55 protein-coding genes and 1 tRNA gene (1 of these 56 only partly in view) are annotated in these 56,382 nt (G+C 59.4%); 40 read left to right on the top strand and 16 right to left on the bottom strand.

The window, feature by feature from the left end:
* A protein-coding gene (locus RS75_RS01870; RefSeq protein ID WP_045016801.1) for a SulP family inorganic anion transporter crosses the window boundary here: on the top strand, positions 1–1,442 show its 3' portion. 40 nt of this gene lie to the left of the window's left edge; only the last 1,442 of its 1,482 coding nucleotides appear in the window; its start codon lies beyond the left edge, outside the window; it ends in the stop codon at positions 1,440–1,442.
* 43 nt (positions 1,443–1,485) lie between these two features.
* Here RS75_RS01870 and RS75_RS01865 read toward each other — a convergent pair whose 3' ends face one another.
* Positions 1,486–2,676: a hypothetical protein gene (locus tag RS75_RS01865; protein ID WP_045016798.1), complete on the bottom strand. Its 1,191-nt coding sequence runs from the start codon at positions 2,674–2,676 to the stop codon at positions 1,486–1,488.
* A gap of 230 nt (positions 2,677–2,906) precedes the next feature.
* On the opposite strand from RS75_RS01865, the gene parC reads away from it, so the two are divergent.
* Positions 2,907–5,159, top strand: a complete 2,253-nt coding sequence (parC, locus tag RS75_RS01860; RefSeq protein WP_045016797.1) for a DNA topoisomerase IV subunit A — start codon at positions 2,907–2,909, stop codon at positions 5,157–5,159.
* 97 nt (positions 5,160–5,256) lie between these two features.
* Here parC and RS75_RS01855 read toward each other — a convergent pair whose 3' ends face one another.
* From RS75_RS01855 to hemB, 3 genes are all read right to left on the bottom strand, one after another.
* Complete coding sequence (locus tag RS75_RS01855; protein ID WP_045016795.1) at positions 5,257–6,015, bottom strand: arginyltransferase; 759 nt, start codon at positions 6,013–6,015, stop codon at positions 5,257–5,259.
* 177 nt (positions 6,016–6,192) lie between these two features.
* Positions 6,193–6,651: an RDD family protein gene (locus tag RS75_RS01850; RefSeq protein ID WP_045016793.1), complete on the bottom strand. Its 459-nt coding sequence runs from the start codon at positions 6,649–6,651 to the stop codon at positions 6,193–6,195.
* Between the two features lie 98 nt (positions 6,652–6,749).
* Positions 6,750–7,763, bottom strand: coding sequence for a porphobilinogen synthase (gene hemB, locus RS75_RS01845; protein ID WP_045016791.1), 1,014 nt, complete (start codon positions 7,761–7,763; stop codon positions 6,750–6,752).
* A 194-nt stretch (positions 7,764–7,957) separates the two neighbouring features.
* Here hemB and RS75_RS01840 point away from each other — a divergent pair, with 194 nt between their 5' ends.
* The 12 genes from RS75_RS01840 to RS75_RS01785 all read left to right on the top strand — a co-directional run bounded on the left by RS75_RS01840 (position 7,958) and on the right by RS75_RS01785 (position 20,473).
* Positions 7,958–8,395, top strand: coding sequence for a DUF6163 family protein (locus RS75_RS01840; protein WP_045016789.1), 438 nt, complete (start codon positions 7,958–7,960; stop codon positions 8,393–8,395).
* Between the two features lie 234 nt (positions 8,396–8,629).
* Positions 8,630–9,139, top strand: a complete 510-nt coding sequence (gene ldtR, locus RS75_RS01835; protein ID WP_174035327.1) for a transcriptional regulator LdtR — start codon at positions 8,630–8,632, stop codon at positions 9,137–9,139.
* Positions 9,140–9,518: 379 nt separating this feature from the next.
* The gene (locus RS75_RS01830) at positions 9,519–10,850 is read left to right on the top strand and encodes a L,D-transpeptidase family protein (protein WP_045016787.1); all 1,332 of its coding nucleotides are present in this window, start codon (positions 9,519–9,521) and stop codon (positions 10,848–10,850) included.
* 363 nt (positions 10,851–11,213) lie between these two features.
* The gene (glyA, locus tag RS75_RS01825) at positions 11,214–12,503 is read left to right on the top strand and encodes a serine hydroxymethyltransferase (RefSeq protein WP_045016785.1); all 1,290 of its coding nucleotides are present in this window, start codon (positions 11,214–11,216) and stop codon (positions 12,501–12,503) included.
* Between the two features lie 12 nt (positions 12,504–12,515).
* Positions 12,516–12,995, top strand: coding sequence for a transcriptional regulator NrdR (nrdR, locus tag RS75_RS01820; RefSeq protein ID WP_003512508.1), 480 nt, complete (start codon positions 12,516–12,518; stop codon positions 12,993–12,995).
* 2 nt (positions 12,996–12,997) lie between these two features.
* Entirely contained in the window at positions 12,998–14,242 is a 1,245-nt protein-coding gene (gene ribD, locus RS75_RS01815) for a bifunctional diaminohydroxyphosphoribosylaminopyrimidine deaminase/5-amino-6-(5-phosphoribosylamino)uracil reductase RibD (RefSeq protein ID WP_045016784.1), read from the top strand.
* Positions 14,242–14,853, top strand: coding sequence for a riboflavin synthase (locus tag RS75_RS01810; RefSeq protein WP_045016782.1), 612 nt, complete (start codon positions 14,242–14,244; stop codon positions 14,851–14,853). The genes ribD and RS75_RS01810 overlap by 1 nt, the downstream gene beginning before the upstream one ends.
* A gap of 269 nt (positions 14,854–15,122) precedes the next feature.
* Positions 15,123–15,755 carry a LysE family translocator gene (locus RS75_RS01805; protein ID WP_045016780.1) on the top strand — a complete coding sequence of 211 codons (633 nt, stop codon included), beginning with the start codon at positions 15,123–15,125 and terminating at the stop codon, positions 15,753–15,755.
* 164 nt (positions 15,756–15,919) lie between these two features.
* A complete protein-coding gene (gene ribH / locus RS75_RS01800; RefSeq protein WP_045017287.1) occupies positions 15,920–16,366 on the top strand; it encodes a 6,7-dimethyl-8-ribityllumazine synthase in 447 nt (148 codons plus the stop codon).
* A 4-nt stretch (positions 16,367–16,370) separates the two neighbouring features.
* Complete coding sequence (gene nusB, locus RS75_RS01795) at positions 16,371–16,868, top strand: transcription antitermination factor NusB (protein WP_045017285.1); 498 nt, start codon at positions 16,371–16,373, stop codon at positions 16,866–16,868.
* A 21-nt stretch (positions 16,869–16,889) separates the two neighbouring features.
* A complete protein-coding gene (locus RS75_RS01790) occupies positions 16,890–18,113 on the top strand; it encodes an MFS transporter (protein WP_045016777.1) in 1,224 nt (407 codons plus the stop codon).
* A gap of 221 nt (positions 18,114–18,334) precedes the next feature.
* A complete protein-coding gene (locus RS75_RS01785) occupies positions 18,335–20,473 on the top strand; it encodes a sodium-translocating pyrophosphatase (protein ID WP_045016775.1) in 2,139 nt (712 codons plus the stop codon).
* A 75-nt stretch (positions 20,474–20,548) separates the two neighbouring features.
* Here the strand turns inward: RS75_RS01785 and RS75_RS01780 are convergent, their stop codons facing one another.
* Complete coding sequence (locus tag RS75_RS01780) at positions 20,549–21,079, bottom strand: outer membrane protein assembly factor BamE (protein WP_045016773.1); 531 nt, start codon at positions 21,077–21,079, stop codon at positions 20,549–20,551.
* 258 nt (positions 21,080–21,337) lie between these two features.
* On the opposite strand from RS75_RS01780, the gene RS75_RS01775 reads away from it, so the two are divergent.
* From RS75_RS01775 to RS75_RS01700, 17 genes are all read left to right on the top strand, one after another.
* Positions 21,338–21,877: a ubiquinol-cytochrome C chaperone family protein gene (locus tag RS75_RS01775; RefSeq protein ID WP_045016770.1), complete on the top strand. Its 540-nt coding sequence runs from the start codon at positions 21,338–21,340 to the stop codon at positions 21,875–21,877.
* Between the two features lie 8 nt (positions 21,878–21,885).
* Complete coding sequence (locus tag RS75_RS01770; RefSeq protein WP_045016768.1) at positions 21,886–22,449, top strand: YceD family protein; 564 nt, start codon at positions 21,886–21,888, stop codon at positions 22,447–22,449.
* 100 nt (positions 22,450–22,549) lie between these two features.
* Entirely contained in the window at positions 22,550–23,611 is a 1,062-nt protein-coding gene (plsX, locus tag RS75_RS01765) for a phosphate acyltransferase PlsX (RefSeq protein ID WP_045017283.1), read from the top strand.
* 4 nt (positions 23,612–23,615) lie between these two features.
* Positions 23,616–24,587, top strand: a complete 972-nt coding sequence (locus RS75_RS01760; protein ID WP_045016765.1) for a beta-ketoacyl-ACP synthase III — start codon at positions 23,616–23,618, stop codon at positions 24,585–24,587.
* Positions 24,588–24,830: 243 nt separating this feature from the next.
* Positions 24,831–25,169 (top strand): integration host factor subunit alpha, encoded by a 339-nt coding sequence (locus RS75_RS01755; RefSeq protein WP_003512530.1) that lies wholly within the window; start codon positions 24,831–24,833, stop codon positions 25,167–25,169.
* A gap of 273 nt (positions 25,170–25,442) precedes the next feature.
* Positions 25,443–25,976 carry a MerR family transcriptional regulator gene (locus RS75_RS01750; protein ID WP_045016763.1) on the top strand — a complete coding sequence of 178 codons (534 nt, stop codon included), beginning with the start codon at positions 25,443–25,445 and terminating at the stop codon, positions 25,974–25,976.
* A 116-nt stretch (positions 25,977–26,092) separates the two neighbouring features.
* On the top strand, positions 26,093–26,821 hold the full coding sequence (locus RS75_RS01745) for a thermonuclease family protein (RefSeq protein ID WP_045016761.1): 729 nt from the start codon (positions 26,093–26,095) through the stop codon (positions 26,819–26,821).
* Between the two features lie 124 nt (positions 26,822–26,945).
* A tRNA-Leu gene (locus RS75_RS01740) sits at positions 26,946–27,031 on the top strand.
* 256 nt (positions 27,032–27,287) lie between these two features.
* The gene (locus RS75_RS25010; RefSeq protein ID WP_234704217.1) at positions 27,288–27,719 is read left to right on the top strand and encodes a hypothetical protein; all 432 of its coding nucleotides are present in this window, start codon (positions 27,288–27,290) and stop codon (positions 27,717–27,719) included.
* Between the two features lie 547 nt (positions 27,720–28,266).
* Positions 28,267–30,771: a heavy metal translocating P-type ATPase gene (locus RS75_RS01735; protein ID WP_045016759.1), complete on the top strand. Its 2,505-nt coding sequence runs from the start codon at positions 28,267–28,269 to the stop codon at positions 30,769–30,771.
* A 12-nt stretch (positions 30,772–30,783) separates the two neighbouring features.
* Entirely contained in the window at positions 30,784–31,806 is a 1,023-nt protein-coding gene (locus RS75_RS01730; protein ID WP_045016756.1) for a 2Fe-2S iron-sulfur cluster-binding protein, read from the top strand.
* Between the two features lie 11 nt (positions 31,807–31,817).
* A complete protein-coding gene (cueR, locus tag RS75_RS01725) occupies positions 31,818–32,306 on the top strand; it encodes a Cu(I)-responsive transcriptional regulator (protein ID WP_045016754.1) in 489 nt (162 codons plus the stop codon).
* 73 nt (positions 32,307–32,379) lie between these two features.
* A complete protein-coding gene (locus tag RS75_RS01720) occupies positions 32,380–33,324 on the top strand; it encodes an ABC transporter permease (protein ID WP_045016752.1) in 945 nt (314 codons plus the stop codon).
* Positions 33,314–34,222: an ABC transporter permease gene (locus RS75_RS01715; RefSeq protein ID WP_045016751.1), complete on the top strand. Its 909-nt coding sequence runs from the start codon at positions 33,314–33,316 to the stop codon at positions 34,220–34,222. The genes RS75_RS01720 and RS75_RS01715 overlap by 11 nt, the downstream gene beginning before the upstream one ends.
* 100 nt (positions 34,223–34,322) lie before the next feature.
* Positions 34,323–35,387, top strand: a complete 1,065-nt coding sequence (locus tag RS75_RS01710; RefSeq protein ID WP_045016749.1) for an ABC transporter ATP-binding protein — start codon at positions 34,323–34,325, stop codon at positions 35,385–35,387.
* Between the two features lie 12 nt (positions 35,388–35,399).
* Positions 35,400–36,410 (top strand): ABC transporter ATP-binding protein, encoded by a 1,011-nt coding sequence (locus tag RS75_RS01705; protein ID WP_045016746.1) that lies wholly within the window; start codon positions 35,400–35,402, stop codon positions 36,408–36,410.
* A gap of 239 nt (positions 36,411–36,649) precedes the next feature.
* Positions 36,650–38,143, top strand: coding sequence for an ABC transporter substrate-binding protein (locus RS75_RS01700; RefSeq protein ID WP_045016744.1), 1,494 nt, complete (start codon positions 36,650–36,652; stop codon positions 38,141–38,143).
* Between the two features lie 402 nt (positions 38,144–38,545).
* On the opposite strand, the gene RS75_RS01695 is transcribed toward RS75_RS01700, so the two are convergent.
* A complete protein-coding gene (locus RS75_RS01695) occupies positions 38,546–38,800 on the bottom strand; it encodes a heavy-metal-associated domain-containing protein (RefSeq protein ID WP_003496638.1) in 255 nt (84 codons plus the stop codon).
* A gap of 107 nt (positions 38,801–38,907) precedes the next feature.
* The gene (locus RS75_RS01690) at positions 38,908–40,365 is read right to left on the bottom strand and encodes a TrkH family potassium uptake protein (RefSeq protein WP_045016742.1); all 1,458 of its coding nucleotides are present in this window, start codon (positions 40,363–40,365) and stop codon (positions 38,908–38,910) included.
* Positions 40,366–40,445: 80 nt separating this feature from the next.
* Between RS75_RS01690 and ilvA the strand changes: the two genes are divergently transcribed.
* A complete protein-coding gene (ilvA, locus tag RS75_RS01685) occupies positions 40,446–41,720 on the top strand; it encodes a threonine ammonia-lyase (RefSeq protein ID WP_084686371.1) in 1,275 nt (424 codons plus the stop codon).
* A 77-nt stretch (positions 41,721–41,797) separates the two neighbouring features.
* Complete coding sequence (locus tag RS75_RS01680; RefSeq protein WP_045016740.1) at positions 41,798–42,106, top strand: HlyU family transcriptional regulator; 309 nt, start codon at positions 41,798–41,800, stop codon at positions 42,104–42,106.
* Positions 42,107–42,270: 164 nt separating this feature from the next.
* Here the strand turns inward: RS75_RS01680 and RS75_RS01675 are convergent, their stop codons facing one another.
* Entirely contained in the window at positions 42,271–42,888 is a 618-nt protein-coding gene (locus RS75_RS01675; RefSeq protein WP_045016737.1) for an FMN-dependent NADH-azoreductase, read from the bottom strand.
* Between the two features lie 148 nt (positions 42,889–43,036).
* On the opposite strand from RS75_RS01675, the gene RS75_RS01670 reads away from it, so the two are divergent.
* Positions 43,037–44,005 (top strand): LysR family transcriptional regulator, encoded by a 969-nt coding sequence (locus RS75_RS01670; RefSeq protein WP_045016735.1) that lies wholly within the window; start codon positions 43,037–43,039, stop codon positions 44,003–44,005.
* 195 nt (positions 44,006–44,200) lie between these two features.
* On the opposite strand, the gene RS75_RS01665 is transcribed toward RS75_RS01670, so the two are convergent.
* The 3 genes from RS75_RS01665 to RS75_RS01655 all read right to left on the bottom strand — a co-directional run bounded on the left by RS75_RS01665 (position 44,201) and on the right by RS75_RS01655 (position 47,297).
* A complete protein-coding gene (locus tag RS75_RS01665; RefSeq protein WP_045016734.1) occupies positions 44,201–46,189 on the bottom strand; it encodes a bifunctional 2',3'-cyclic-nucleotide 2'-phosphodiesterase/3'-nucleotidase in 1,989 nt (662 codons plus the stop codon).
* A 206-nt stretch (positions 46,190–46,395) separates the two neighbouring features.
* Positions 46,396–46,731 (bottom strand): PilZ domain-containing protein, encoded by a 336-nt coding sequence (locus RS75_RS01660; protein ID WP_045016733.1) that lies wholly within the window; start codon positions 46,729–46,731, stop codon positions 46,396–46,398.
* Between the two features lie 98 nt (positions 46,732–46,829).
* Positions 46,830–47,297 carry a DUF1203 domain-containing protein gene (locus RS75_RS01655; RefSeq protein ID WP_045016731.1) on the bottom strand — a complete coding sequence of 156 codons (468 nt, stop codon included), beginning with the start codon at positions 47,295–47,297 and terminating at the stop codon, positions 46,830–46,832.
* A 162-nt stretch (positions 47,298–47,459) separates the two neighbouring features.
* Between RS75_RS01655 and RS75_RS01650 the strand changes: the two genes are divergently transcribed.
* A complete protein-coding gene (locus RS75_RS01650; RefSeq protein WP_045016729.1) occupies positions 47,460–48,344 on the top strand; it encodes a DUF4344 domain-containing metallopeptidase in 885 nt (294 codons plus the stop codon).
* A gap of 55 nt (positions 48,345–48,399) precedes the next feature.
* Positions 48,400–49,044, top strand: coding sequence for a dihydrofolate reductase family protein (locus RS75_RS01645; protein ID WP_045016727.1), 645 nt, complete (start codon positions 48,400–48,402; stop codon positions 49,042–49,044).
* A gap of 145 nt (positions 49,045–49,189) precedes the next feature.
* Here the strand turns inward: RS75_RS01645 and sseA are convergent, their stop codons facing one another.
* From sseA to RS75_RS01625, 4 genes are all read right to left on the bottom strand, one after another.
* Entirely contained in the window at positions 49,190–50,611 is a 1,422-nt protein-coding gene (gene sseA / locus RS75_RS01640) for a 3-mercaptopyruvate sulfurtransferase (RefSeq protein ID WP_045016725.1), read from the bottom strand.
* Between the two features lie 16 nt (positions 50,612–50,627).
* A complete protein-coding gene (locus RS75_RS01635; RefSeq protein ID WP_045016723.1) occupies positions 50,628–51,365 on the bottom strand; it encodes an alanyl-tRNA editing protein in 738 nt (245 codons plus the stop codon).
* A 12-nt stretch (positions 51,366–51,377) separates the two neighbouring features.
* Complete coding sequence (locus RS75_RS01630; protein WP_045016721.1) at positions 51,378–52,415, bottom strand: cysteine synthase A; 1,038 nt, start codon at positions 52,413–52,415, stop codon at positions 51,378–51,380.
* Positions 52,416–52,537: 122 nt separating this feature from the next.
* On the bottom strand, positions 52,538–53,977 hold the full coding sequence (locus RS75_RS01625; protein ID WP_045016719.1) for a cryptochrome/photolyase family protein: 1,440 nt from the start codon (positions 53,975–53,977) through the stop codon (positions 52,538–52,540).
* A gap of 188 nt (positions 53,978–54,165) precedes the next feature.
* Between RS75_RS01625 and RS75_RS01620 the strand changes: the two genes are divergently transcribed.
* The 3 genes from RS75_RS01620 to RS75_RS01610 all read left to right on the top strand — a co-directional run bounded on the left by RS75_RS01620 (position 54,166) and on the right by RS75_RS01610 (position 55,678).
* Positions 54,166–54,453 carry a DUF982 domain-containing protein gene (locus RS75_RS01620; RefSeq protein WP_045017279.1) on the top strand — a complete coding sequence of 96 codons (288 nt, stop codon included), beginning with the start codon at positions 54,166–54,168 and terminating at the stop codon, positions 54,451–54,453.
* A 111-nt stretch (positions 54,454–54,564) separates the two neighbouring features.
* Entirely contained in the window at positions 54,565–55,122 is a 558-nt protein-coding gene (locus RS75_RS01615; RefSeq protein WP_045016717.1) for a methylated-DNA--[protein]-cysteine S-methyltransferase, read from the top strand.
* Positions 55,123–55,234: 112 nt separating this feature from the next.
* Positions 55,235–55,678: a TIGR02594 family protein gene (locus tag RS75_RS01610; RefSeq protein WP_084686338.1), complete on the top strand. Its 444-nt coding sequence runs from the start codon at positions 55,235–55,237 to the stop codon at positions 55,676–55,678.
* A 66-nt stretch (positions 55,679–55,744) separates the two neighbouring features.
* Here RS75_RS01610 and RS75_RS01605 read toward each other — a convergent pair whose 3' ends face one another.
* Positions 55,745–55,984: a hypothetical protein gene (locus RS75_RS01605; RefSeq protein WP_045016712.1), complete on the bottom strand. Its 240-nt coding sequence runs from the start codon at positions 55,982–55,984 to the stop codon at positions 55,745–55,747.
* Positions 55,985–56,153: 169 nt separating this feature from the next.
* On the opposite strand from RS75_RS01605, the gene RS75_RS01600 reads away from it, so the two are divergent.
* On the top strand, positions 56,154–56,382 hold a 229-nt coding region (locus tag RS75_RS01600), incomplete at its 3' end, for a DUF2934 domain-containing protein (RefSeq protein ID WP_045016711.1).

Raw genomic sequence — 56,382 nt, 5'->3', positions numbered from 1 at the left:
ATATTCGCGGCGATGTCCTTTCCGGCATTGTCGTCGCGCTTGCCCTCATTCCCGAAGCAATCGGCTTTTCCGTCATTGCCGGTGTTGATCCGAAGGTGGGCTTGTTCGCATCCTTCGCGATTGCCTGCGTTTCCGCTTTCACTGGCGGTCGTCCGGGCATGATTTCCGCGGCAACCGCCGCCACCGCCGTCCTGATGGTCACGCTCGTCAAGGAGCATGGCCTGCAATATCTCTTTGCGGCCACGATCCTCATGGGCGTGCTGCAAATCCTGGCGGGTTTGGTGAAACTTGGCAGGGTGATGCGCTTCGTCTCACGCTCGGTCATGACCGGTTTCGTCAACGCGTTGGCGATCCTGATCTTCATGGCGCAATTGCCGGAACTGATCGGCGTGCCGGTCGCAACCTATGTCATGATCGCGGCCGGTCTTGCGATCATCTATCTGTTTCCACTGGTGACGAAAATCATCCCGTCGCCGCTGGTCGCCATCGTCGTCCTGACCTGCGTGGCGGTGTTTTCCGGCATGGATATCCGCACGGTCGGCGATCTTGGTGAGTTGCCCTCGACGCTGCCGATCTTTGCCCTGCCGCAGGTGCCGCTGACTTTCGAAACGTTGCAGATCATCTTTCCCTATTCCATAGCGCTTGCCGCCGTCGGCCTGCTGGAATCGCTGCTGACGGCACAGATCGTCGACGACATGACGGATACCGGCAGCAACAAGAGCCGGGAATGTATCGGGCAGGGGACAGGCAACATCGCTTCCGCGCTGATCGGCGGCATGGGCGGCTGCGCCATGATCGGCCAGTCCGTCATCAATGTCAGATCGGGCGGCAGGGGCCGGCTTTCCACCTTCGTGGCGGGCACCTTCCTGCTGTTCCTCATTCTGGTGCTGGATGACCTTGTCCGCATCATCCCGATGGCCGCTCTGGTGGCGGTGATGATCATGGTTTCGATCGGCACTTTCTCGTGGCGCTCGATTCTTGATCTTCGCCGCAATCCGCCGTCCTCCAGCATCGTCATGCTGGTAACGGTCGGCACGGTGCTCGCGACCCATGATCTTGCGAAAGGCGTGCTGGCAGGCGTGCTTCTGTCCGGCGTGTTTTTCGCGGGCAAGGTCTCCAAGCTCTTTCATGTCCGCCCGGAGCTTGCGGCCGATGGTCGTCAACGAATCTACCGCGTCGATGGCCAGATATTCTTCGCCTCGACCGAAAGCTTCATTGCCGCCTTCGATTTTGCCGAGGAGGTGGAAGCGGTGACGATCGACGTCAGCCAGGCGCATCTGTGGGATATCTCGGCGGTCGGCGCGCTGGACAAGGTGGTGTTGAAATTCCGCAAGACGGGCAAGAGCGTCGAGGTGATCGGCATCAACGAGGCGAGCGCCCATATGATCGACCGTTTCGCCCTGCACGACAAGCAGGATGGCGCGGCAGCCCCGCTCCATTGAGTACAAATGAAAAGCCCCGGCGGAACCGGGGCTTTTTGTTATGCTATTCGTTTGCCGTTACCGTCACGCCGAGCATTTTCGGCAGGGTGTTCGGCGCGCCCATGGCGGCCCCCATGATCATCGGGAAGGGAACCGGTTTTTCCGGTGCGGCCGAGATGGAGAAGTTCTTCGGGTTGTCGACATAGGCGTTGATCGCCGCCGAAACCATGTTCTGCAACTCCGGCACGTTGAGCGACGCCATCATCAGCGGCGCCATGCCCTTGATGGTCTGCGAAAGCTGCTCGGCCGTCATGCCCTGCTGGCTGGCGGCGTAATCGATGGCGCGCTTGGTGATGCTGGCGTCCTCGAAGCTGATATCCGCATTGATGAAGGAAAGCTGCTGCATAAGGCCGAGCATCGCAAGGCTCGCTGCCTGGTCCGCCTGTTCCTTGTTCGGATTTGCTGCCTGCGCCTTTACCGTTTCCTGCATCGACTTGATGAAGGCGAGCGTGTAGCCGGAGAAACCGAACGACATGTTGAGGCGGCCGACATTTTCGAGATCGATGGCGTATTCCTCGACATCGACGGTGCCGGAAGCCACTTCCCAGCTTCCGCTCATGGTCATGTCGCCGGAAAGGGCCTGCAGATTGAGCTTTTCGATGGCGTCCTTCGTGCCGGGATCGGTGACTTCGCTCAGATCGGCCTTGAAGCCGGAAGCGTCGAGTTCGAAACCGATGGAAGTTTTGTCATCGCTGACGGACATCGTCGCGGTGCTTTCCTCGAGCGAGAAAGCCTGCTTGCCGTCGATGGAAACGGAAACCGGACCGCTATGCGCTTCGTCATAGAACATTAGCGCATCGACGGTGCCGGTGGTCGCATCGGCGGGAATGACGAGGCCGGACATGTAAATGTCGCTTGCCTTGATCTCCACTTTTTCCTGGCCGTAATCGATATTGTCGAAACGGGCGTTCTTGATCGTGTAGCCGCCGTTGTTTTCCTCGACACCTTCGAGCGTGACATTGCCGACCGGAATTTTCTTCGCCGGATCGGCGGCCGCGTTGAAGGTCACGCTGTTCAGCGTCACGGTAGAGCCGTTGACGGCAACCGAGCCGGCGGTGATTTCCCCGCCCTGCACGGCGTAGGCGGCATTGATCTTTTTCAGAACGTCCCCGCCATCAAGCGCGAAAGCCGGTGCTGAAAGCACAAGAAGCGCGGCACTTGCGAAAAGAACCTGCCGGGTGGATTTCAGTCTCATAGTGTTTCTTCCCTCAACGTGCGGATGTGCACCGTGTTCTAAATGTGAATCGTGACATTTATATTCGCGATTATTCAAAGGTCTACAGGATTTAGATCGATTCGCATGACGGCGGCATTGCGGCATTTACAACGCGGTTAATAAAAAACCTCATGAAAGGGGTGCTTTCATCCACAGGGCAGGCCCCTGAATTTCTTGCCGGGAATCGGCATTTCCGCTAGTCAAGCACCATGGGTAAAAATCTTGTACCTCCGTCAGGCGGAGAAGAAAACATTCATCCGGTCGATTTGAAGGCGGCGCTTGAAGAGCGCTACCTTGCTTACGCCTTGTCCACGATCATGCATCGTGCGCTGCCGGATGTACGTGACGGCCTGAAGCCGGTTCACCGCCGCATCATCCACGCCATGAGCGAGATGGGCATCCGCCCCAACTCGGCCTTCAAGAAATGCGCCCGTATCGTCGGCGACGTGATCGGTAAGTTCCACCCGCACGGCGACCAGTCGGTCTACGATGCGCTGGTGCGTCTCGCGCAGGATTTCTCCCAACGTTATCCGATCGTGGACGGGCAGGGTAATTTCGGCAATATCGACGGCGATGGCGCCGCAGCCTATCGTTACACCGAAGCGCGCATGACCGACGTGGCGGCGCTGCTGCTGGAAGGCATCAGCGAGGATGCTGTCGATTTCCGCGCTACCTATAACGAGGAGGACGAAGAGCCTGTCGTCCTGCCGGGCGCGTTCCCCAATCTGCTTGCCAACGGAGCCTCCGGCATCGCCGTCGGCATGGCGACGTCGATCCCACCGCACAACGCGCACGAACTTTGCGACGCCGCACTCCATCTCATCAAGCATCCCGATGCGACGGTGGAAAAGCTGGTGGAGTTCATTCCCGGCCCCGACCTGCCGACCGGTGGCGTGATAGTTGAAAGCCGCGAGAGTATTCTCGATGCCTACAAGACGGGACGCGGCGGTTTCCGCGTGCGCGCAAAGTGGGAAACGGAAGATCTCGGACGCGGCGGCTACCAGATCGTCATCACCGAAATCCCCTTCCAGGTGCAGAAATCGCGCCTGATCGAGAAGATCGCCGAGCTGCTTCTTTCCCGCAGGCTGCCGCTGCTTGAGGACGTCCGCGACGAATCCGCCGAAGACGTGCGCATCGTGCTGGTGCCGAAGAACCGCACCGTCGATGCGACGCTCCTGATGGAATCGCTGTTCCGCCTGTCCGATCTCGAAAGCCGTCTGCCGCTCAACATGAACGTGCTGTCTCTCGGCAAGGTGCCGAAAGTCATGGCGCTGAACGAGGTGCTGAGCGAATGGCTGGCGCACCGCAAGGACGTGCTGGTCCGCCGTTCCCGCCACCGTCTCGCCGCCATCGACCGCAGACTTGAGATTCTCGGCGGCCTGCTTGTCGCCTATCTCAATCTCGACGAGGTGATCCGTATCATCCGCGAGGAAGATGAGCCGAAACAGGTGATGATGGCGAAATGGTCGCTCACCGACAACCAGGCCGAAGCCATCCTCAACATGCGGCTGCGCAATCTGCGCAAGCTCGAGGAATTCGAAATCCGCAAGGAGTTCGCCGAACTCAGCAGCGAGAAGGCCGAGATCGAGGGGCTGCTCGCCTCCGACGAGAAGCAGTGGCAGACCGTCGCCTGGGAAATCGGCGAAGTCAAAAAGAAATACGCCAAGGCGACCGAGATCGGCCGCCGCCGCACGCAGTTCGCGGATGCGCCGGATGCCGATATCGAGGCGATCCAGCAGGCGATGATCGAGAAGGAACCGGTCACCATCGTCATCTCGCAGAAGGGCTGGATCAGGGCGCTGAAGGGGCATATGTCCGATACGTCGGCCCTGACCTTCAAGGAGGGCGATGGCCCCAAGCTCGCCTTCCCGGCGCAGACGACCGACAAGCTGTTGCTGCTGACCACCGGCGGTAAGGCCTATACGCTCGGCGCCGACAAGCTGCCGGGCGGTCGCGGCCATGGCGAGCCGATCCGCATCATGGTCGATATGGAGAACGACCAGGATATCCTGACCGCCTTCGTGCACGATCCGTCACGCAAGCTGCTGCTCGTCTCGACCGGCGGCAACGGCTTCATCGTCGCCGAAAGCGAAATGGTCGCCAATACCCGCAAGGGCAAGCAAATCATGAATGTCGCGATGCCTGATGAAGCCAAACTCGCCGTGCCGGTGACGGGCGACCATGTCGCCGTCGTCGGTGAAAACCGCAAGCTTCTGGCCTTCCCGCTGTCGCAGGTGCCGGAAATGTCTCGCGGCAAGGGCGTGCGCCTGCAACGCTACAAGGATGGCGGCGTGGTGGACGTGAAATGCTTCGCGCTCGCTGAGGGCTTAAGCTGGTCCGACACGGCCGGGCGTCTGTTCAACAAGGTGGGCGAAGAATTACGCGAATGGCTGGCCGAACGGGCGACAGTGGGCCGTACCGTGCCGAAGGGGTTTCCGCGTAGCGGGAAATTTGGCGGGTGACATGTAAATGACGTACCGGGAGGATTGCCTGGTACGTCATTTAGACATTTTGTTTGGTTGTCGAACCGAGCGTTGCCTCATGACTTGGCGAACGCTTTTACTTTTCTTCGGGGTGGTAAACCTCCCAGCCGCGCGGGGTCAGGTGCTCCTGCGGATGGTAGCGGGTCTTGTATCCCATCTTTTCCGAACCATCGACCCAGTAGCCGAGATAGACATGCGGCAGGCCGAGTGCGCGGGTGCGGGTGATGTGATCCATGATCATGAAGGTGCCGAGCGAGCGTTTTTCGAGATCGGGATTGAAGAAGGAATAGACCATCGACAGCCCGTCGCTCATCACGTCGCTGAGCGCCACCGCCAGAAGCTCGCCGCGCTTGCTGGAATCGATGCCGGAGCCGGGCTCACGCACGCGATATTCGATGATGCGGGTGTTCACATGTGTGTCCTCGACCATGATCGCATAGTCCAGCGCCGACATGTCGGACATGCCGCCTGACTGGTGGCGATGATCGAGATATCGGCGAAACAATGAGAACTGTTCGGTGGATGGCTCGGCGGCGTGGACCGTGGCGACGACATCCCTGTTGATGGACAGAACGCGCCGCATCGACTTTGTCGGCTGGAACTGTTCGGTGAGGATGCGCACGGAAACGCAGGCGCGGCAGGTTTCGCAGGCCGGGCGATAGGCGATGTTTTGCGAACGCCTGAAACCGCCCTGGGTCAGAAGGTCGTTCATTTCCGACGCGCGCGGGCCGACCAGATGTGTGAAGACCTTCCGCTCCATCTGGTTCGGCAAATAGGGGCAGGTGGCCGGTGCCGTAAGATAGAATTGAGGAGAGGGCGTCGCCTGCGTGTTCATCGAGCCGTGATCGCCTCCTGCGTCTGTTATGAATGCGCGCCGCAATTTCTATGGGGCTGCGGCAGCGCTTCAAGCGACATGCATAATATCACAGAATGGCAAAATGCCGGAAAACGTCAACTGCGAGATGCGGTATTTGCCTGGTATGAAAGCCATGTTTCATGGCTTTCCTCGATATCAGCGTGTTCTGACCATGACGGTGCCGAGCAAGAAGTCGTGAACGAGGCGCGAGCGCTCGGTAAACAGGCCCGCAAGCAGGATCAGCGGCGTCAGAACCGAGTTGATGACCCAGAAAAGCACGATGTGCACGATCGCCAGAAGAAAATCGATTCGCCGCCCGTCCATGCGCGCCATTGCTATTCCCATCGACCGCATGCCGGGCGTCGCCTGTGACGAGCCGCTGAGCGTCGCGCCGAAATAAAGCACCGCCACGATGACGAACAGCGCCGGATAGAGGAAGAAGCCGAGACCCAGCGTGATCACACCCAGAAAGAAGACGATCACGGCGGCTGGAATGCATAAGAGGAGGACGATCGCATAATCGATGAGGAACGCGAAGACGCGCCGGCTCAGGACGCCGCTATAGGCGCGCCAGTCGTCCGGTGCGGCATAGGTGGGGTTCTGGTCGAGGTTCATCGGTCGTTTTCTCCTGAGAGGTTCTGACAGCTCGGCGCATATGCCGTGTCAGCAGACAATATGGGAAGCAAACGACCGAATACAATAAGTGTCGGCTGTCAGCCCTTTGCGAGTTTGCGCGCAGCCTCCAGGGCGAAATAGGTCAGGACGCCGTCGCAGCCCGCACGCTTGAAGCAGAGAAGTGTTTCCATCATCACGCGCTCGCCGTCGATCCAGCCGTTCATGGCCGCGGCCTTGATCTGGGTATATTCGCCGGACACCTGATAGGCGAAAGTCGGCAGCCCGAAATTCTCTTTCAGCCGCCAGCAGATGTCGAGATAGGGCAGGCCGGGTTTGACCATCAGCATGTCGGCGCCTTCCTCCACGTCGAACGCTGCGTCGCGGATTGCCTCCATGCCGTTGGCGGGGCTGATGTAATAGCTGTTCTTGTCGCCCTTCAGCAGGCCGGCCGTGGAGATGGCCTCGCGATAGGGGCCGTAATAGCCGGAGGCGAATTTCGTAGCGTAAGCCATGATGCCGACATTCTGATGCCCGGCCGCGTCGAGACCGCGACGGATGGCGCCGATGCGGCCATCCATCATTTCCGACGGCGAAATGATGTCCGAACCGGCATCGGCCTGAAGGATCGCCGCCTTGACGACCTGTTCCACCGTCTCGTCGTTGACGATCTCGTCGCCGCGAAGAATGCCGTCATGGCCGTGGCTGGTGAAGGGGTCGAGCGCGACATCGGTAATCATGCCAATATTCGGAACGGCTTTTTTGACCGCAATGGTCGCCTGATTGATGAGATTATTGGCCTCGAGCGCGTTCGAGCCGGTTTCGTCGCGCAGGTCCATCTCGATATTCGGGAAGGTCGCGATTGCGGGAATGCCGAGATCGGCGGCTTCTTTCGCTGCCTCGACCAGCCGGTCGATGCTCATGCGGTTGACGCCGGGCATCGCCGGTATGGGATCGAGGATATTGCTGCCCGGCACGATGAAGACCGGCCAGATGAGATCATCGACGGTCAGGCGGCTTTCCTGAACCAGCCGGCGCGTCCAGTCCGCCTTGCGATTGCGTCGCATGCGGCGATGGCCGGTGATCTCGTCGACCAGATGCGTTTTGTCCTGCATGTAAGAATGTCCTTCGTATCCCGTCCAAGTCAGGAAAGCTGCATAACACGAAGCATGCGCCGTGCGAATGCGACAATGTTTCCCTTGGACTTCCCCCTTTTGGCTTCCCCTGCGGGCAAGGACGCTTTGACAAGGCAGGCCGGGGAATTCAATATGGGCTGGTCGCCCGCCCGTCGAGACCGTATCTTCCGGCCATGGAACCTGATTCTCAATCTCTGCCGAAACGTCCGCTTACGGAAATCCTCTTTCTGGTCTTCATGAGACTGGTCGCGCTTTCCTGTTTCTGGTTCGGCTTGCAATATTGGGCGATGCTGACGGGATATTCCCTTGGAGGGCAGGGCCGGTTCGATATGCTGAACCTGCCCTGGCGGGTGGCGGGCAGCGCGCTTGCGGTGATTTTCCCCGTCGCGGCCCTCGGTCTCTGGCTCGGCGCGTCCTGGGGCGCGGTCATGTGGGTCCTGGGCGCCGGCACGCAGATCGCCATGTACAAGGTGTGGCCGCATATCTTCGGCGCCAACACGCTTGTGCCCGTCATGCAGGGTCTCGTGGCAACCATTTATATACTATTCCTGGTCGCTTTTTGGCTGGATCAGCGCCAAAATGAAGAGCGCGCAAGAATTGATTTACCATAATAATAAAGCAATTCGGCCCGTTTTTCGACCAAATTCAATCCATAAGTCATTGATTTATAACGGATGAGCGCTGGCCATTCCCGCTTCGCCACAAGTTCGGGCCGCTGGGAAAAATGCTGGTAACCATTCATTAATCGTAGCTTTTAAGTAGAATTTTATGCGCATTGATTAGGTTCTCACTCAAGGCGGGAGACAAACAAACACACCGCCAAACAAAACAGTGAGGCAGTCATGATCAATAGCAAAGTAAAGCCGCAGGCCGTTGTTGCCGACGCACATGAAGATACCATCCGTTCGCTCTACATGGAGTCGCTGCATCTGGTGGAACGTCTCCACCGCCGCCTCCTCGATGTCATCAAGGACGAGTTCGATCGTCAGGGTCGCGATGACGTCAACGCCGTTCAGGCACTCCTGCTGTTCAACATCGGCAATTCCGAACTGACGGCCGGCGAGCTTCGTTCGCGTGGTTATTACCTCGGATCGAACGTCTCCTACAACGTCAAGAAGCTGGTCGACCTCGGTCTCATCAACCACCAGCGTTCGCGCGTCGACCGCCGCTCGGTCCGCATCAGCCTGACCGAAAAGGGCCAGGAAATCGCCGAAACGGTTGCCCATCTCTATGAGCGCCACGTCGGCTCCATCGAGAAGGTCGGCGGCATCGGCACCGGCGAGTTCTCCGAAATGAACAAACTGCTGCAGCGCCTCGACCGTTTCTGGAACGACTCGATCGCTTACCGCCTGTAATTTCCGCGACGGTTTCACTGTTAGAGCCGGGGGCATCGGTTTGCCTCCGGCTTGCGGATTCGCCTTGGGACCGCGCCACGTTCTTGTGGTGTCAAGCCCCGCCTGTCGGGCGCGCCTTCGCCCTGTTTTGCAAGGCATACACAGCTTCGTGAGAAAAGGCCCGTGACACGAATTGGCCATATTGATATGGGACCGGCAAAGGTGAAGAAGCCGGCGGTTTCTCCTGCTGTCGTGGCAAGTCCCGACTGATCTGCCAGACAATGGCGCCCAAGACCCTGGGCATTGAGCATTACCGGCCGGCAGACACGTTGTACGTGTTTGTTAATCATATTGATTTAGGCATTGTTCAGAATGCCGAAGAGAGTGGCTGGTAGGTGAAATGACAAAAAAATCCGTATCCGATCCCGTATCGCGTCGCGCGCTTCTGCGCTCGGCCGTTTCCGTTGGCGCTGCCGCGCTTGCCGCTCCTGCTTTTGCGCAGGATGCGTTCAACGATCTCATGGGCTCCTCGCGCCGCGGCAACTGGGATGACCAGTTCGACGCCAATTCATCGCGTTCCGCCGTCGGCGTTGTTTCCAACAATCCGGTTCTCGGACGCGAAGCGCCTGCCTACATGCAGCAGGCGATCATGCAATATCAGCAGATCGTGCAGAATGGCGGCTGGCCGGAAGTGCCAATCACGCAGCAGCGTCTTCAGATCGGCGTCTCCGACCCTTCCGTGCAGGCACTTCGCCAGCGCCTGATGGTGTCCGGCGACCTGCCGCGCGAAGCCGGTATTTCCAACGCTTTCGATTCCTACGTCGACGGTGCGCTGAAGCGCTTCCAGGCCCGCCACGGTCTTCCCGCCGATGGCGTCAGCGGCGAATATACCACCAAGGCGCTCAATGTTGCCGCCCAGATTCGTCTGGCGCAATTGCAGACCAACCTCGTGCGCATCCAGTCCATGTCGGGCGATCTCGGTCAGCGCCACCTGATGGTAAATATTCCGGCCGCCGCCATCGAGGCGGTTGAGAATGAACGCGTCGTCCTGCGCAACACGGCCGTCGTCGGCCGCGCCAGCCGCCCGACCCACGTCATCAATTCCAAGATCTACGAGGTCATCCTCAACCCTTACTGGACAGCACCGCGCTCGATTGTCGAAAAGGACATCGTGCCGCTGATGCAGAAGGACCCGACCTATCTGGAGCGGAACAACATCCGTCTCATCGATGGCAAGGGACAGGAAGTTTCGCCGACATCGGTCGACTGGTTCGCGCCGAAGGCCCCGAACCTGATGTTCCGTCAGGACCCCGGCAAGATCAACGCCATGTCCTCGACGAAGATCAACTTCCACAATCCCAACAACGAATATATGCACGATACGCCGCAGCAGGGCCTGTTCAACAAGCTGATGCGGTTCGAATCCTCCGGCTGCGTGCGCGTGCAGAACGTGCGCGACCTTACGAGCTGGCTGCTGCGCGACACGCCCGGCTGGTCGCGCCAGGAAATGGAACGCGTCATCGCAACCCGCGTCAACACCCCGATCAAGCTGGGGCAGGAAGTTCCGGTCTATTTCGTCTATATCACCGCATGGTCGGCGAAGGACGGCGTGGTGCAGTTCCGGGACGACATCTATGAAAAAGACGGCAATGCCGAACTGGCGCTCAACACGACCACCGGCATCGAGCAGCCGGCCGGTCCTGTCGATGACGACCTGTTGCCGCGCAACTGATCAGGCTTTGCTGGCCTTGGCAGATGCGGCGTAGCCCTCATACGCCGTCACCCCGGACTTGATCCGGGGTCCAGCGCGATCAAGTCCTTGATCGCAAAAGACTCCTCTCACGGCGCGGACGCGCCGTGGCTGGATGCCGGATCAAGTCCGGGGTGACGGAGGAGAGGTTGTCGCCTTTCTCCACAAGTCTTGATCCTTCCCGCCAGGCGCCGCTTTTTTTCTTTTCGCCGCTGCTTTTGAAAAAAGAACTGTCGTTTTTCGTTGTGACGTCGCAGTTTGACGGGCAAATCTCGTTGCCCGTATTGCTCTTGTCCGGGCAGGGCGCTAAGACGCCTTCGCATTACTGTTTCAGGAGCCTTCACCATGTCGAACACAGATGCTTTCTTCTCCCGTCCGCTTGCCGAAGTCGATCCGGATATTTTCGGCGCGATCGAGAAGGAACTGGGTCGCCAGCGCCACGAGATCGAACTGATCGCCTCGGAAAACATCGTTTCCCGCGCCGTGCTTGAAGCGCAGGGTTCGATCATGACCAACAAATATGCCGAAGGTTATCCGGGCAAGCGTTATTACGGCGGCTGCCAGTTCGTCGATATCGCCGAAGAGCTTGCCATCGAACGCGCCAAGAAGCTGTTCGGCGTCAACTTCGCCAACGTCCAGCCGAATTCCGGTTCGCAGATGAACCAGGCCGTGTTCCTCGCGCTCTTGCAGCCGGGCGATACCTTCATGGGTCTCGATCTGAACTCGGGAGGCCACCTGACGCATGGTTCGCCGGTCAACATGTCCGGCAAGTGGTTCAACGTCGTTTCCTACGGCGTGCGTGAAGGCGACAACCTGCTCGACATGGACGATGTTGCAGAGAAGGCGCGCACCCACAAGCCGAAGCTCATCATCGCTGGCGGCACGGCATATTCCCGCATCTGGGACTGGAAGCGTTTCCGCGAGATCGCAGATGAAGTCGGCGCGTACCTCATGGTCGACATGGCGCATATCGCTGGTCTCGTTGCCGGTGGCCAGCATCCGTCGCCATTCCCGCATTGCCACGTTGCTACCACCACGACGCACAAGTCGCTGCGGGGCCCGCGCGGTGGCGTTATCCTGACCAATGACGAAGATCTGGCCAAGAAGTTCAACTCGGCCGTTTTCCCGGGTCTTCAGGGCGGTCCGCTGATGCACATCATCGCTGCCAAGGCCGTTGCCTTCGGTGAAGCGTTGCAGCCGGAATTCCAGGACTATGCCGCACAGGTCGTCAAGAACGCCAAGGTGCTTGCCGAAACGCTGATTGAAGGTGGACTTGACGTCGTCTCCGGCGGCACCGACAACCACCTGATGCTGGTTGACCTTCGCAAGAAGAACGCCACCGGCAAACGGGCGGAAGCAGCCCTCGGCCGCGCTTACGTCACCTGCAACAAGAACGGCATTCCTTTCGATCCGGAAAAGCCCTTCGTCACTTCAGGTGTACGTCTCGGCACGCCGGCCGGCACGACGCGCGGTTTCAAGGAAGCGGAATTCCGCGAAATCGGCAAGCTGATCGTCGAGGTTCTCGATGGTCTGAAGGTCGCCAATTCGGATGAGGGCAATGCTGCCGTCGAGGCTGCGGTGCGTGAAAAGGTCGTCGGCCTGACCGACCGTTTCCCGATGTATCCGTACATGTAAGGAAGAAAAACGATGCGCTGCCCATTTTGCGGTTCCGAAGACACGCAGGTCAAGGACTCGCGTCCGGCGGAGGATAACACCTCCATCCGCCGGCGGCGCATCTGCCCCGATTGCGGCGGCCGCTTCACGACCTATGAGCGCGTGCAATTGCGCGAGCTGATGGTCATCAAGAAAAGCGGCCGCAAGCTGCCCTTCGACCGGGAAAAGCTGGTGCGGTCCTTCGAGATCGCGCTGCGCAAGCGCCCGGTTGACCGGGACCGGATCGAGCGGGCCGTCTCCGGCATCGCCCGCCGTCTGGAAAGTTCCGGCGAGACGGAAATTCCCTCGGAAGAAATCGGCCTGCAGGTTCTGGAAGCGTTGAAGAGCCTCGATGACGTGGCCTTCGTGCGCTACGCCTCGGTTTATCGCGATTTCAGCCATGCCGAGGATTTCGAGAATGTGATTGCCGAAATCAACGCCAAGATCGCCCGCGATACCGACGCCGGAGCATAGTCGTGACGAGCCGCGCCGATGACGAAAAATTCATGGCCCGGGCAATCGAGGTTTCTCTTCGCCATCAGGGCCAGACGCTCACCAACCCGTCGGTTGGCTGCGTTCTCGTAAAAGACGGAAAAATCATCGCCGAAGCGGTGACCGCCATTGGCGGACGCCCCCATGCCGAGCGCCAGGCGCTGGAGATCGCCGGCGAAGCCGCGCGCGGCGCCACTGCCTATGTCACGCTCGAACCCTGTTCCCATTGGGGCAAGACGCCACCCTGCGCCAATGCGCTGGTCGAATACGGCGTTGCCCGTGTGGTGGTCGCCGTGGACGATCCGGATGAGCGTGTTTCGGGACGCGGTTACTCCATATTGCGGGATGCGGGCATTGTGGTGGAAACCGGCCTGCTGCGCGCCGAAGGCAAACGTGCGCTCGCCGGTTACCTCACACGGCAGATGAAAAAACGCCCGCATGTGATTCTGAAGCTTGCCATTTCCGCCGATGGCATGATCGGCAGGAGAGGCGAGGGGCAGGTGGCGATCACCGGGCACGAGGCTCGCCACGCCGTGCATGAACTCCGGGCGCGCTGCGATTGCATCCTTGTGGGGATCGGGACCGCGATCGCGGATGATCCTGAATTGACGGTTCGTATTGCTGGCATGGAGCAGCGCTCGCCGGTGCGCATCGTGCTGGATCGCAAGTTTGAACTGCCGTTGACGTCTAAGCTGGTGGGGAGTGCACGCGAGGTGCCGGTGGTCGTCGCGGTATTACCCCCCTCTGCCCTGCCGGGCATCTCCCCCTCAAGGGGGGAGATCGATGGAGCGCCGCTCCATCAGGCATTAAAGGCTGGAGAATGGGAAACGGGACAAGGTTTTGAGCGAGCGGATAGCCCCTTGCCGATCTCCCCCTTTGAGGGGGAGATGCCCGGCAGGGCAGAGGGGGATAACCCCGACCGCAGACGCCAACAATTAACTGACGCAGGCGTCGAAATCCTAGAAGCATCAACCCTCGAAAACCTCCTCCACATCCTCGCCGAACGCGGCATGTCGGAACTTCTGGTCGAAGGCGGCGCTTTTGCCGCAAAATCATTCCTTGAAGCTGATCTGGTGGACCGTATGATGCTGTTCGAAAGCCCGGTCGTGGTTGGTGAAGGCGGGATTGAAACGCCGCTCAACCGCACCGATATTCCGGGCGACTATGTTTTGCTCAGCGAAACCACCTACGGGCCGGACCGCTGTTTCGATTATGAAAGGCCGCTTTGATGTTTACCGGAATTGTCACCGATGTTGGAACCGTGTCCGAACTGGAAGCTCTGGCCGAAGGCATCCGTCTGCGGGTGGCGACCAATTATGATCCGAAAACCATCGATATGGGCGCGTCCATTTCCCATGGCGGCGTCTGCCTGACAGTGACGAGATTGCCGGAAGACGGCAGCAACGAGCGCTGGTACGAGGTAGAGGCCTGGGAAGAGGCACTGCGCCTGACGACGATTGCGGGCTGGCAGAAGGGCACGCATGTCAATCTGGAACGCGCGCTGAAGATTGGCGACGAGCTTGGCGGCCACATCGTTTCCGGCCATGTCGATGGCAGGGCGGAAATCCTCTCGGTCGAGTCCGAAGGCGAGGCGGTCCGCATCCGCCTGCGCGCCCCGGATCATCTGGCGAAATTCGTGGCGCCCAAGGGTTCCATCGCGCTGGATGGCACCTCGCTGACCGTCAACGCCGTCGAAGGCACGGATTTCGACGTACTCCTGATCCGCCATACGCTCACCGTCACCACATGGGGCGAACGCCAGCCGGGCGACTTCGTCAATTTCGAAGTCGATACCATGGCGCGTTACGCCGCAAGGCTTGCAGAATTTCCTTCGGCGTAAGCTGAGGAGGTTCCAAGGCTGAAGATTTCTCTCTCGTCATTCCGGCCTTGAGCCGGAATCCAGCCAGCCCAAGTCTTTGGGCTGAAAGGACTTTTCTCGCCGCGCAGACGCGCGTCGGCTGGATGCCGGATCAGGTCCGGCATGACGGAGGTGGCGTTGCCTTCATCCATAATCGCTGCAGACCGATTGTTGTTCTACGGATTGCTTCCGCTTGACACGCAAACGTAATAAAGACGTCTGTAGGCCCAAACGGGGCAGGGGAACACATCATGCCGTCTTTCGAACTGCTGACAGCCTTTTTCATCACCACTGCCCTGTTTGCCTACATCCCCGGCCCAGCCATGCTTTATGCGGCGGCGCAGACCATGGCGCGCGGCCGGTTTGCCGGACTGATGGCGGTTCTGGGCATCCATGTCGGCTGTTATTTCCACATCTTCGCCTCGGCGGCCGGGCTTTCGGTGCTGTTTCAGGCGGTGCCCTGGCTTTACCTCGCTGTAAAACTGTGCGGCGCTCTGTATCTCATCTGGCTCGGCTTCTCGATGCTGCGCAGCAAGCTCGAAGGCGAGGCCATCAATCTGACCATAGAACCGAAATCGGCAAGGCGCGCCTTCATCGACAGCATCATCGTCGATGTGCTCAATCCGAAGACAGCGCTGTTTTTTCTGGCGTTTCTGCCGCAATTCGTCGATCCGGCGGCGGCCTTTCCGGTCTGGCTGCAATTGCTGATCCTCGGCATCGCCGTCAATTTCATCTTTTCCTCCGCCGATCTCGTCGGCGTGCTTCTGGCAGGGGCCATGGTCGGGCGCCTGAAGCGTTCCAGCAGGGTGCAGGGACTTGCCCGCCGCGCGGCCGGAACGGTGCTGATGGGGCTCGGCATCCATCTGGCATTCCAGAAAACCTGATTTTCGCGTGCTGTGCCGGATAAGGCGTAAAACCGGCCAAATGCCCCGCAAACGGGGCCTCTTGCGCGGGTGACACATGAAATTACTTGCCAAAAACGGCCAGCCGTGGTTTGACCGCCGCAAAAGCCGGTATGATCCGGCCCGAACCTTTTCAGGAAAATCCCATGTCCAAACCCCATCTTCTTATCGTGGAAGCACGCTTTTACGACGATATGGCAGACGCTCTTCTCGAAGGCGCGAAATTCGCGCTCGATGAGGCAGGCGCAACCTATGACGTCATCACGGTTCCTGGCGCGCTCGAAATCCCCGCTGCCATTGCCATGGCGCTGGATGGCGGCGACAATGAAGGCACGGAATATGAAGGTTTCGTAGCGCTCGGCATGGTCATTCGTGGCGAGACCTACCACTTCGACATCGTCTCCAACGAATCCTCGCGCGCCCTGATGGATCTCGCCGTCAGCGAATCGCTCGCCATCGGCAATGGCATCCTCACCGTCGAAAACGACGAGCAGGCATGGGCGCGTGTGCGTCGTTCCGACAAGGACAAGGGTGGTTTTGCCGCCCGCGCTGCGTTGACGATGATCGAGCTCAAGAAAAAACTGGGTGGCTGAACGCATGTCGGATATTGAAAATGGCGGCGAACCGCGCCAGCCTTCGGTAAAGCCCGCCAACCAGCGCGGTGCTGCGCGTCTTGCTGCCGTACAGGCGCTTTACCAGATGGATGTCGGCGGAACCGGCGTGGTGGAAGTCGTGGCCGAATACGAGGCGCATCGCCTCGGACAGGAAGTTGACGGCGATACCTATCTGAAGGCCGATCCTTCCTGGTTCCGTTCCATCGTATCCGGCGTTGTCCGCGACCAGACGAAGATCGACCCCCTGGTCCGTTCGGCACTTCTGGAAGACTGGCCGCTGTCGCGTCTTGACGCCACCGTGCGCGCCATCCTGCGTGCCGGCACTTTCGAGATTCTCGAGCGCAAGGACGTGCCGGTCGCCGTCATCGTGACCGAATATGTCGAAATCGCCCGTGCTTTCTTCGAACACGACGAGCCGAAGCTTGTGAACGCGGTTCTGGACCGCATCGCCAAGCAGGTGCGCGGCGAGGCAAAACGCTAAAATACCTTAGGTGAGGAAGACATGAGCGACGTTTCCGTCCCCGGACTTGAAGTTCAACTGGACGAGGCGAAGCGCAACGTCTTCCTTCTGACCACCGCGCAGGCGATCATGGGATCGGCTGCGCCCTTGAGCTTTTCGGTCGGTGCGCTCGCCGGTTATCAGTTGCTCGGCGCGGACAAGTCGCTGGCAACTGCGCCGCTCACCGGTTTCAACATCGGCGTGGCGCTTGGCGCCATCTGCGTTGCTGCGGCGTCGCGTTTTCTCGGCCGCAGGGCCGGTTTCATGGTCGGCGCGCTGATGTGCTCAATCGGCGGGGGAATAGCGGCAGTGGCGCTTTTCCGCTCCGACTTCTGGCTATTCGCCATCGGCCTGCTGCTGATCGGCATTTCCGGCGGCTTCACGCAGAAAATCCGCTTCGCCGCCGCCGATGCATCGCCCTCCTTCTACAAGCCGAAGGCCATTTCCTGGATATTGGCCGGCGGTATCATCTCGGCCATCGTCGGGCCGCAGCTTGCCATTTTCGGCAAGGATGTCTTCGCGCCGGTCACCTTCGCCGGCGCTTTCATCGCGCTGGTGCCGCTCGGCATCATTGCCATCGTCATTCTGTCATTTCTGAAGTTACCGGATCCGAAGGCGGCGTCCATCCACGCGCAGGCGGCGCGACCCCTGTCGGAAATCGTCCGCACGCGCCGTTTCATCACCGGCATGGTCTGCGGCATCGGTTCCTACGCGTTGATGACCTTCATGATGACCGGTGCGCCGCTCGCCATGGTGATTGGCTGCGGTTTCCCCACCGAACTTGCGACGCTCGGCATCCAATGGCACGTTCTGGCCATGTTCGGCCCGAGTTTCTTCACCGGCATGCTGATTGCGCGATTCGGCGCGGAAAAAATCGTCGCAGCCGGTCTCGTGGTGCTGATGGCCTGCGCCGTGGTCGCGCATATGGGCATCGAATTGTGGAATTTCTGGGCGGCGCTGATTCTTCTCGGACTTGGCTGGAACTTCGGCTTTATCGGCGCGACCGCCATCATCACGTCGAGCTACCGCCCGCATGAGGCGGACAAGGTGCAGGGCTTTCACGATATCGTGCTGTTTGGCACGGTGGCGCTCTCGTCCTTCTCTTCCGGCAAGGTGTTCACGGCCTGGGGCTGGTCGGTGATGAACCTCGTCATCTGGCCCGTTGCGGGTCTTTGCCTGCTGCTGGTTGTGTCTCTGCTGCTGACCCCGCGCAGGAGCGCCGCGTAAGATCGCGTTCGTTCTCTACCCCTTTCATGTTTCAGGCGAATTTGTGGGCTTGACGCCGCGCCTTTCGCCAACGCAATCTTGCCGCGCAGGTCATTTTTCCTTGGGAGGGGAATATATGGCCACGACAGGACTTGGTGCGCACATGATCGCGCCGGTCCTTGCACAAGGTTTCGCCACGCCGGGGAGGGAGTGAGACCCGGCCTATTGGGAGGTAAGTGCGCATGACCGTAATACCCATAGTCATTTTATGTGGGGTCCTGTCCGTGGTTTACGCGGCATGGACAACCAAGAGCGTTCTCGATGCCGATCAGGGCAACGAGCGTATGCGTGAAATAGCAGGTTTTATCCGTGAAGGTGCGCAGGCTTATCTCACCCGTCAATATCTCACCATCGCCATCGTCGGATTGATCGTCGCCGTTCTTGCCTGGTATCTGCTGTCGGCAATGGCAGCCGCCGGTTTCCTCGTCGGCGCGGTGCTTTCCGGGCTTGCCGGTTTCATTGGCATGCATGTTTCGGTCAGGGCCAATCTGCGCACCGCGCAGGCCGCGTCCCACAGCCTTTCCGCCGGTCTCGACATCGCCTTCAAGTCGGGCGCCATCACCGGCATGCTGGTGGCGGGTCTCGCCCTGCTCGGCGTCTCCATTTATTATTTCATCCTGACCTCGGTCATGGGGCATCCGGCCGGATCGCGCGAAGTGATCGACGCGCTGGTGTCGCTCGGTTTCGGCGCGTCTCTTATCTCCATCTTCGCCCGTCTCGGCGGCGGCATCTTCACCAAGGGCGCGGATGTCGGTGGCGATCTCGTCGGCAAGGTCGAAGCGGGCATTCCAGAGGATGACCCCCGCAACCCGGCAACGATCGCCGACAATGTCGGCGACAATGTCGGTGACTGCGCCGGCATGGCGGCCGACCTTTTCGAGACCTATGCCGTCTCGGTGGTCGCGACCATGGTGCTTGCCTCGATCTTCTTTGCCGGGACGCCCATTCTGGAAGGCGCCATGACCTATCCGCTGGCGATTTGCGGCGCCTGCATCCTGACCTCGATTGCCGGAACCTTCTTCGTCAAGCTCGGCACCAACAACTCCATCATGGGCGCGCTCTATAAAGGGCTGATCGCCACCGGCATCTTCTCGATCGCCGGCCTCGCGGTTGCCACCTATGCGACGGTCGGCTGGGGAACCATCGGCACCGTTGCCGGAATGGAGATCACCGGCACGAACCTCTTCCTGTGCGGCATCGTCGGCCTTGTCGTGACGGCGCTGATCGTGGTCATCACCGAATATTATACCGGCACCAACAAACGCCCGGTCAATTCCATCGCGCAGGCATCGGTGACCGGCCACGGCACCAACGTCATCCAGGGCCTTGCGGTCTCGCTGGAATCGACGGCGCTGCCGGCCATCGTTATCGTCGGCGGCATCATCGGAACCTACCAGCTCGCCGGCCTGTTCGGCACCGGCATCGCGGTCACCGCCATGCTCGGGCTGGCGGGCATGATCGTGGCGCTCGACGCTTTCGGTCCGGTAACGGACAATGCCGGCGGCATTGCCGAAATGGCCGGTCTCGATCCGGATGTGCGCAAGGCGACCGATGCGCTGGATGCCGTCGGCAACACCACCAAGGCCGTGACCAAGGGTTACGCCATCGGCTCGGCCGGTCTCGGCGCGCTGGTGCTGTTTGCGGCCTATTCCAACGACCTGGCCTATTTCGCCGCCAATGGCGACACCTATCCTTACTTCAAGGACATTGGCGAAATATCCTTCAGCCTTGCCAATCCTTACGTCGTTGCCGGTCTGCTGTTCGGCGGCATGATCCCCTATCTTTTCGGCGGCATCGCCATGACGGCGGTCGGCAAGGCCGCAAGTTCGATCGTGGAGGAAGTGCGCCGGCAGTTCCGGGAAAAACCCGGCATCATGGCCGGCACGGAAAAACCGGATTACGGCAGGGCGGTCGATCTTTTGACCAAGGCGGCGATCAAGGAGATGATCATTCCGTCGCTGCTGCCGGTTCTGGCGCCGCTCGTCGTTTATTTCGGCGTACTTCTGATCTCCGGCTCCAAGGCCTCGGCCTTTGCGGCGCTGGGCGCGTCTCTGCTCGGCGTCATCATCAATGGACTGTTCGTGGCCATTTCCATGACCTCCGGCGGCGGTGCGTGGGATAATGCCAAGAAGAGCTTCGAGGATGGTTTCGTCGACAAGGACGGCGTGCGCCACATCAAGGGTTCGGACGCCCACAAGGCGTCGGTGACGGGTGATACGGTCGGCGATCCTTACAAGGACACCGCCGGTCCCGCCGTCAACCCGGCCATCAAGATCACCAACATCGTGGCGCTGCTGCTGCTGGCGGTTCTTGCCGGCTGAACACCTTCCGGGTTTACACAGAGAAAAGGCCCGTGGAGTGATCCACGGGCCTTTGGTTTTGCCGTTCTGTTCCGGTCAGGGAGTGTTGTTGCCCTGACCGAGAATGCTCTTGGCGATATTGGCGCCCGAGGTGCCGCCGGAGAGCAGCTGCTGCAGGAAGGTGAGATCCTTGCCGCCGGTCGGGGTGGTGCGCGAAATGCTGTCGAAGACCTTGCCGTCCTGCAGCGCGTAATTCGCCTTGCGCTCGATCACGCCGTCCTTGTTGAAATAGATGGCGAGAATGTTCTGCTCGACCAGCGTCGGCTTCATGAAAGCGGCGCGGCGCACGCGCTTCTGCGAGATGTAGTAGAAAACCTCGTTGCCGAAGGTCGCCGTGGTCGAGGGCGTGCCCATGGTCAAGAGAACCTGCTCGCGGCTGGAACCTTCCGGGATCAGCTGAAGCGACTGCTCGTCCATGATGTAGCCGTTGTGAAACACGTCGGTGGTTTTGGTGCAGGCGGAAAGCAGGCCGGACGCGATGACGATTGCGATGGCGGTCTTGCTCAGAATTTTGCCGTGACTTGCGGATTTCTGCTTGCTCAACTGCTTTTCTCCGACTGCGATCATGAATGGCACCTTCCGGCATTGCGTGATGCACAGTGTCTGTGCACATGATTGTGTCAATCCGGGGACGGAAAAACCCGATCACCCCTCAATTTCAATGCTTTCCCGGCCTTTTGGAACTCCTCGGTCTCTTCGACTGTTTCAGCCGAAAGACGAACGTGACCGCGACAGCATTGCAATTCGTGGATGCTTCGGTAAACCAGCTTTGGCGATCATGCAACAAGTGCGATGGGCGGTTCACCAGCCCGTTCGGAAAAAAAGATGATATTCGGGCTGTTCAAGAAGAAAAACAACAACCGCGCCGTAGTCGACCGGCAATACGCGACCTTGACGGCTGCCGCACGCACGCCCGCTTTTTATCTCGATCTCGGCGTCCCAGACACTGTGATGGGCCGCTTCGAGATGCTGTCGGTCATCATGATTCTCTATTTCCGCCGCACCAAATCCTCCGGCGTCAGCGGGCAGGAAATTGCCCAGGAGATCGTCGATGCCTTTTTTCAGGATATCGATCATTCCATCCGTGAACTTGGTATCGGCGACCAGGGCGTGCCGAAAAGAATGAAGAAATTCGCTGGCATGTTCTACGGGCGGCTCGAATCCTACGCGGCGGCGCTGGATGCATCCGACCCCGTTGCCCTTGCCGCGGCCCTCCGGCGCAATATATATCCGCAGACAGATGAGAAGGCACCGCAATTGGACGGGCTGGCGGGCTGGATGATGGAAACATCTTCCGTCCTCGCTGCCAGGTCTGAAGATATAATCGCAACCGGAAGCCTGACGCTGCCCTTGCCTGGACAATGAGATTTGAGATGAACGCGCGACACCCCGCAAATGACGACCTGCCTTTTTCCTATCCCGTAAAGGTAGGTCATATTTCCGCCAATCCCGTCAGGATTGGTCTCGAAGCCAATGCCGAGGAGCTGAAGGCGCTGGCGAAATTCTGGAATGTGCTTTCCGTCGAATATCTGAAGGCGGAATTGCAGGTTACCCGCTGGAAGAGGGATGGCGTGAAGATCAAGGGCGAGGTGCATGCCGCCGTGACCCAGGCCTGCATCGTGACGCTGGAGCCGGTCTCCAGCAAGATCGACGAGACCGTGGAACATATTTTCGTGCCGGAAGGATCGAAGCTGGCGCGGATGGTGACCAATGAGGAAGGCGAGATCGTACTGGACCCCGATGGCCCGGACATTCCCGACCAGTTTACCGGCGACAGCATCGATGTCGGCGCTGCGGTCGCGGAATTCGCCGCCCTTGCGATCGATCCCTATCCGCGCAAATCGGACATTGAATTTACCGACACGACCGTCGACGAGCCTGAAGAAGAAAAGCGCCCATCGCCTTTCGCCGTGTTGAAAGACTGGAAAAAAGACTGAATGGCCCGAACCGGCTGAAATAAATATATTGTATCAGAAGCCGGAAAAGGTATTTTCGCGCGAAATCCGCTTGAGTGGCGGCAAGAAGGATAAGGGACGAGTGATCAGAATAGCGATTGACGTCATGGGTGGCGATTTCGGCCCTGATGTTGCCATACCCGGTGCCGCCAAGGCGCTTGAACGGCACAACGATGTAACTTTTCTGCTCTATGGGCAGAAAAGCAAATGCGAACCCATTCTGGCACAATACCCCGCGCTTCGGGAAAAGTCGGTCTTTCACGATTGTGAAATCTCGGTCGCGATGGATGAAAAGCCGAGCCAGGCGCTTCGCCGCGGCCGCTATGTCTCCAGCATGTGGCGCGCCATCGAGGCCGTGAAGCTAGGCGAGGCGGATGTTGCCGTCTCCGCCGGCAATACCGGCGCGCTGATGGCCATGGCCAAATTCTGTTTGCGCACCATGGCGCGGGTGGAACGTCCGGCTATCGCCGGCATATGGCCGACGCTGAAAGGCGAAAGCATCGTGCTTGATGTCGGTGCCACGATCGGCGCCGATTCCCAGCAATTGCTCGATTTCGCCCTGATGGGCGGCGCCATGGCGCGCGCGCTTTTCGATATCGACCGTCCCACCGTCGGCCTGCTCAATGTTGGCGTCGAGGAGGTGAAGGGTCAGGAAGAGGTGCGTGAGGCCGGACGTCTGATCCGCGAGGCCGATCTCGGCACCATCGATTATCGCGGTTTCGTCGAGGGCGACGATATCGGCAAGGGAACGGTGGATGTGGTGGTGACGGAGGGTTTCACCGGCAACATCGCGCTGAAAGCCGCCGAAGGCACGGCGCGCCAGATCACCACGCTGTTGCGTGAGGCGATCTCCCGCAGTTTCTTTGCCAAGATCGGCTATATCCTGGCGAAAAGCGCTTTCGACGTGCTCAGAGAAAAAATGGACCCGCGCAAGGTCAATGGCGGCGTGTTTCTCGGCCTGAACGGCATTGTCATCAAAAGCCATGGCGGCACGGATGCCATCGGTTTTGCCTCCGCCGTCGATGTCGGCTACGACATGGTCCATAACGGCCTTACGGCGAAAATTGAAAATGATCTGAAGATTTACCACGCAAGACGGCTTCCGCCCCCGGCGCCCGAAGCTCTCGTGGCTGACGAGGAATAAGGGAATGATCCGCTCTATCGTATGTGGTTTCGGGGCAGCGCTTCCGAAGCGAGTCATGACCAACGGTGAAATCGAAGGGGTCGTCGAGACCTCCGACGAATGGATCGTGCAGCGCACGGGCATCCGGCAGCGTTACATTGCCGGCGAAGGCGAGACGACCGCTTCGCTCGGCGAGGCGGCGGCCCGCGCGGCGCTCGACAATGCCGGCCTGACGCCCGATGACATCGATCTCATCATTCTGGCGACGTCGACACCGGACAACACCTTTCCGGCAACGGCCGTGAACATTCAGAACCGTCTCGGCATGACCCACGGTTTCGCCTTCGACATGCAGGCCGTCTGCTCCGGCTTCGTCTACGCCGTGGCGACAGCCGATCTCTACATTCGTGGCGGCATGGCCAAGCGTGTGCTGGTGATCGGCTCGGAAACATTCTCGCGTATTCTCGACTGGAAGGATCGCACCACCTGCGTTCTGTTCGGCGATGGTGCAGGCGCACTCGTCATCGAGGCCGGGGAAGGTGAGGGCACCTCCGGCGATCGCGGCATCCTGACCTCGCAGCTGCGCTCCGACGGTTCGCACAAGGAGAAACTTTACGTCGATGGCGGACCTTCCACGACAGGCACTGTCGGCCATCTGCGCATGGAAGGCCGGGAAGTGTTCAAGCACGCCGTCGGCATGATCACCGACGTCATCGAACAGGCTTTCGAGGCGACAGGCACGACGGCGGACGATCTCGACTGGCTCGTTCCGCATCAGGCCAACAAGCGCATCATCGACGGATCGGCGAAAAAGCTCAACATCGATCCGGAAAAAGTGGTCATCACCGTCGATAAGCACGGCAATACCTCGGCTGCCTCCATTCCGCTGGCGCTCGCCGTTGCGGCCGGAGACGGGCGCATCAAGAAGGGCGATCTGGTCATGCTGGAAGCCATGGGCGGCGGTTTCACCTGGGGTGCGGTGCTGCTGCGCTGGTAGCGGCTGATTTTGGTGTTTCCCGGGGCAACGCCGAAAAATCGGTCGTGATTTTCGCGGCTTTGTCCCGATCAAACGCGTCGAAGCGGCCCGCGCTTGCGGCAAAACTGTGCCGGTCGCTCTAAGCCATTGCACTGATTGCCGAAAGCCTCAAATGAATCTGGAACAATCCCTTGACCGGTCGCCACAAGGGAAATAATCTCGCTCACTCCTAGAGAAAAATTCAGACACGGTTTGTGGGGAAAAATGGCCGGGAAGACAGTGACACGCGCAGATCTTGCAGAATCTGTGTTTCGTAAAGTCGGGCTGTCCCGCACCGAATCCGCCGAGCTGGTCGAAACGATCATCGACGAGATTTGCAATGCGATCACGCGCGGCGAGGTCGTCAAGCTTTCGTCCTTCGCGACATTCCAAATCCGCGAGAAGAACGAGCGTATCGGCCGCAATCCGAAAACGGGCGAGGAAGTTCCGATCTCGCCACGCCGCGTCATGACCTTCAAGGCGTCGAACGTGCTGAAACAGCGAATCCTCAAGGCGCATACGGCACGCAAGACCAAGCAAAAGGGTCAGAAGGCTGGGGCGTAAGCCAGCCGCGACACGGGTTTTTTGCCGCATGGCGAGCCTTTATCCCCATTCTTCTTGTGAACATGCTTGAATTTCGACGTGCAAGCCGTTGAAATCCGGTCGACTCGCATCATAATCAATTTTAGTAATTGGCATCTTGCCGCTCCAGACATTGGCGCGAGGATCGGATTCGATTTTCGCATGATGTGATGCACGGGGTCGGCGGATGAAAAGCGTTCTTGTTCAGTGTTCGGCTGGATGCATTGCGCACCAGGTCCGGATGGGAGTGGAAGTTTGGACAAAAGCCCCGACGCGTTTCGGACGATCAGTGAAGTGGCGGATGAGCTGAACCTGCCGCAGCACGTGTTGCGTTTCTGGGAAACACGCTTTCCGCAGATCAAGCCGATGAAACGGGGCGGGGGCCGCCGTTATTACCGCCCGGATGATATCGATCTCCTGAAGGGCATTCGTCATCTTCTATATGACCACGGCTACACCATCAGAGGCGTGCAGAAACTTCTGAAAGCCAACGGAAACCGCTTCGTGGCGGCGATCGCCTCGGGCGATCTCGCAACCATGGAAGCCATCATGGCGGCGAGCGGCGAAAAGGAAGTCCCCGAACCACGCGTGATGGATACGGACGAGGACGAGGTCGTCGGTCGCCCGAAGGCCAAGCCGAGCGGCCGCTTTTTCGGCTTCGGCGGCGGCAACAGCGATACCGAGATATCGGTCGGCAAATCTGGCATCGGCAAGGATGACCAGGCGCTGTTGCAGGAAGCGCTGTTCGATCTTCTCGAATGCAAGCGGCTGCTTGATCAGGTTCGCTGATCGCTTATCCACAGCTCTGTTAGAGCATTTCCAGGAAAAGCGAGGAGGTTCTCAAACGCCAACCTTTCGGAAACTCCTTTGACCGATAATGCGGCTCCGTAAAAAGGAGTCTGATCGTGAGCAATCGAAAACCGACAACGCGGCGCCGTACGGCGAAGAAATCGGCCGGCGGCAGCGTTTGGCCCTGGGTGCTGATGCTGGGCGTCGTTGCCGGCGGCATTCAGGCTTACGAACATCGTGACAGCCTTCTGCCGCAACGGCATGTCGCGAAGGCAACATCCACGACGACCAGCGCCCCGAAGGTTGCGATGACTGCGAAACGCGAGAGCGCCGCACCGGAAAAAACGGCTGCCATCCGGCCCGCATCGCCGGTTGTACCGGGCAACGGACCGGTGCCGCCACGCTCGATCGCCATGCCGCCCGCCGCCCAGCAGAGCCAGATCGCCGCAATCCTGCCGGAAACGCGCCCCTCGGTCGAAAAAATCTCGCTCGGAAAAAAAAGCGGCGCCTTCGCCTTTTGCGGCCGCTCGGGCCTCAACAATTGCGTGGCGGACGGCAACACTTTCTGGATGAAGGGCGTGAAAACGCAGCTTGCCGGCATCGAGGTCCCACAGATCGACCGGGCGCGATGCATGGAAGAGCGCCAGCGCGGTTTCATTGCCAAGGTGCGGTTGCGGGACATGCTGAATGCCGGTGCCTTCGACGTGGCCTCTTCCGGAGCCGTGGGCGGGCAAGCCATGGAACGCAAACGGATTTCGCGCTCAGGCGTGTCCTTTGCCGATCAACTCGTGCGGGAAGGCCTGGCCCATCCGGCCTCGTCAAAAAATCAGTCCTGGTGTGGCTAAGGCCCCGTTGACCGAAACGGTCCGGCCTGTGTAGATGAGGCGCTGTCAGCGCTTGGGTTCGAATCCCGGGCGATGACGAAACAGTTTTGCAGCCCGAAGCCGGATAGGCACGCGGCGCGGCAATGCGGACGTGGCGAAATCGGTAGACGCAGCAGACTTAAAATCTGCCGACCATTGGTCTTGCGGGTTCAAGTCCCGCCGTCCGCACCATAAAATTTAAAAATCATATATATTTCAATTGATTGACGGGTGTGCGTGAATTTCTGCCCACCTTTTTCTCGCCGGTTGGAAGCCGTTCACCAATTCGGGAACACGTACAGCCGGGACCGATAGGCCTGCAACCTTGATAGCGATCAAGAATACGCGGATTTCTTTTTGCTCTGCTAATGAAAATTATAGTTGTGGAGACTCGACTCCAATCGCTCTGCGTGTTTTGTGTTGGCAGGGGACTATATTGGGGGCTTTCTTGACAATAGTTTATTTGCGGGTGCTTGGCGCCCTGTTCATTTCGTGTGCCTTGAGCGCATGCACTACTTCGCGTGAAGCATTCAACGCTAATCCAAAGTCCATCGATAAGCCGACGCTCTGTCGAACCTATTTGCAAAGCCAAGATCCAGTCTTCCAGCAAGATATTGTGAAAGAGTTGAACCGGCGTGGGGTGCAGGCCCTTGATTGCCCGCAGATGGTACAAAACCAAGATGCTGCTGCGGCGGCCCTTGTAGCTGTGGCGCTCGTTGGCACCGCAGTAGCCGTTTGCGCCAACAACAACTGTGGAGGTGGCGGCTATCCACCGCCTAGATCATATCACGGCAATTGCCAATACAACTCGCAATTCGATGCGGCTGGCAATCGCTGCGGCAATCGCAGCGCGTGGGCTCGCCCCGGCGGCTATTACTGAAGGAGGGAATGCGGATGCGAACAAAATTGCTGATTGCTGCTTTTCTCGTTTTGTCCACGCCTGCTGTCGACTTGATCGCTTGAGACGGCGTGATGGCGATAGCCGACATGATGTTGAGATAGGAAGCGGCAACCTCGTCGTCCAGCAAACCTTACGAATAACGACTTCAGCGCGCAGACTGAAACGGCTACGTAGAAACGACCATCATGACTATCATCAAGCGATTGGGCCGCATATTTTAAGCTGCCGCATCGGCCGTCCTGCAGAAGATGCAGGTGTTGGACGGCTTCGCGCCTTTGCTTTTCCGCTGTTTCGAGGGCTTCCTTCAGTGACACTTCGGTAATGGAGCTTAGGCCCATTTCCGGGCGCGCGCCGGCGGCGCACCATCCTCCCTTGATTTTTCTGCCTTAAATCATGAGCAGACGTAAAAAACACGTCTGTTCACACGCACGGCATCCTTCCGTGAAAATCAGCCAAAAGAACCTATTGACCTTGCCACGATGGGAAGCCCTATCTTTTTCCATATAAGTGAAAAGAGGTCATCAGCATGTCACAAAACCAGATCCGGGCGAGCCATACGATAGCCATCGACGGGATGACATGCGCCTCCTGCGTTGGCAGGGTGGAGAAGGCGATTGCCAGGGTGCCGGGGGTCGTCAAGGCTTCGGTCAATCTTGCGACGGAACGCGCCGATATCGCATTTTCCGGAGCGCCCAACGTTTCGGCCGTTATCGATGCCGTGCGAAATGCAGGGTATAGCGTCGACGAAAAAACCATCGAACTCGATATCGAGGGCATGACATGCGCGTCCTGCGTCGGGCGTGTCGAGAAGGCGTTGAAGGCTGTTCCCGGTGTGTCCGGTGCGAGCGTCAATCTGGCAACGGAGCGCGCCACCGTCCGCGTCGCCGGCAATGCCGTCTCTGCCGCCAAGCTGGCCGAGGCGATCAGCCAGGCGGGCTATAAGGCGAGCGAAATCGTCGCCGATAAAGCCAAGGGTGATGAGCCGGACAGGCGCGAAGTCGAGTTGCGCGGCCTGAAAATCAGCCTCGCCACTGCTGTCGTTCTGACGCTGCCGGTTTTCGTTCTGGAGATGGGTTCGCATCTGGTGCCCGCCATCCATGATTTCGTGATGGAAACGGTCGGCATGCGCGAGAGCTGGTATCTGCAATTCGCACTGACCACGCTTGTCCTCTTCGGGCCGGGCCTGCGGTTCTTCAAGAAGGGCGTTCCCGCACTTCTGCGGCTGGCGCCGGACATGAATTCGCTTGTGGTGCTGGGCACCGCCGCCGCCTGGGGTTTCTCGGTGGTGGCAACTTTTGCGCCGCAAATGCTGCCGAGAGGCACGGCCAATGTCTATTACGAGGCGGCGGCGGTTATCGTCACGCTTATCCTGCTCGGCCGTTTTCTGGAGGCGCGCGCCAAAGGCCGCACCAGTGAGGCGATAAAGCGGCTCGTCGGCTTGCAGGCGAAGTCGGCCCGCGTTCTGCGCGATGGTGAAACCGTCGATGTGCCATTGCAGGATGTTGAGGCTGGCGATGTGATCGTGGTCCGTCCCGGCGAGAAGGTGCCCGTCGACGGTCTGGTGCTCGATGGGTCTTCCTATGTCGACGAATCGATGATCACCGGCGAACCGGTTCCGGTAACCAAGGCGGCAGGCTCCGAAGTCGTCGGCGGCACGGTCAACAGGAACGGCTCCTTTACGTTCCGGGCGACGAAAGTCGGCGCCGATACGCTGATCGCGCAGATCATCCGCATGGTCGAGGAGGCGCAGGCCGACAAGCTGCCGATACAGGCGCTGGTGGATAAGGTGACCAGCTGGTTCGTGCCGGCGGTGATGCTGGCGGCGCTCGCCACCTTCATCGTCTGGTTCATTCTTGGGCCTGATCCCGCCTTGACCTTTGCGCTCGTCAACGCCGTCGCGGTCCTCATCATCGCCTGCCCCTGCGCCATGGGTCTTGCCACGCCGACCTCTATCATGGTCGGAACCGGACGCGCTGCCGAAATGGGCGTGCTGTTCCGGCGCGGCGATGCTCTCCAGACTTTGCGCGACGCCGACGTGATTGCCGTTGACAAGACCGGCACGCTGACGCTCGGCAAGCCGACCCTGGTTCATTTTACCACGACCGAAGGCTTTGATGCGGATGAGGTGTTGCGCCTTGTCGCCTCGCTTGAGAGCCGTTCCGAACATCCGATTGCAGAGGCGATCGTCGAGGCGGCAAAACGTGGTGGCATGACACTTGCCGATGCGGACGGCTTTGAGGCGACCCCCGGTTACGGCGTTGCGGCGATTATCGACGGCCGCAAGGTCGAGGCGGGAGCGGACCGGTTCATGGTGAAGCTCGGTTACGATGTCGCGATGTTTGCGGACGATGCCGACCGGCTGGGCAGGGAAGGGCAGTCGCCGCTTTATGCCGCCGTGGATGGCAGGCTGGCCGCGATCATTGCCGTTGCCGATCCGGTAAAGCCGACGACGCCGGAAGCAATCGCAGCGCTGCATGCGCTCGGTCTCAAGGTCGTGATGATAACAGGCGACAATCGCCGCACGGCCGAAGCCATTGCCCGCCGTCTCGGTATCGACGAAGTGGTGGCGGAAGTGCTGCCAGACGGCAAGGTGGAGGCTGTGAAAAGGCTCGCCGCCAGCGGCCGGCGGGTGGCCTTTGTCGGCGATGGCATCAACGATGCGCCGGCCCTTGCGGCAGCCGATGTCGGACTTGCCATCGGCACGGGTACGGATGTCGCCATCGAAAGCGCCGATGTTGTGTTGATGTCGGGCGATTTGCGCGGCGTCGCGAATGCCATCGCGCTGTCCAAGGCGACGATCCGCAATATCGGTCAGAACCTGTTCTGGGCCTTCGCCTATAATGCGGCGCTCATTCCGGTGGCGGCGGGAATATTGTATCCTTTCAATGGCGTTCTGCTGTCGCCTGTCCTTGCTGCCGGAGCGATGGCGCTGTCCAGCGTGTTTGTGTTGACGAATGCACTGCGTCTCAAAAGCTTCCGCCCGCCGCTTCAGGACAGATCATCCGGCACGCAACTCGCAGCGGCTGAATAGGAGGCGGGTTTGATGACGTCTCAAAACACCATCTATCTACCACGGATCGGACGCAGCATTGTGGCGGCGCAGGGCGAGACCGTCCTGCAAGCAGCCCTTGCCGCCGGGATTTCCTATCCTCACGGCTGTCGCATGGGCCGGTGCGGAGCCTGCAAATCGCACCTCGTCTCCGGCGAGATCGACCTTCTCAAGCACACGCCCTTTTCGTTGACCGAAGAGGAAAAGGCGGAGGGCCTGACGCTTGCCTGCCGCGCGGTGCCGATGAGCGATGTGACGATCGGATGGCTCGATGGTGACGATGAGATCGCCGATATCCCGACCGGCCGTTTCGACGGTGTGGTCGTGGAAGCGGTGGATGCGACGCATGACATTAAGCTCATCCGCATCCGGCTCAACGACCGCGAGCAATTCACCTTCAAGGCGGGGCAATATGTGCGCCTGCTCTATCCGGACTGTTCGCCGCGTGACTATTCCATTGCCAGCCGGATCGATGAGGACCTGATCGAGTTTCATATCCGGCACGTCCCCGGCGGCGTCACCAGCGGCCGCATCTTCACACTTGCCAGGGCGGGCGACCCTGTTACGCTTGTTGGTCCCTTCGGGTCGTCATACCTGCGGGAAAAACATTGCGGACCGATCCTCGGCATAGCCGGCGGTTCGGGGCTGGCGCCGGTCAAGGCGGTTGTCGAGGCAGCGCTTGCCTCGGGACTGGCCACGGGCCGCGAACGCCCGGTCCACGTTTATTTCGGCGCGCGTGCGCAGCGTGACCTCTATATGGTCGACTGTTTCGAAGAACTTGCCGCACGGCACGGCAATCTGAGCTTCGTTCCGGTCCTCTCGAATGAAGAACATGCGCAGATGCGGTGCGGTTATGTCGGCTCAGCGGTGGCGGACGACTTTGACGATCTCGATGGCTGGAAGGCCTATCTCGCAGGGCCGCCGGCGATGATCGAGGCGACGGTGCCGCAACTCGTGGCAAGGGGTATCCGCCCTGCCGACATTCATGCAGATGTGTTTTTCACCCCGGAAAGATAGGAGCAGGATCGATGAATATTGGTACAGCCGCCACCGCATCCGGTGTTTCCGCAAAGATGATCAGGCATTACGAGATGATCGGCCTGATCAAATCGGCAAGCCGCACGGAGTCCGGCTACAGGGTCTATACCGCCAACGATCTGGAAACGCTGCGTTTCATCCGGCGCGGTCGCGATCTCGGTTTTTCGATCGAAAAGATCAGGCAGCTCATGACCCTGTGGCGCGATCCGGGCGGTGCATCCTGCGATGTCAAGCGCATCGTCATGGAGCATGTCGTCGATCTCGAAGCGAAGATGCATACGCTGCGGGAGATGGCCGACACGCTTCGAAATCTTGCGACCTATTGCCCTGACAATGGCGAACCGGATTGCCCGATCATTCAGGATCTGGCCCAATCCGAAGATCCCGATTTTACCCCGGTGGCGATCCTGCCCAAGCGTTCCGGCATGCTGAAGGGCACGTCTGGTTCGGTGATGGAGCTACAGCGCCATATGAAATGAACAGCCGTTCCCCGTTTGGGGGCCGATAGTCGATTGCAGTTGAAACGCCGATTGCGGTGAAGGAAACCAGGCCATGTGGATACAGATATTACAGCGCTTCCTTATTCTATGCCTGATGCTGACGATCGTTTCCGTCATCGCGTTTCTTTTGCCCTATATGGCGGGCGGCGATCCGGCCCGCACCATTCTGTTTTCGCGCATGCGCGATACGGCGCTCGATCCGCATGCGGTTGAGGCTCTGCGATTAAGCCTCGGGCTCGACCGGCCGCTTTACGTGCAATATTTCGCGTGGTTGTCGGGCGCTCTGCGTGGCGATCTGGGATTTTCCTTCAGCAGCAGCCAGCCCGTGGCCGGTGAGCTTTTGCGCTCGCTCGGTGTGTCGGTGACATTGGCGCTGACGGCGCTGGCAATCGCGGTCGCCGTCGCCCTGCCGCTCGGCACATTGGCGGCGATGCGTCCGGGCGGTCGGCTCGACAATTTCGCGACGCTGATGATCCAGACCTTCGTTGCAACGCCGGAATACTGGTTCGCGCCGATGTCGGCGCTGGTCTTTGCGCTTTATCTCGGCTGGTTGCCGTCTGCGGGGTGGGATAGCTGGCGTTCCCTGGTGCTGCCCGCCCTGACGTTGACGCTGCGCCCGCTGGCCTATTTCACGCAGGTGACCCGCGCCGCCATGGCCGAGGTTCTGCGCGCGCCTTACATCACGGCGGCCCGCAGCCGTGGTCTCGGCATGCATAGCACGGTCATGCGGCACGGCGTCCGCAACGGTTCGCTTCCGATCGTCACATTCTTCGCATTGTGGCTCGCGGGCCTGCTTGGCGGATCGGTTGTCGTGGAAGTGATATTCGCCATCCCTGGCATGGGCCGGCTTCTCTACGACGCCGTGGTCAATCGGGATATCCCGATGCTGCAGGGCGGTTTCATTTGCATCGTGGCCTTGTCCATCCTGATCAATACCCTGGCCGACGGCTTCTATGTCCTGATCAATCCAGCAATGCGAGGTCAACATGACCACTAGCCTCTTCCCGAGCGCGTCGGTAGCCGCCTTGCCCATGGCTGTCACTCCCAAGCGCCCCTCGACACTCGACCGGTTCACGGACTTCATTCGCGGGCGGCATTGGACCTTTTACGTGGGATCGGCGATTTTTCTCGTCATCATTCTGCTGCTGGTGATCGCGCCGTGGATTTCGCCCTACAACCCGGCGCAGCAAAGCCTTCGCCTGCGGTTGAACCCGCCAAGCGCCGCCCACTGGCTGGGGACTGACCATCTCGGACGCGATGTCTTGAGCCGGTTGCTTATCGGCGGACGCTTCACGGTCACGATTGCCGCCATCACGGTCATTCTGTCGGTCGGCATCGGGACCTTCATCGGCATCATCAGCGGCCGCAGCCGTGGCGTGCTTGACGAATTCCTGATGCGCGTGGTGGACCTGCTGATTGCCATTCCCGATGTGGTCATCGCCATTTTCCTCGTCGCGATCTTCGGCCCGGGATACGGAACGCTGATCGCGTCGCTGACGATTGTCGGCTGGACACCTTTTGCGCGGCTGGCACGCGGGCTGACGCTTTCGATCAATTCCCGCGAATATATGCGCGCCGCCGAGGTGCTGGGGTGCACACGGCGCTTCATCATCTTCCGGCATGTCATTCCCAACACGATCTGGCCCATCGCGGCCGTCGCGTTCCTGCGCTTCGGCCACAAGCTGATCACTGTAGGCGGATTGTCGTTTCTCGGTCTCGGCGTGCAGCCGCCAGCCGCCGACTGGGCGCTGATGCTGGCTGATGCGCAGGCCTATGCCGAGCGGATGCCCGTTCTGGTTATTGCGCCTGGCCTGGCGATCTTCCTGGCGGCCCTGAGCGTGACATGGATCGGCCACGGACTGAACATGGATACCAAGAAATCGAACGGTCACTGACGCCAAAAGAGGCGACTGAACCCAAAGGAGAGTAATATCGTCTGAAGCCGCATGAAAATACGCAAATGCCTCCGATGCAATAATAATAAGGGGAACTCTTATGAATATCGAAGGACACACGCATGCCAATACGGCCATATCCCCGGAGCGGACACCGCTTCTGGAAATCGAGGACCTGCACGTTTCGGTGCCGGCTCCAAACGGCCGAAAGTTTGTCATCTCCGGCCTGACGCTTTCCGTCAATGCCGGGGAGGTCGTAGCACTTGTCGGCGAATCCGGGTCCGGCAAGAGCATGACGGCGCTGTCGCTGATGCGGCTGTTGCCGCAGGGCGCGGAAATCAACTCCGGCCGCATTTCCTTTGCCGGGCGCGACATTCTCGCCCTCTCATCCTCCGAGCTTGATGCGCTGCGCGGGGCAGATATCGGAATGCTGTTCCAGCAACCGCAGGCCATGCTCGATCCAACCAGCCGGGTGAGGACACAAGTTGCCGAGCCGCTGTGGGTCCACCGCAAGATGAGCCGGCATGCCGCGCTCGGCCGGGTGGTCGGACTGTTGTCCGACGTCGGAATTCCCGACCCGTCGGCACGGGCGCAATGCTTCGCGCATGAGCTTTCCGGCGGCATGGCGCAACGCGTCATGATCGCGGCGGCACTTTCCGGCAATCCGCAACTGCTGATCGCCGATGAACCGACGACGGCGCTCGATGTCACCGTCCAGGCACAGATATTGCGCCTGCTCGACGACGAACGCCGGAAGCGGCGGCTCGCCACGCTGCTCATCACCCACGATCTCTCGGTCGTCGCCGCTTTCGCTGATAGAATAGCCGTCATGTATGCCGGTCGCATCGTGGAGGAGGGGCCGACGAAGGCGATCCTCAAGTCACCGCAACATCCCTACACCAAGGCGCTGATCAGCTGCTCGCTTCTGACCACGGACAGCGAGGGACAGTTGCTGACAATCCCCGGCTCAAGCTCGCAGGCCCATGACATGTCCTGTGGCTGCCGGTTCCATCCGCGCTGCGCGCTTGCCAATTCGGCTGGCATGGGCGGTCGTTGCAAGGCGACGGAACCGGATTTGAACGCCTTGCCCGAAGGACGCAAGGCGCGGTGTTGGGCGGTCGGTGACGAACATGCCGGTAGCCATACCAGTCACGCGGTCTGCTAAGGGAGGATGGCGATGTTATCGATAGCGAAAACACAGATCCCGCCATCGGCGGACAGCAACAAGCCTCCGTATGTGGTCGCAAAGAACCTTTGCAAATATTATCCGGTATCGGGCCTTGGTCACCGGGTGGTGAAATCCGTCGACGATGTTTCCCTGACTATCGGCGAGGGGGAAGTGCTGGGCCTCGTCGGCGAATCCGGTTGCGGCAAAAGTACCGTCGCCGGACTGATAACGCGGCTGACCCACGCGACGAAAGGCGAGGTCAGCATCGGGGAACACGATATCCTGCACATGCAGGGCGAGACGCTCAGGCGCATGCGCCGGGTCGTGCAACTGGTGTTTCAGGATCCCTATTCCGCACTCGATCCGCGCATGCGCATCGGGCAGAGTATGGAAGCGCCTCTTGCCCAGCACGGCATCGGCACACGCGAAGAACGTATGGCGCGTGTGTTCAAGATGCTGGAAGAGGTCGGTCTCGACGCCTCCTATTACGATCGTTATCCAAGCCAGTGTTCCGGCGGGCAATTGCAACGCGTGGTCATAGGGCGCGCGCTTCTGCTCAATCCAAGCTTTCTTGTCTGCGATGAGCCGACATCGGCGCTCGATGCCTCCATGCGCACGCAGATCCTCAACCTCCTGATGGACATGAAGCGCCGTCACGGTTTGACGGTCCTGATGATTTCCCATGACCTGCGCGTGGTGCGTTATCTCTGCGATCGCATCGCGGTGATGTATCTCGGGCGGATCGTTGAAATCGCTGACCGCGAGGAGCTTTTCCGTGCGCCGAAGCATCCCTACACGAAGGCTCTCATTGCTTCGTCCATGCTTGATGAAACGGGACTATATGCGCCGGAAATGCTTCTGGATGGCGAGCTGCCCAGCCCCCTCAATCCTCCCGGCGGTTGCAAGTTCCACACGCGGTGCAAGCATGCGACGCAGATATGCGGTGAAACGGAACCGGCTCTTGAAGGCGTTACCGGAGAGCATTTCGCTCGGTGTCATCACTGGCGTGATTGGGGCTGAGAAACAACGCAGTTACAGTTTTGCTGTTCGATAAAAACAGATGAATTGTGCGTTTGCGAAGAAATATCGGAATTAAATTCCGAGTATAAAAGCGTAAAATGAATGATATTCGAACGGATGTTTGCAAAACATCCGGGTGGTATTCTTTTGTTTTCGATATTTGTTGGAGTTACTTAGTAAATATCGTGAAATGACCGACTTTTGAATGCTTTCATCAAAAACAAAAGGGGAATATATCAATGATAAAGCACACACTCTTGGCGACATGCGCCGTTGTGGTCTCTTTTGGGGCTTCCGCAGCGAAGGCCGATACGATTACCTATGACGATTATACCGGCGTCAAGACCGGCTGGCAGATGGCTTCCGACGATGCCTATCTCGGTTCGCGCGCGGGGTGTTTCGAAAGCCTGGTCCGCGTCGGTTATGACACGAAACTGGAGCCGGGCCTCGCCGAATCCTGGACACAGACCGAACCCAAGGTTTGGGAATTCAAGCTGCGCAAGGGCGTGAAGTTCCAGAACGGCGAGCCGCTCAATGCTGCGGCCGCAGTCAATGCACTCACCAATCTTCTGAAAGCACCCGTTCCGGCCCGTGCCTTTTCGCCCAAGCTGATCGCTGCTGTCGATGCTGGTGGCGACGATATCGTGAAGATCACGACCATCGAGCCATCGGTGCTGCTGCCGGCGCAAATGGCAAGCCCTGCGACGTCGATCCTCGCGCCATCCGCCTATAAGGATGGCAAGGTCGATCCGATCGGAACCTGCACCGGGCCATTCAAGATCACCAAGGTCGATGTCAACCAATATATGGAACTGACCGCCAACCATGACTATTGGAATGGTATGCCGAAGCTTGCGGGTGGCCGCGTGAACTTTATCCCGGATGCCGATACGCGCGCCACACAGATAAGAAGCGGTGAGGTACAGATTTCGCGCGTGATTCCGCCTTGGGCCATAAAAACCGTCGAGGCTACGAAGGGCGTCAAGGTCGCGCCGATTACAGTGCCCCGAATTACGGAGATGCTGCTCAATAATTCGAAGCCGTCACTCAAGGATATTAAGGTTCGGCAGGCGATCCGGGCCGCAATCGACACCGCCGGTATTGCCGACAGCATCTACGAAGGCGCGGTAAAGCCCGCAACGATGCCGTTCGCGCCGGGAGAACCGTGGGCGCCGCAAGACGTCAAACCCGCTTACGACGTAGAGCAGGCAAAAGCTCTGTTGAAAGAGGCGGGAATTGCTCCCGGCAGTCTGAAGCTGTCGCTTCTGGCCTACACCGAAAGAACCGAACTCAAGGATGTTGCCGCCGTTATCCAGGCTCAATTGCAGGAAATCGGCATAAAGGTTGATGTCCGTGTTGCCGATTACACTGCGATCGAGTCCGATCTCCTGTCCGGCAATTTCGACATGGCTCTTCTGTCACGCGGTTACGCCACCGATGTTGCCGAACCGATCGGCTTCCTCAATGCTGACTATACCTGTGGAGGCGGCTACAATATCTCCCATTATTGCAGTGCGGAGACCGACAAGCTGATCAAATCGGCCTATGCGGTGGCTGAGCCGGCCAAGCGTTACGCCATCTATGCCGAGGCGGCGAAGAGGATTTTCGATGAAGCCATCACCGTCTACCTCATCCACGAGACCGCTTTCGATGCCTATTCGGACAAGGTCGTGAACTTCAAGCCGCATCCGATCAACTACTTCATCATGACCAAGGATCTTGCGGTGAAGTAAGCCAGCAGGGCATTGCTGACGAGGTATGGCCCGGCTCGAAAGAGCCGGGTTTCGACTGTTGGTGAACCATCCCCCACACTCAGCGTCATCCTCGAGCCTGTCCCGAGGATCTATCCACATATCGGAAAATCAATAGGTAGCAGATGCCCGGGACAGGCCCGAGCATGACGAAGGATAGGTTTTGGACCTTGTCCGCCGTTGAGAAATACGAGTTCCAAAAACCTGGAAAACCTCCACCGTCATCCTTTATCAAAAAGGGAGAGGGCATCTGCCGTGTGGAGGAGGGACAAGGGACGAAACTCCGTGTCGTCCAAGAGCCGTCACGCGCGTTCGGCGTGAGGCGGGGCAGGCAAGGCGACCCGGCGGCGGCAGGAATGAGCGCGCCGCCGGTATCTCTTCGGATCAGGCGCGTGCTTCCGGCGTGTAGCCAGCGGCGGTGATGATCTCAGCAATACGTGCAGCATCGGAGACGCCGCCAACCACAACCGTGCGGCTTGCCGGATCGGCATGCACGGCGGCACCGGGAACGGTCTTTTCGATCGCGCCCTTGATCACACCGGCGCAGTGACCGCAGGTCATGTCTTCAACGTGGAAAGAAAGGTCGGCATCAACAGGTGCGGCAGCGGTTTCGGGGTGATGCTGGTGGGCGGTGCACATAGGCGGTTCTCCTTGGTTTGGAATTCGTAACAGGAGGAGCCTGGACTATTCCAACGTGGGAAGGTCAAGCGCTTTATTCAGGCAGGCTGAAAGAGCACGCCGGCTTTTTAGCTGCGCCAGAAAATCGGCATCAGCAGCACGAGAACTGTCAGGATTTCCAGACGTCCGAGCAGCATCATCACCGACAGGAGATAGAGCGCCGGGTCGCTGATCGTGGAAAAATTGCCGACAGGCCCGATGATCGGGCCGATGCCTGGGCCGACATTGGCGAGTGCCGTCGCGACACCCGAGGTGGCAGTCAGGAAATCATATCCCATCAGGCTCATGGCGAGGCTGCCGGCGATCCAGAGCGCGATGAAACAGCTGACGAACAGGAAAACGGTCCTGATCGTATCGGGATCGACCACCTGCTGGCCATAACGGACCGAATAAACCGCGTTCGGATAGATCAGCTTTTTCAGCCCGGCCCGAACGACATTGAACATGATCAGGAAACGATAGGCCTTGATGCCGCCCGCGGTCGAGCCGGAGCAGCCACCCATGAAAGTCGCGAAAAAGGCAACGATGATGACGAATGGCCCCCAGAGCGTATAGTCGTCGCTGGCAAAGCCACCCGTCGAGAGGATGGAAGTCATGTTGAAGAAGGAATGGCTGAGCGCGTCGTCCAGCGGCACACCGTTTCTAAGGTGGTGATAAACGCCGACCGCGATGGAAATCGCGCAGAGATAACCGAGGAAGACGGCAATCTGCGGATCGCGCAGCGTCTCCAACCTGCGGCGCACCGCAAGTAGAATCATGACCGAGAAGGGCAGGCTTCCGAAGATCAGGAAAATGGTGGCGATCCATAGCAGCGCCGTGTTGTTGAAATAGGCGAAGGATGCGTCATGGGTGGAAAACCCTCCGGTCGCGATCGTCGACATGGCGTGGTTCAAGGCGTCGAAATGCGACATTCCGGCAAAATCGAAAGCCACCGTGCAGGCCATGGTCATGATAATATAGATCGCCACGAAAGCGCGGGTGAAGCTGGCAAGCCGGGCGAAGGGCCGATCATTGCCCGTGTCGGATGATTCCATTCGAAAAAAGGTCATGCCGCCTACCCGCAACAGCGGAAGAATGAACAGGCCGAGCGCGACGATACCGATGCCGCCGAGCCAGCAAAGCAGCGAGCGCCACAGAAGTATGCCCTGCGGCGCGTTATCGAGGCCGGAAATCACGGTCGAACCCGTTGTCGTGATGGCGGACACGGATTCGAATATGGCCTGGCCGAGCGTCAGATCAAGTTCGGACAGATAAAGCGGCACTGCGCCGACAATCGAAAATACCAGCCAAAGCACGTTGACGAGCAGGAAACCGAAACGTTTGTTGAAGGACGCGATCGGTGCGCGGGTGGCGAGCGCGCAGGCAAGCGCGAAGCCGCCGCACATGAAGCCCGACAGCGCAAACACCATCCAGTCGTCATTGCCGTAATAAAGGTCAGTTAGCGCCGGCAGGAACATGGCCGTCGCCATGTACAGCCCGAAGATGGACGCCACATATATGACCGAGCGCATAAGGTTGCTGTTCAAGAAATGAAACCCAGGGTTCGTGGCTGCGCTGAAATGAGTCTTTGTCTCCGACGACTTCCTATGGCATAGCGGGTGCCATTATGAATTTCAATGGATTGACAATCGTGGACAAGCAGCTTGTGGAAGCAGCGCGGCGGGAAGTGCGGGAGATATTCCCGGAAACGCCGTTGCAGTTGAATGAACATCTCAGCCGTCGGTATGGCGCGTCGATTTGGCTGAAGCGTGAGGATCTGTCCCCGGTTCGTTCCTACAAGATTAGAGGCGCATTCAATTTTCTCCGCAAGGCGGTGGCCAAGGCCGGCAAGGGCAAGATTTTCGTCTGTGCTTCGGCCGGCAACCATGCGCAGGGTTTTGCCTTCGCCTGCCGCCATTTCGGCGTTCACGGCGTCGTTTTCATGCCGGTGACGACACCGCAGCAGAAGATCGACAAGACCCGCATCTTCGGCGGCGAATTCATCAGCATCCGTCTGGTGGGCGATATATTCGACCAGTGTTACGCCGCCGCGCGCAAATATGTGGAAGACAATGACGGCTATATGGTGCCGCCTTTCGACCATGAGGATATCGTCGAAGGTCAGGCAACGGTCGCCGCTGAAATCATGGACCAGCTTCCGGATGGCACCAAGCCGGAGATCGTCATCATGCCGGTTGGCGGTGGCGGGCTGTCGGCTGGCCTGACGGGTTTTCTGGCCGGCACCGTCCAGAAGGAAAATTTCGTATTCTGCGAACCGGAAGGTGCGCCGAGCTTGACAAGAAGCCTCGAACGCGGCGAGCCGGTGACGCTCACCAAGATCGACAATTTCGTCGATGGCGCCGCCGTCGCCCGCATCGGCGACCTGAACTTCAAGGCGTTAAAGGATTTTCCGGCTGAGCAGGTACTGCTCATTCCCGAAAACGCCATCTGCGTCACGATCATCGAGATGCTGAACCTCGAAGGCGTGGTGTTGGAACCGGCGGGTGCGCTATCGATCGCCGCGCTGGAGACGCTCGGCCGCGAGAAGCTGGAAGGCAAGACGGTCATCGTCGTTGTTTCCGGTGGCAATTTCGATTTCGAGCGTCTGCCGGACGTGAAGGAACGCGCCATGCGGCACACCGGCGTGAAGAAATACTTCATTCTGCGCCTGCCGCAGCGCCCCGGCGCGCTGCGCGATTTCCTCAACCTGCTCGGCCCGGACGACGATATCGCCCGCTTCGAGTACCTGAAGAAATCGGCCCGCAATTTCGGCTCGATCCTGATCGGCATCGAAACGAGCGCTACGGAAAACTTCGCAGGGCTTCTGGAGCGCTTCGAGGCTGCAGGTCTCGGTTATGAAGATATTACCGAAAACGACATCCTGTCGAACCTGATCATCTGATTGGGGTTAGAGCGACGGGGAAGGGCGGAACATATCCGCCCTTCGAAAGACGACATAGATTTGAGGGAGTGAAAACCATGGCATCGTTTTTTTCCAAAATCCTTTCGGCCTTCGGATCCGGCCAGTCTGCAGACGCGCCGCAGAAGGCAGCGCAGTCGGAACCGCATGCGCATGGAGAGTATCTGATCTATGCGACGCCACTGAAGGAAGGCGGCCAGTTCCGCCTGGCAGGCCGTATCGAGAAAAAGGATGGCGACGAAACGCTGGTGCACGAGTTCGTGCGCGCCGATGTCTTCACCAGCATGGACGACGCGGTGGAATTCACGATCCGCAAGGCAAAGCTGATCATCGACCAGAACGGCGCATCGCTTTTTCCGGGAAAATAATGATGTTTTCCTCCGCCGGCTCACCTTCTTAAGGTGAAGCGCCGCCGCCTATATGCGGCTTCGTACGGCAAAAAATAACGGCCGTGACATGGCACGGCCGTTACAGGATGTGGCTTGGCCGATACCGGCAATCCTGCCGGCATCGCCCCGCATCAAAATATGCGTCAGGCAGCCTGCGCCAGTTCGGCGACCTTGGCGCCGGCGGCGGCAACGGCCTTTTCAACGGCTTCCGGACCGAAAGCCAGGCCTTCAACGTAAATCACTTCCACATCCGTCATGCCCATGAAGCCGAGCACGGTCTTCAGATAGGGTACTGCGTGGTTCAGCGGAGCGGCCGGGCCTTCCGAATAGACGCCGGCGGCGGCCAGCACGATGTAGACCTTCTTACCCGTGGCAAGGCCGATCGGGCCGGTTTCGGTGTAGGTGAAGGTCTGGCCGGCGCGGGCGACGTTGTCGATCCACGATTTCAGGCCGGAATAGATGTTGAAGTTGATGAGGCCGGTGCCGATGACGACAGTGTCGGCGGCCAGAAGCTCGGCAACCAGCTTGTCGGAATATTCGGCGGCAATTGCTTCTACAGGCGTGCGCTGGTCGGCCGGCTTGCGGATCGCGGCGGTCTTGACGGTGTCGAGATGCGGGATCGGGTCAGCGGCGAGATCGCGATGAACAAGGGTGTTGGCAGCCGACTTGGCCTTCAGCTTGCTTGCGAGTTCACCGGAAAACTTGTTGGAAACCGATTCGTCGCCACGCGGGCTGGAGGTGATGAGCAGAATATTGGACATGGTCTTTTCCTTGCATAAGCGATGGATTGACGGGCGCTTGGGAGGGCGGAAGTGCATGATGCACCGCCTTTGCCCCTATATGAAAAATTGCAGCCATCAAGAAAACTGTGATAATATGGAAGTGACCTATCGATAAAGTGGATGGAACATGGACGCGAACCCGACACTCGACCAATTGCAGGTATTTTTGATGGTGGCCGAGACCGGCAGTTTCTCCGCCGCGTCACGGGCGCTCAATCGCGCCCAGTCGGTGGTCAGCTACACCATCGCCAATCTCGAGACGCAGCTTGAAGTCAGCCTGTTCGAGCGTAATGGCGTACGCCAGCCCCGGCTGACGGACGAGGGCCGTGCCATGCTGGAGGATGCAAGACGCATCGTTGCCGGTTTGCAGGAGATGCGTGCGCGCGCCAAGGGGCTGAAACAGGGGCTTGAGGCGGAGCTTTCCGTCGCCATCAGCACCATGGTCCCGGCGGAAGCCGTTGTTGCGGTGCTGCGGGATTTTCGCAAGGAATTCCCCACCGTCACCCTCAGCCTCAATGTCGGCGAGTTGGGCATGGTGATGGATATGGTGCTCTCCCGCAAGGCGGGCATCGGCATCGGTGGGGCGCTGTTGCGTCAGGACGATGAGCTTGTTGTTGAAAAGATCGGCCATTCCTTCATGCTGCCAGTCGTCGCTGCCGATCACCCACTGGCGCAGATCGAACGGCCGCTCGGGCTGGCCGATGTGCGCGAAGAGGTTCAGCTCGTGGTTACCGATGCGTCGGGACTGACCAAGGGGCGTGATTTCAATGTACTTTCCTACAAGACATGGCGGATCAGCGACATCGCTACGAAGTACCAGCTTATCAAGGGTGGTCTGGGTTGGGGTGGTCTGCCCGCATCGATCGTCCGCAACGATCTTGCCAATGGCAGCCTGAAAGCGCTCGATCTCGAGGCCTATGAGCAGGGCGAATACCCGCTCTTTGCGCTCCGCCGGGTCGATACACCCGCCGGTCCTGCCGGTCAGTGGCTCGCCGAGGCATTTCAGCAGCGCCTGTCGACGTGCCCGAAGCACAAGGATTTCGGCGAAATGCTGACCGCGAACAAGCAACGGAACATTGCTGTCGCCGCGGAGTGACATTGGCTGCCAGCGTGACAATTGTATATGGACCAGGAGAGTGCCGCTTGTTTCTTCTTCCCGCCGGGGAGAAGGTCGCGGCAGCGCATCGAACAAAAGCCGCCGCCGGAACTACCGTTGCTGCTGCGTATCGTAATCGGTCGTAATTGAATAAATGCCCTCCCGGCCAATGAAACGCCGGGAGGGCTTTAATCCTTAGAGCACTAGGCGGAACTTCGCGAAACCTTCCGCGCCGTCACCGGCATCCTCGATTTTCGCGCCCTTGATATCCGCCGCATAATGGCGACCCTTCGGGCCGGTCTCGAAGATCGCGGACGTATTGGCAACCGGAGCGAAGGACCAGTTGGCATCCGCCGATGGATTGATGGTGCCCTGATCGATGATATAGCGCACGATCACGTCGCGGTTGGTGTCCGGCGCCACGAAGATCACCTTGTCGGCGGCGATATCCGGGAATTTGCCGCCGCCGCTTGCCCGGTAATTGTTGGTCGCCACCACGAATTTCTGTTCGGGATCGATCGGCTTGCCATTAAATTGCAGGTCGACGATGCGGTTGCTGTCGGGATTGACCGCCTTGCCGTCCTTGTCGAATTTCGCCGGTTTGGAAACATCGATCTGGTAGGTGACACCGTCGATAACGTCGAAATTATAGGACGGGAAATCCGCGTTCAAGAGCGGTGCGTCCTTTGCACCGGCCTCGACCGTGTTGAACATGCCGGCCGACATTTCCAGCCAGTTCTTGACCTGCGCGCCGTTGATCAGCACCGCCTGCACCGTGTTGGGGTAGAGGTAAAGGTCGGCGACGTTCTTGATGGCGATGTCACCGGCGGGGACATCGGTATAATAATCCGCGCCGCCGCGACCGCCCGACTTGAAGGGCGCCGCTGCCGAAAGCACGGGCAGATCCTTGTATTGCCCTTCCTTCAGCATGTCCTTGATGTACCAGGTCTGGGCGTTGGAGACGATCTGCACGGAAGGATCGTCGGCCACCAGCGCGAAATAGGAATAGAGCGGGGCCGACGTCTTGCCGACCGGGCGGCGCACATAGGCGAGCGCCGCTTCGTGATCGGCCTTGGCGGCGGCGATGACCTCCGGCTTGTCCGTAAAGTCGGCGACGATCTTGCGATTGTCGTCGCGGTGGTAGATCGGCCGGGCCTCAGAGGTGAAGTCAATGATCTTCCAGCTCTTGCCGTCCTTTTCGAGCAGCAAATCGATCAGGCCCATATGCGAACCCCAGAAACCGGCCATCACGGCCGGCTTGCCCAGCAGCGTGCCCTTGACCGCATCCACGCCCTCGATGCCGTCCCATGTCTTCGGACCGGGGAACACCAGATGCTGGTGACCGGTGAAGATGGCGTCGATGCCCTCGACACCCGCCAGATAAAGCGAGGCGTTTTCCATGCGTTCGCTCTGGCCCTTGCCGTCGATGCCGGAATGGGAGAGCGCGATGATGATGTCTGCGCCTTCTTCCTTCATGACAGGCACCCAGGCTTTGGCCGCCTCGACGATATCGCGCGTCTGGGCCTTGCCTTCCAGGTTCTTGGAATCCCACATCATGATCTGCGGCGGCACGAAACCGATGACGCCGACCTTGACCGGGCTTGTCACGCCTGCGCCGTCACGGATCTGCTTTTCGAGGATGACATAGGGCTTGAAGAACAGATCGTCCTTCTTGGGATCGGAAGCCAGCTCACCTTTCGTGAGGTTGGCGCAGACGTAAGGGAAACCGGCGCCCGCCAGCGTGTTTGACATATAGTCGAGGCCGTAATTGAACTCGTGGTTGCCGAGCGTGCCGCAATCATAGCCCAGAACATTCATGGCATTGATGACTGGGTGCTTGTCGCCCGCCTTCATGCCGCGCTCATAGGCGATGTAGTCGCCAAGCGGGTTGCCCTGCAGGAAGTCGCCATTGTCCACCAGCATCGAGTTTCCGGCCTCAGCGCGGATGGTGCCGATGATCGAGGCGGTGCGCGCCAGACCCATCGTGTCGTTCGGTTTGTCGGCGTAATAATCATAGGGAAAGACGTGAACGTGGATATCAGTCGTTTCCATGATGCGCAGATGTGCCTGATTGGCCGCAGCGCGCGCGGCGAAAGGATGCAGCAGCACCAGCGCCGAGGAGGCCGCAATGCCGCCGAGAAGCGAACGGCGGGTGATGGGGTGGAGAGCGAGAAGCGACGACATGGGGACTCCTTCGTATGAAGCTTGCTCTGTCATGAAAAACGACAAGGTAGAAGCAATCGACGAGGAGTCCATCAACAAAATGACAAGCCAGTGACACCCCGGCCAGTTTTCAACCGTTTGATAAATTTTTTATCGCAAGGGCACATGGCGCACACCGGGAATGCGTCATGTCCGGTCTGCGCATCCCTGCTTCCGGACCGAATAGGTCAGCGGGCGAGCGTTGGCTTCACATCTTCGTGGAAGAAGCGGAAATAGGAGGAAAGCTGCGCCAGCGTATTGGTCGAGAGTTTGAGCTGCAGGCCGAGGCGGTTCTGATGCTGCCATTGCACGACGCCCTCGATGAAGCCCAGATCCTCGCTCTGCACCTTGACCCGGCTTCCCTTGGCGGCTGCGAAAGGTCCATCCAGTTCCAGCGCCATTCCGGTGGCGGACAGGTCCAGCACGCGGCCTCTGGTCGACTGGCTGAAATAGTGCACGGTCGCAAAGATCCTGGTTTTGCTGCGGGTTGCAGTGCGGGTCGCAATGTTAAGGTTGTTTGTCATTTTGCTACTCAAATCAATTGTTTCCGATGCCAGTATCATGGCGCAGAAAGTTTGAGAGCCGTTTAGCTGTTTCCTTAAAATTGCAAGTAATCGCGCGATTATGCTGTGTCTATACGGCACTGATAGCAATTGTTGCGGGCGGAGCGCACATGCACGTAAGCGACGTCTGTGCGTTGCAAGAGATGCTCCGCGCGTGAAACGATCTCGCCCGTCGCCGTCACCGCGCCGGTGCCGTAGACGATGCGGTCGTCAGCGCCATATCCGCGAACGATATAGTCCGGGCTGTCCAGCATCGGCGGAATGGCGTCCGTGTGCGGATAGCGCTTACAGGCCTCCGCATGAAGAAAGACCGGACCGGTTTCGGCATAGGGCTGGAGCGAGGGGAAGGGCCGGTAGGCGAGGATCAGCATACTTTCGCCTTCGCCGATCTGGGAAAGGCAATGGCGGCAGGGCATGCCGCCGGGAGAAACGGCTTTTTCCGGCGGGTTGCCATAGGCGTCGGCAGCTCCCGCCCGGAAGGCTGCGGCTTGCCCTTCCGGCATTGCGGTGAAAACGAGATCGGTCATTGCGGTCCCCTCTGGTTCGGATCGGCGTTGCTTCTTTGCAGCTATGACCCCGAAACAAGCCTCTATCCACCCGATTCTTGACGGGCGATGCAACCAGCCCATTGCATGACTCGTTAGCTTCGGGAATCAGTGGCGCTCCTCGATCCCGGAAGGTCTCAATTTATGTTCCGTCGTTTTCTGGCCGCCGTCCCGCTGGCTTTCGTTTCGTTGACGGTTCCGATTGACGCCCAGGCGCAGGTCGCCTCCGGTCTCGATGGCCTGTCCGACGATCAGCTCCAGCAGGCGGTCAATTTCGTCATCGGCAATGCGATCTTCTCGCTTTATCACGAGGGTGCGCGCATGCTGATCTCGGATTACGGAACGCCGGAGACCGGCAGTGCACAGGCCCCGGCGGACCAGCTGGCGGGCACGCTTATCCTTCAGGCCAACGAGGAATGGCTCGACACCGCGCTCGTCAACGCCACCGACAGCTGGTATCTCGCGCGCGAGGCGGAGGCCTTGCCCCAGCACGAAGCGCCGGTCTTTTCGGCACTCATTCCGGACAGAAACCGCGACCGCAATATGGCCTGCCTGATGGTCGGTCGCGACAAGGACGGTTACGGCGATCTTGCCGCCATGATGGGGCTGGCCAATGGCGAGTTTGCCAAATGCGGTGCCGCCTATCCGCATATAGCCGCCGCATGGGAGGATTTTCTGGTGCCTCACCGGACGCAGACGCAGTCCCGATTTACCGTGAGTTACATGCCGCCGCGCGACCCGGAGCTTGAGCCATACGCCATCATGGTCAAGGAATCGAAGGTCCTCGATCTTATCAGCCGCAGTTTCGGCGCTTATGGTCTGAAGGGTGACGTCAAACTGACGGCCAGATCCTGCGGGCGTCCCGATGTCTACTGGTCGGCTGAAAAACGCGAGATCACCTATTGCTACGAGCTGGGTAAATTCCAGGCTGAGTTGATTGCCGATCATCTCCTGAACAATGTCACGGAAGACAAGGGCGCTGCCGGCGGACAAATTCCGACGGCCGTCAATCTGGAAAGAGAAATCTGAGGCCGGTTGCCGGATGCATGGCAGCCTGTCCTCGTGAGAATGGGAGGATATTGCCATGCCGAAGGTTGTTGTTCGCAATTTCGCCATTTCGATTGATGGATATGGCGCCGGACCCGATCAGTCTCTTCAGAACCCGCTGGGCGTGAAGGGCGAAACGCTGCATCAATGGGTGTTCAAGACCCGCACCTTCCACCGCATGTTCGGCAAGGAGGGTGGCTCGACCGGCACGGATGAGCATTTTTCCGAAAAAAGCTTCGAGAATATCGGTGCGTGGATTCTGGGCCGCAACATGTTCGGGCCTATCCGCGGCGACTGGCCGGATGAAAACTGGAAGGGCTGGTGGGGCGAAGAACCACCCTATCACGTTCCGGTTTTCGTGCTGACGCATCACGAACGCCCCTCCTTTACCATGAAGGGCGGCACGGTCTTCCATTTCGTCACCACCGGCATCGAGGCCGCCCTCGACATGGCGCTGACGGCGGCAAATGGCAAGGATGTCCGGATCGGCGGCGGCGTTTCCACCATCCGGCAATATATGGCCGCAGGCATGATCGACGAGCTGCATCTGGCGCTTGCGCCGGTATTTCTCGGTAGGGGCGAAAATCTCCTCGAGGGGCTGGATTTGCCTGCCTTGGGTTACCGTTGCACAGCAACGGTAGCGGGTGAGGGCGCCACACACCTGACCATCGACAAGGCGTGAATGCTGCGCCGTTTATGGCATTCTCACTAACCGCGCAGCTATTTCTCGTGGTGACGCCTCCTCCATCCTTATTCGTGTGACAAGCGCAGGAATGAGGGAAGTGAGCCGATCGGGAACCGCAGACGCGGCACCCGACCGATAGTACTCAGTTACGCAGCGAGATTTCCAGAAGCTCGGTGTCGGATAGCGGCTCCACCCAGGCCTCATAGGTGCCAACCGGCGAAAAGCCCATCATCTGGTAGAGTTGCAGCGCGCGCGGATGGTCGAGCGTGTTGGTGGTCACCGTCACGCGTTTGGGATTGTCCTGCCAGGCGGCGTAGAGCGCCTGCAACAGGAACCACTTGCCGACGCCGGCACCGATCGCCTCTTCGAGAAGCCCGAAATAGGAAAGCTCGGTTACCTCGTCGCTCGCCTTGTTCAGCTCGAAGAAACCGGCCGGCGCACCGTTCATGTAAAGCACCGTGACGCTGTTCTTCGGGTCCTTGAGGACGGCGGACAGTTCCGCGTCACTCATGCGCATGCGTTTTTGCCAGTGCCAGCGTTTTCCAACCCGCCAGTACATGTAGCGATAGAAGTGCAGGGGAATATCGGTGACCCGCATCAGCGCCGTCTGGATGTTGACGGGGATCGGCAGGCTGACTTTCGGCGGCGTCGTCATTTCCAGCTGCGTGACATGCGCTTTCAAAGGCCCATGTGATACCACGGGAACCGGCTCGGCGGGGCCGGTGACGACAGGCGTATCTTCCAGTCCACCCCATTCCGACCAGGAGCCGTCATAGAGCGAATTGTCCTGATGGCCGAGGGATTCCAGTGCGAGCGTGATGACGGCGGCGGTGACGCCCGAGCCGCAGCTGGTGACGACCGGCTTGCCAAGATCGATGCCGGCGTCAGTCACCATCTTGCGGATGGCGGTAAGGTCCTTGAAATGACCGTTCTCGGAAAAGGCGGTGGCGGGCAGGCTGCGCGCGCCGGGCATGTGGCCCGACCGCATGCCGGCGCGCGGCTCGGCCTCGTCGCCAGTGAAACGCCCTGCGCCGCGGGCGTCGGCGATCTGCCTTTCACCGCTGTCAACGATGCCGCGCATGGTCGAAAGCGAGGTCACGCGCTTTTCGTTGAAATCCGGTGTGAAGGTCGCAGGCTCGATTTCCGGCGTGCCGGTTTCGAGCGGCCTGCCTTCGCGCTTCCAGCCGTCGAGACCGCCATCCAGAACATAGGCCTTGCGCACGCCCATCACCCGAAGCATCCACCACACGCGCGGTGCGGAAAAGAAACCGGGGCCGTCATAGACCACGATCGTGTCTGTCTCGCTGAGGCCAAGCTCGCCGGCCTGTTCCGCAAAGAATTCCGGGGAGGGCAGGGAATGCGGCAATCCGGTGGTATGATCGGCGATCTTGTCCTGATCGAAGAACACGGCGCCCGGCAGATGACCGGTCGCAAATTCTTCCGCGCCGTTGCGCTTATGCGCCGGCAGATACCACGAGGCATCAACGAGACGAAACCCGGCAGTGCCGAGCTGTGCTTCTACCCAGTCCGCCGAAACGACGAAACGGCTCTTATCCGTGCTCACGATGTCTCTCCTGATTTCAGGTAGCAGCTTCAGGCGCGCCGAAACGAATGCGGAACCGCCTGTTCTCCTTGCCCTTCTTTTCTATCTTGGCAATGTGAATATCGCCCACTTCCCGCGTTTCGGAAACATGGGTGCCGCCGCAGGGCTGGCTGTCGATGCTGGAATTTTCGCCGATGCAGACGAGGCTGACCCGGCCAAGGCCCATTGGCGGGCGCACATTCTTGGATTTGACGATGCCGGGATTGGCTGCAAGCTCCTCGTCGGTGATCCATTGCAGGAAGACGGGATGGTTGGCTTTCACCAGTTCCATCAGCTTCGCCGTCACGACGTCCTTGTCGATGGTCTCCGACATATCGAAATCGACGCGCGATTCGTCCTCACCGACGGCAGCACCCGTGATCGGCCACTGGCAGACGACGGACAACAGATGGCAGGCGGTGTGCATGCGCATCAGCTTGTAGCGGCGCGGCCAGTCCACATGCTGGGTCAGTTTTTCGCCGATCTCGGGGGAAGGCTGGCCTTCGAGCGGCACATGAATGATGACGCTCTTGTCCGCACCATGTCTGGTGACACCGAGTTCGATGCGCGAACCATCGGCCCGCTCGAGAAAACCGCTATCGCCCGGCTGGCCGCCTGATGTGGCGTAAAAGCAGGTCTGGTCCAGCTCTATGCCGCCATCCTCATGCACCGCCGTGACGATCGCTTCTGCGGTGGAAAGATAAAAATCGTCACGGAACAGGGCATTCACAGGCATTTCGGCATGTCCTCAAACGGTTTCGTACGGAACCGCAATCTCGCTCTTCGTCGCCAGCCATTGTGGAACCGGAAGCCCTTTGGAGCGCAGGAAATCCGGATTGAACAGCTTCGACTGATAACGATTGCCGTAGTCGCACAGTATCGTCACGATGGTATGCCCCGGACCAAGCTCGCGGGCAAGGCGGATTGCGCCAGCGATGTTGATGCCGGAGGAGCCGCCGAGGCAAAGTCCCTCTTTGGTGACCAGATCGAACAGTACCGGCAGGGCTTCCGCATCCGAAATGCGATAGGAGAAATCCGGCGCGAAGCCTTCCAGATTGGCGGTGATGCGCCCCTGGCCGATGCCTTCGGTAATGGAGGAGCCTTCGGATTTCAGGACGCCGTTCTTGTAAAACTCATAAAGGGCGGCCCCATCAGGGTCGGCGAGACCGATCTTGATATCAGGGTTGAAATCGCGCAGGCCGTCGGCCACGCCCGCAAGTGTTCCGCCGGAACCGACCGAGCATATGAAACCGTCGACCCTGCCGTCCGTCTGATCCCAGATTTCGGGTGCGGTCGTTTCGATATGGGCCTGACGGTTGGCGATATTGTCGAACTGGTTGGCCCAGACCGCACCGTTTTCGTCGGTCGCGGCAAGCTGTTTCGCCAGCCGTCCGGAAACCTTCACGTAGTTGTTCGGGTTGGAATAGGGGGCTGCCGGAACTTCGACCAGCTTTGCGCCGAGAAGTTTCAGCGCATCCTTCTTTTCCTGGCTCTGCGTCTCGGGAATGACGATGACCGTCTTGTAGCCGAGCGCATTGGCGACCAGCGACAGGCCGATGCCGGTATTGCCCGCCGTACCTTCCACGATGGTGCCGCCCGGCCGCAATTGTCCGCGCCGTTCGGCGTCGCGGATGATATAGAGCGCCGCGCGATCCTTCACCGACTGGCCGGGATTGAGGAACTCCGCCTTGCCGAGGATTTCACACCCCGTTGCTTCAGAGGCAGCTTTCAGACGGATGAGCGGCGTGTTGCCGATAGCACTGAGCGCAGAGGGATGAATGGTCATGATTGAGCCTTCTTGTCTGAGCGGAAATTAGGTGCCGTTATGTCCCGTTACAACCGCCTCAAGGCAAGAAATTATCTTCCCGGCTTCGGCTTCGCCACGCAAAATTTTGCCGATACCCAATTTTATGTGTGGTTCTTCACTGCGGCATAGGCGGCAAGCGCTCTTTCCCGTGCTTTGGCATGGTCGACGATCGGCCGGGGATAGGTTTCTCCAAGCTCGATGCCCGCCTTTCTCAGCACTTCCTCCGGCGCCTCGAACGGCTTGTGGATAAATTTGCGGTCGAGCTTTTCAAGTTCCGGCACGAAGCGGCGCACATAGTCGCCATAGGCATCGAATTTCTCGCCCTGAAGGATGGGGTTGAAAATGCGGAAAAACGGCGAGGCATCCGCGCCAGAACCCGCCACCCATTGCCAGTTGGCGGCGTTGGAGGCCGGATCGGCATCGACAAGCGTATCGCGGAACCATTTCTCACCCTTGCGCCAGTCGATCAGCAGATGTTTGATGAGGAAGGACGCCACTATCATCCGCACCCGGTTATGCATGGTGCCGTGTTGCCACAATTGCCGCATTCCGGCATCGACGATCGGATAACCCGTCATGCCGCGCGTCCAGGCGTCAAAGGATTTCTCGTCGTCCCGCCAGCCGAAGGCGTCGAAATCGTCGTTCCAGTTCTTCTCGTCCAGTTCGGGAAAATGAAACAGCAGATGGTAGCAGAATTCCCGCCAGACGAGTTCCTTGCGGAAACGGCTGATGTCGTTGGAAGCGATATGGCGGGAAAGGCCCTTCGTCGCGTGCCAGACGGCGGCGGGGGATATTTCACCCAGAGCCAGATGCGGCGCGAGAAGCGAGGTGGCGTCCTTTGCCGGAAAATCGCGGTCTTCCTCGTACCCTCCCAACGCGCCGTCGACAAAATCGGCGAGTTTTTCCCGCGCGCCAGTTTCGCCGGGCGTCCATATATCGCTGAAATCCCTGGCCCAGTCCGGCTTGCCCGGCAGAAGATTCCAATCGTCGAATTTCTCCGATTTCGGCCATGTCGGCGGCGCCTTCAGGCTCTTCGGCGCGTCCGCCGGCGCATGCGGCTCCTCGCCACCCTCCAGCGCCCGCCAGAAGGGCGTGTAGACCCGGTAGGGACCACCGGACTTTGTCTGCACCCGGGATGGTTCGTGCAGTAAATGTCCGGAAAAGCTGCGGACCGTCAGGCCGTCGTCTCGCAGCTTCTGTTTCAGCACCTTATCCGTCGCCATGCCGGCCGGTTCGTAGCGGCGGTTCCAGAACACCGCATCCGCGCCGGTTTCGGATATCAGATGTCGCAGCGTTTTTTCAGCGTCGCCGCTTGCAAGCACAAGACGGCTGCCGGTTTTTTCCAGCGCGGCGATGAGCGAGACAAGCGAATGGTGAAGCCACCATTGCTGCGCGCCGCCCAGCGGGCCGGAGGCTTTTTCCCGGATATAGAGTGGGATGACGGGACCGCCGTGCTCCACCGCTGCAAGAAGCGCGAGATTGTCCGAAAGGCGCAGATCCTTGCGGAACCAGACGATGACGGGCGAGGATTTTATCGGCATGAAGGGACCCGGTTCACTTCCACTTGAACGAGTGTTGAAACGCTTTGTTCCGCAAATCGGCTAGAATGAAAAGATGGGGCACATGGTTTCTCGAGGGTTATTTTTCTGGCCTTGAAACCGCTGGTGAAGGGAACCAACTGGAGGAGCCGGCGTTTGTCGCGGGTTAATAGAACATGGAAGTGCAATCAATGTTGCTGAATGACGTTAAGTGGGAGAAGCCCGTTACCATATCCCTGGAAAACGGCGCTCCCCGGATTTTCAACGGCGTTTACGAGGCCTTCGATTTTCTCCAGCACGAATGGCCGCAACGCGGCGGCAAGGAACATGAACAGGCGCTGCGCCTGTGCCGCGCCTCGCTTATGGGCGACGTGGCGGGCGAAATCGCCCGCGCGGCTTTCGTGACCGCAAGCCGGCAGGCGCAATGCCTGGTGGAGGAGGGAAACAAGGTCGAGGAGCAGGGTAAAATCGCATCCTGACCGGGTTTCTGCACTGATTATGTAGGAGGCTGCCCGTAAACCGCATCCCAAACGGGTTGTTTCGAACGCGGGATATGGCATCGTGCGCGCCGAAAGCGGACGGATAAGGCAATGACCAACCACTACGGCTATATTGTTTTTCCCACGGCCCTTGGCCATTGCGGCCTCGCATGGGCAGGGCGCGGTATCGTGCGTTTGCAATTGCCCAGTGCCGACGCCGGTGAGACCGAAAAGCTTCTCCAAAAGCGCCTGCCATCGGCCTCGATCGCGGTTCCAGAAACGCGCACCCGTGAGGTGATCGCGATGATTACCCGCTATTTCAGCGGCGAGGAGATCGATTTTACCCCCGTCGAACTCGATCTTGCCGGGCAGGAAAGGTTGTTTCTCGATGTTTACGCGGTTGCGCGGCAAATCGGCTGGGGCCACACCACGACCTATGGCGGCATTGTCAAAACGCTAGGCCTCGGCATGGAAAAAGCCCGCGATGTCGGTCAGGCCATGGCGAGAAATCCTGTGCCGCTGATCATTCCCTGCCATCGCGTGCTGGCGGCCGGCGGCCGGCTGGGCGGCTTTTCCGCGCCGGGCGGAACGAACACCAAATTACGCATGCTGGATCTCGAAAATGCCGGTCGTGCCCACGCGGATGATGCGCAGGGCAGCCTGTTTTGAAGCAATGACAGATCAGTCCGCATGAATAGCTGTCTGATTTCTGCCCTTATCTCGTCAAATTGTCGCTAAATTGTCATAATACACGGCGCCCTCTAACATAAGGGCGAGACGTTTGAGAGTATCCACGTTAATTCTATCCGTAGCCTTGTCTTTTACAGCCGTGGCGTCCGCTTCGGCGGGCATGTTGAACCAGGCTGAACGATACACCGGGCTGCATGAATCCAAAAACAACAAGAGCCTGAAGAATATTCTCGGGGCAAATCCCCGCAGCACGCCGTGGTGCGGCCTGTTCCTGCATGCCGTCGCCAGCAAGGCCGGCCGGCAGTCTCCCAAATCCTACGGATTTGCGAAATCCTGGTCCTCCTTCGGTTATGCCGTTCCCCTCGGTGCGGCCAAGCCGGGTGATGTCGTCGTTGTTCGCAACGGTCGCGGTTATCACGTCGGGATTCTAAAGAGCATGAGCGGCAAGACCGCGCAAATCCTCGGCGGCAATCAGTCCGGTCGGGTGCAGGTGTCGAACTTCAACCGCAAGACCATCGTTTCCGTCCGTCGCTGACGACCGGACAGGGACTGCAATCCTTATAAAGGCGGGCTACGGCCCGCCTTATGCGTTTTAGGGGACTTATGGTTGTTCCCTGACGCCGGGCGCGGCCTCGCGCTGGTCGTCGTCCTCAAGGTCAGTGGCGACGATGAAGGCGTCCTCATGCTGCCGCGCCGCCTGCCGGCGTGCACGCAAGTTGATGGATTCATCCGGATAAATCTCGCCTTCCTTGGATTTAAGCTCGCTGTCGGTTTCGAAATGCGGCACGTCCTCGTCTCTGATATCGAGAGGTTCGTTTTTCTTCTGTTTCGGATCGCTCATGGATCGTCCTCCTGCGGGTTCCTGCCGGGCAAACGATCTGGCGGAGAGGACGGTTCCCTATTTCTGCGGAAATGCGCATTCCTTACGTGGAAGGCGGAACAATCTCCGGGCTTTTCTGTTTTTCCCTCGGCACAATTAAAACCGGCGCAACGAAAGAGGGAGGTCCGCTATGAACCATGATCGCGAAGCTGCAATCCGTGAAAAAGCGCGTGCAATATGGGAGAGGGAAGGAAGGCCGGAAGGGCACCACGAGCGACACTGGACGGAGGCTGAACGGGAGGTCTCAGCAGCTGCGGAAATCGTCAAGACCAGAGGCGGAAACGGCGCGACGAAACCCGCCGCCGCAAAGGCCCCGACGAAAAAAGCCAGGTCACCGGCGGTAAAATCACTTCAGAAAG

Source organism: Rhizobium nepotum 39/7 (assembly GCF_000949865.1).
Classification (GTDB): domain Bacteria; phylum Pseudomonadota; class Alphaproteobacteria; order Rhizobiales; family Rhizobiaceae; genus Agrobacterium; species Agrobacterium nepotum.
Note: the sequence above shows the minus strand (reverse complement) of the source record. Positions and strands in the feature narration are given on the sequence as shown.

What these genes read in the sequence shown, in the direction of transcription:
- RS75_RS01865 (WP_045016798.1), bottom strand. Translation starts at nt 2,676, where the DNA reads ATGAGACTGAAATCCACCCGGCAGGTTCTTTTCGCAAGTGCCGCGCTT.
- parC (WP_045016797.1), top strand. Translation starts at nt 2,907, where the DNA reads ATGGGTAAAAATCTTGTACCTCCGTCAGGCGGAGAAGAAAACATTCAT.
- RS75_RS01855 (WP_045016795.1), bottom strand. Translation starts at nt 6,015, where the DNA reads ATGAACACGCAGGCGACGCCCTCTCCTCAATTCTATCTTACGGCACCG.
- RS75_RS01850 (WP_045016793.1), bottom strand. Translation starts at nt 6,651, where the DNA reads ATGAACCTCGACCAGAACCCCACCTATGCCGCACCGGACGACTGGCGC.
- hemB (WP_045016791.1), bottom strand. Translation starts at nt 7,763, where the DNA reads ATGCAGGACAAAACGCATCTGGTCGACGAGATCACCGGCCATCGCCGC.
- RS75_RS01840 (WP_045016789.1), top strand. Translation starts at nt 7,958, where the DNA reads ATGGAACCTGATTCTCAATCTCTGCCGAAACGTCCGCTTACGGAAATC.
- RS75_RS01830 (WP_045016787.1), top strand. Translation starts at nt 9,519, where the DNA reads ATGACAAAAAAATCCGTATCCGATCCCGTATCGCGTCGCGCGCTTCTG.
- glyA (WP_045016785.1), top strand. Translation starts at nt 11,214, where the DNA reads ATGTCGAACACAGATGCTTTCTTCTCCCGTCCGCTTGCCGAAGTCGAT.
- nrdR (WP_003512508.1), top strand. Translation starts at nt 12,516, where the DNA reads ATGCGCTGCCCATTTTGCGGTTCCGAAGACACGCAGGTCAAGGACTCG.
- RS75_RS01810 (WP_045016782.1), top strand. Translation starts at nt 14,242, where the DNA reads ATGTTTACCGGAATTGTCACCGATGTTGGAACCGTGTCCGAACTGGAA.
- RS75_RS01805 (WP_045016780.1), top strand. Translation starts at nt 15,123, where the DNA reads ATGCCGTCTTTCGAACTGCTGACAGCCTTTTTCATCACCACTGCCCTG.
- ribH (WP_045017287.1), top strand. Translation starts at nt 15,920, where the DNA reads ATGTCCAAACCCCATCTTCTTATCGTGGAAGCACGCTTTTACGACGAT.
- nusB (WP_045017285.1), top strand. Translation starts at nt 16,371, where the DNA reads ATGTCGGATATTGAAAATGGCGGCGAACCGCGCCAGCCTTCGGTAAAG.
- RS75_RS01790 (WP_045016777.1), top strand. Translation starts at nt 16,890, where the DNA reads ATGAGCGACGTTTCCGTCCCCGGACTTGAAGTTCAACTGGACGAGGCG.
- RS75_RS01785 (WP_045016775.1), top strand. Translation starts at nt 18,335, where the DNA reads ATGACCGTAATACCCATAGTCATTTTATGTGGGGTCCTGTCCGTGGTT.
- RS75_RS01780 (WP_045016773.1), bottom strand. Translation starts at nt 21,079, where the DNA reads ATGATCGCAGTCGGAGAAAAGCAGTTGAGCAAGCAGAAATCCGCAAGT.
- RS75_RS01775 (WP_045016770.1), top strand. Translation starts at nt 21,338, where the DNA reads ATGATATTCGGGCTGTTCAAGAAGAAAAACAACAACCGCGCCGTAGTC.
- RS75_RS01770 (WP_045016768.1), top strand. Translation starts at nt 21,886, where the DNA reads ATGAACGCGCGACACCCCGCAAATGACGACCTGCCTTTTTCCTATCCC.
- RS75_RS01760 (WP_045016765.1), top strand. Translation starts at nt 23,616, where the DNA reads ATGATCCGCTCTATCGTATGTGGTTTCGGGGCAGCGCTTCCGAAGCGA.
- RS75_RS01755 (WP_003512530.1), top strand. Translation starts at nt 24,831, where the DNA reads ATGGCCGGGAAGACAGTGACACGCGCAGATCTTGCAGAATCTGTGTTT.
- RS75_RS01735 (WP_045016759.1), top strand. Translation starts at nt 28,267, where the DNA reads ATGTCACAAAACCAGATCCGGGCGAGCCATACGATAGCCATCGACGGG.
- RS75_RS01730 (WP_045016756.1), top strand. Translation starts at nt 30,784, where the DNA reads ATGACGTCTCAAAACACCATCTATCTACCACGGATCGGACGCAGCATT.
- cueR (WP_045016754.1), top strand. Translation starts at nt 31,818, where the DNA reads ATGAATATTGGTACAGCCGCCACCGCATCCGGTGTTTCCGCAAAGATG.
- RS75_RS01720 (WP_045016752.1), top strand. Translation starts at nt 32,380, where the DNA reads ATGTGGATACAGATATTACAGCGCTTCCTTATTCTATGCCTGATGCTG.
- RS75_RS01715 (WP_045016751.1), top strand. Translation starts at nt 33,314, where the DNA reads ATGACCACTAGCCTCTTCCCGAGCGCGTCGGTAGCCGCCTTGCCCATG.
- RS75_RS01710 (WP_045016749.1), top strand. Translation starts at nt 34,323, where the DNA reads ATGAATATCGAAGGACACACGCATGCCAATACGGCCATATCCCCGGAG.
- RS75_RS01705 (WP_045016746.1), top strand. Translation starts at nt 35,400, where the DNA reads ATGTTATCGATAGCGAAAACACAGATCCCGCCATCGGCGGACAGCAAC.
- RS75_RS01700 (WP_045016744.1), top strand. Translation starts at nt 36,650, where the DNA reads ATGATAAAGCACACACTCTTGGCGACATGCGCCGTTGTGGTCTCTTTT.
- RS75_RS01695 (WP_003496638.1), bottom strand. Translation starts at nt 38,800, where the DNA reads ATGTGCACCGCCCACCAGCATCACCCCGAAACCGCTGCCGCACCTGTT.
- ilvA (WP_084686371.1), top strand. Translation starts at nt 40,446, where the DNA reads ATGAATTTCAATGGATTGACAATCGTGGACAAGCAGCTTGTGGAAGCA.
- RS75_RS01680 (WP_045016740.1), top strand. Translation starts at nt 41,798, where the DNA reads ATGGCATCGTTTTTTTCCAAAATCCTTTCGGCCTTCGGATCCGGCCAG.
- RS75_RS01675 (WP_045016737.1), bottom strand. Translation starts at nt 42,888, where the DNA reads ATGTCCAATATTCTGCTCATCACCTCCAGCCCGCGTGGCGACGAATCG.
- RS75_RS01670 (WP_045016735.1), top strand. Translation starts at nt 43,037, where the DNA reads ATGGACGCGAACCCGACACTCGACCAATTGCAGGTATTTTTGATGGTG.
- RS75_RS01665 (WP_045016734.1), bottom strand. Translation starts at nt 46,189, where the DNA reads ATGTCGTCGCTTCTCGCTCTCCACCCCATCACCCGCCGTTCGCTTCTC.
- RS75_RS01660 (WP_045016733.1), bottom strand. Translation starts at nt 46,731, where the DNA reads ATGACAAACAACCTTAACATTGCGACCCGCACTGCAACCCGCAGCAAA.
- RS75_RS01655 (WP_045016731.1), bottom strand. Translation starts at nt 47,297, where the DNA reads ATGACCGATCTCGTTTTCACCGCAATGCCGGAAGGGCAAGCCGCAGCC.
- RS75_RS01650 (WP_045016729.1), top strand. Translation starts at nt 47,460, where the DNA reads ATGTTCCGTCGTTTTCTGGCCGCCGTCCCGCTGGCTTTCGTTTCGTTG.
- RS75_RS01645 (WP_045016727.1), top strand. Translation starts at nt 48,400, where the DNA reads ATGCCGAAGGTTGTTGTTCGCAATTTCGCCATTTCGATTGATGGATAT.
- RS75_RS01635 (WP_045016723.1), bottom strand. Translation starts at nt 51,365, where the DNA reads ATGCCTGTGAATGCCCTGTTCCGTGACGATTTTTATCTTTCCACCGCA.
- RS75_RS01630 (WP_045016721.1), bottom strand. Translation starts at nt 52,415, where the DNA reads ATGACCATTCATCCCTCTGCGCTCAGTGCTATCGGCAACACGCCGCTC.
- RS75_RS01625 (WP_045016719.1), bottom strand. Translation starts at nt 53,977, where the DNA reads ATGCCGATAAAATCCTCGCCCGTCATCGTCTGGTTCCGCAAGGATCTG.
- RS75_RS01620 (WP_045017279.1), top strand. Translation starts at nt 54,166, where the DNA reads ATGTTGCTGAATGACGTTAAGTGGGAGAAGCCCGTTACCATATCCCTG.
- RS75_RS01615 (WP_045016717.1), top strand. Translation starts at nt 54,565, where the DNA reads ATGACCAACCACTACGGCTATATTGTTTTTCCCACGGCCCTTGGCCAT.
- RS75_RS01605 (WP_045016712.1), bottom strand. Translation starts at nt 55,984, where the DNA reads ATGAGCGATCCGAAACAGAAGAAAAACGAACCTCTCGATATCAGAGAC.